This is a genomic window from Mycobacterium sp. NPDC048908 (assembly GCF_043197955.1).
Classification (GTDB): Bacteria; Actinomycetota; Actinomycetes; order Mycobacteriales; family Mycobacteriaceae; genus Mycobacterium.
This window is the reverse complement of record NZ_JBICUE010000020.1, coordinates 1-56419: the sequence shown is the minus strand read 5'-3', so window position 1 is coordinate 56419 and position 56419 is coordinate 1. Positions and strand designations below refer to the sequence as shown.

General features: G+C 65.8%; 58 protein-coding genes and 1 pseudogene (1 of these 59 cut by a window edge). 39 read left to right on the top strand and 20 right to left on the bottom strand.

Annotation, left to right across the window (positions count from 1 at the left end; all coding sequences use genetic code 11):
• The 7 genes from ACGFK1_RS30060 to ACGFK1_RS30030 form a co-directional block, all read left to right on the top strand.
• Positions 1-31: the 3' end of a hypothetical protein gene (locus ACGFK1_RS30060; RefSeq protein ID WP_393438450.1), read on the top strand. The gene continues 251 nt to the left of window position 1, outside the view; only the last 31 of its 282 coding nucleotides appear in the window; its start codon lies off the left edge, out of view; the stop codon is at positions 29-31.
• A gap of 73 nt (positions 32-104) precedes the next feature.
• Positions 105-1514 (top strand): aldehyde dehydrogenase family protein, encoded by a 1410-nt coding sequence (locus ACGFK1_RS30055; protein WP_393438447.1) that lies wholly within the window; start codon positions 105-107, stop codon positions 1512-1514.
• 12 nt (positions 1515-1526) lie between these two features.
• Positions 1527-2390: an SDR family oxidoreductase gene (locus ACGFK1_RS30050; RefSeq protein ID WP_393438444.1), complete on the top strand. Its 864-nt coding sequence runs from the start codon at positions 1527-1529 to the stop codon at positions 2388-2390.
• Positions 2391-2394: 4 nt separating this feature from the next.
• Positions 2395-3357, top strand: coding sequence for an NADPH:quinone oxidoreductase family protein (locus ACGFK1_RS30045; RefSeq protein WP_393438441.1), 963 nt, complete (start codon positions 2395-2397; stop codon positions 3355-3357).
• Positions 3354-4049, top strand: a complete 696-nt coding sequence (locus tag ACGFK1_RS30040) for a haloacid dehalogenase type II (RefSeq protein ID WP_393438438.1) — start codon at positions 3354-3356, stop codon at positions 4047-4049. Before ACGFK1_RS30045 ends, ACGFK1_RS30040 begins: the two co-directional genes overlap by 4 nt.
• Positions 4050-4058: 9 nt before the next feature.
• Positions 4059-4778 carry a methyltransferase domain-containing protein gene (locus ACGFK1_RS30035; RefSeq protein WP_393438434.1) on the top strand — a complete coding sequence of 240 codons (720 nt, stop codon included), beginning with the start codon at positions 4059-4061 and terminating at the stop codon, positions 4776-4778.
• Positions 4775-5260, top strand: a complete 486-nt coding sequence (locus ACGFK1_RS30030) for a DUF456 domain-containing protein (RefSeq protein WP_393438432.1) — start codon at positions 4775-4777, stop codon at positions 5258-5260. The genes ACGFK1_RS30035 and ACGFK1_RS30030 overlap by 4 nt, the downstream gene beginning before the upstream one ends.
• On the opposite strand, the gene ACGFK1_RS30025 is transcribed toward ACGFK1_RS30030, so the two are convergent.
• The 5 genes from ACGFK1_RS30025 to ACGFK1_RS30005 all read right to left on the bottom strand — a co-directional run bounded on the left by ACGFK1_RS30025 (position 5220) and on the right by ACGFK1_RS30005 (position 9020).
• Entirely contained in the window at positions 5220-5411 is a 192-nt protein-coding gene (locus tag ACGFK1_RS30025) for a bacterioferritin-associated ferredoxin (RefSeq protein ID WP_393438429.1), read from the bottom strand. The two genes, ACGFK1_RS30030 and ACGFK1_RS30025, sit on opposite strands and share 41 nt — an antisense overlap.
• Positions 5411-6028 (bottom strand): fatty-acid--CoA ligase, encoded by a 618-nt coding sequence (locus ACGFK1_RS30020; RefSeq protein WP_393438544.1) that lies wholly within the window; start codon positions 6026-6028, stop codon positions 5411-5413. Before ACGFK1_RS30020 ends, ACGFK1_RS30025 begins: the two co-directional genes overlap by 1 nt.
• A gap of 83 nt (positions 6029-6111) precedes the next feature.
• A complete protein-coding gene (locus tag ACGFK1_RS30015) occupies positions 6112-6960 on the bottom strand; it encodes a hypothetical protein (RefSeq protein ID WP_393438541.1) in 849 nt (282 codons plus the stop codon).
• A 42-nt stretch (positions 6961-7002) separates the two neighbouring features.
• A complete protein-coding gene (locus tag ACGFK1_RS30010) occupies positions 7003-7800 on the bottom strand; it encodes a tyrosine-protein phosphatase (protein WP_393438426.1) in 798 nt (265 codons plus the stop codon).
• Complete coding sequence (locus ACGFK1_RS30005; protein ID WP_393438538.1) at positions 7800-9020, bottom strand: acyl-CoA dehydrogenase family protein; 1221 nt, start codon at positions 9018-9020, stop codon at positions 7800-7802. Before ACGFK1_RS30005 ends, ACGFK1_RS30010 begins: the two co-directional genes overlap by 1 nt.
• Before the next feature lie 78 nt (positions 9021-9098).
• Here ACGFK1_RS30005 and ACGFK1_RS30000 point away from each other — a divergent pair, with 78 nt between their 5' ends.
• Complete coding sequence (locus ACGFK1_RS30000) at positions 9099-9560, top strand: DUF1348 family protein (protein WP_393438423.1); 462 nt, start codon at positions 9099-9101, stop codon at positions 9558-9560.
• On the opposite strand, the gene ACGFK1_RS29995 is transcribed toward ACGFK1_RS30000, so the two are convergent.
• From ACGFK1_RS29995 to ACGFK1_RS29975, 5 genes are all read right to left on the bottom strand, one after another.
• The gene (locus tag ACGFK1_RS29995; protein ID WP_393438420.1) at positions 9552-10382 is read right to left on the bottom strand and encodes a class I SAM-dependent methyltransferase; all 831 of its coding nucleotides are present in this window, start codon (positions 10380-10382) and stop codon (positions 9552-9554) included. The genes ACGFK1_RS30000 and ACGFK1_RS29995 overlap by 9 nt on opposite strands.
• A gap of 22 nt (positions 10383-10404) precedes the next feature.
• Positions 10405-10653, bottom strand: coding sequence for a hypothetical protein (locus ACGFK1_RS29990; protein WP_393438417.1), 249 nt, complete (start codon positions 10651-10653; stop codon positions 10405-10407).
• Positions 10654-10730: 77 nt separating this feature from the next.
• On the bottom strand, positions 10731-10973 hold the full coding sequence (locus tag ACGFK1_RS29985) for a hypothetical protein (RefSeq protein WP_393438414.1): 243 nt from the start codon (positions 10971-10973) through the stop codon (positions 10731-10733).
• A 163-nt stretch (positions 10974-11136) separates the two neighbouring features.
• On the bottom strand, positions 11137-12000 hold the full coding sequence (locus tag ACGFK1_RS29980) for an LLM class F420-dependent oxidoreductase (RefSeq protein ID WP_393438411.1): 864 nt from the start codon (positions 11998-12000) through the stop codon (positions 11137-11139).
• A 61-nt stretch (positions 12001-12061) separates the two neighbouring features.
• Positions 12062-12304 (bottom strand): hypothetical protein, encoded by a 243-nt coding sequence (locus tag ACGFK1_RS29975; protein WP_393438408.1) that lies wholly within the window; start codon positions 12302-12304, stop codon positions 12062-12064.
• A gap of 176 nt (positions 12305-12480) precedes the next feature.
• Here ACGFK1_RS29975 and ACGFK1_RS29970 point away from each other — a divergent pair, with 176 nt between their 5' ends.
• Together ACGFK1_RS29970 and ACGFK1_RS29965 are read left to right on the top strand one after the other, a co-directional pair.
• A complete protein-coding gene (locus tag ACGFK1_RS29970; protein ID WP_393438405.1) occupies positions 12481-13122 on the top strand; it encodes a response regulator in 642 nt (213 codons plus the stop codon).
• A 1-nt stretch (position 13123) separates the two neighbouring features.
• Positions 13124-14323, top strand: coding sequence for a sensor histidine kinase (locus ACGFK1_RS29965; RefSeq protein ID WP_393438402.1), 1200 nt, complete (start codon positions 13124-13126; stop codon positions 14321-14323).
• Between the two features lie 69 nt (positions 14324-14392).
• Here ACGFK1_RS29965 and ACGFK1_RS29960 read toward each other — a convergent pair whose 3' ends face one another.
• Genes ACGFK1_RS29960 through ACGFK1_RS29950 form a run of 3 tightly spaced genes read right to left on the bottom strand, consistent with a single transcriptional unit; the run spans position 14393 to position 18515 of the window.
• On the bottom strand, positions 14393-15532 hold the full coding sequence (locus ACGFK1_RS29960) for an acyl-CoA dehydrogenase family protein (RefSeq protein ID WP_393438399.1): 1140 nt from the start codon (positions 15530-15532) through the stop codon (positions 14393-14395).
• A gap of 6 nt (positions 15533-15538) precedes the next feature.
• On the bottom strand, positions 15539-16978 hold the full coding sequence (pntB, locus tag ACGFK1_RS29955; protein ID WP_393438396.1) for a Re/Si-specific NAD(P)(+) transhydrogenase subunit beta: 1440 nt from the start codon (positions 16976-16978) through the stop codon (positions 15539-15541).
• A gap of 1 nt (position 16979) precedes the next feature.
• Positions 16980-18515: a Re/Si-specific NAD(P)(+) transhydrogenase subunit alpha gene (locus ACGFK1_RS29950; RefSeq protein WP_393438393.1), complete on the bottom strand. Its 1536-nt coding sequence runs from the start codon at positions 18513-18515 to the stop codon at positions 16980-16982.
• Positions 18516-18723: 208 nt separating this feature from the next.
• Between ACGFK1_RS29950 and ACGFK1_RS29945 the strand changes: the two genes are divergently transcribed.
• Genes ACGFK1_RS29945 through ACGFK1_RS29935 form a run of 3 tightly spaced genes read left to right on the top strand, consistent with a single transcriptional unit; the run spans position 18724 to position 21408 of the window.
• Positions 18724-19587, top strand: a complete 864-nt coding sequence (locus tag ACGFK1_RS29945; protein ID WP_393438390.1) for an ABC transporter permease — start codon at positions 18724-18726, stop codon at positions 19585-19587.
• Between the two features lie 56 nt (positions 19588-19643).
• The gene (locus ACGFK1_RS29940) at positions 19644-20645 is read left to right on the top strand and encodes an ABC transporter substrate-binding protein (RefSeq protein ID WP_393438387.1); all 1002 of its coding nucleotides are present in this window, start codon (positions 19644-19646) and stop codon (positions 20643-20645) included.
• A complete protein-coding gene (locus ACGFK1_RS29935) occupies positions 20629-21408 on the top strand; it encodes an ABC transporter ATP-binding protein (protein WP_393438385.1) in 780 nt (259 codons plus the stop codon). The genes ACGFK1_RS29940 and ACGFK1_RS29935 overlap by 17 nt, the downstream gene beginning before the upstream one ends.
• A gap of 3 nt (positions 21409-21411) precedes the next feature.
• Here the strand turns inward: ACGFK1_RS29935 and ACGFK1_RS29930 are convergent.
• A pseudogene (locus tag ACGFK1_RS29930) lies at positions 21412-21522 on the bottom strand (CAP domain-containing protein); the annotation flags it as partial.
• A 140-nt stretch (positions 21523-21662) separates the two neighbouring features.
• Between ACGFK1_RS29930 and ACGFK1_RS29925 the strand changes: the two are divergent.
• From ACGFK1_RS29925 to ACGFK1_RS29915, 3 genes are all read left to right on the top strand, one after another.
• Positions 21663-22331 carry a TetR/AcrR family transcriptional regulator gene (locus ACGFK1_RS29925; RefSeq protein ID WP_393438383.1) on the top strand — a complete coding sequence of 223 codons (669 nt, stop codon included), beginning with the start codon at positions 21663-21665 and terminating at the stop codon, positions 22329-22331.
• A 16-nt stretch (positions 22332-22347) separates the two neighbouring features.
• Positions 22348-24114 (top strand): acyl-CoA dehydrogenase, encoded by a 1767-nt coding sequence (locus ACGFK1_RS29920; RefSeq protein WP_393438380.1) that lies wholly within the window; start codon positions 22348-22350, stop codon positions 24112-24114.
• A 66-nt stretch (positions 24115-24180) separates the two neighbouring features.
• Positions 24181-25035 carry a mechanosensitive ion channel family protein gene (locus tag ACGFK1_RS29915; protein WP_393438377.1) on the top strand — a complete coding sequence of 285 codons (855 nt, stop codon included), beginning with the start codon at positions 24181-24183 and terminating at the stop codon, positions 25033-25035.
• On the opposite strand, the gene ACGFK1_RS29910 is transcribed toward ACGFK1_RS29915, so the two are convergent.
• Complete coding sequence (locus ACGFK1_RS29910) at positions 25022-26128, bottom strand: alcohol dehydrogenase catalytic domain-containing protein (RefSeq protein WP_393438374.1); 1107 nt, start codon at positions 26126-26128, stop codon at positions 25022-25024. The genes ACGFK1_RS29915 and ACGFK1_RS29910 overlap by 14 nt on opposite strands.
• Positions 26129-26189: 61 nt before the next feature.
• Between ACGFK1_RS29910 and ACGFK1_RS29905 the strand changes: the two genes are divergently transcribed.
• Both ACGFK1_RS29905 and ACGFK1_RS29900 read left to right on the top strand, forming a co-directional pair.
• Positions 26190-26648: an acyl-CoA thioesterase gene (locus ACGFK1_RS29905; protein WP_393438371.1), complete on the top strand. Its 459-nt coding sequence runs from the start codon at positions 26190-26192 to the stop codon at positions 26646-26648.
• Positions 26623-27066: an SRPBCC family protein gene (locus ACGFK1_RS29900; RefSeq protein WP_393438368.1), complete on the top strand. Its 444-nt coding sequence runs from the start codon at positions 26623-26625 to the stop codon at positions 27064-27066. The genes ACGFK1_RS29905 and ACGFK1_RS29900 overlap by 26 nt, the downstream gene beginning before the upstream one ends.
• 23 nt (positions 27067-27089) lie before the next feature.
• On the opposite strand, the gene ACGFK1_RS29895 is transcribed toward ACGFK1_RS29900, so the two are convergent.
• On the bottom strand, positions 27090-27782 hold the full coding sequence (locus tag ACGFK1_RS29895) for a GntR family transcriptional regulator (protein ID WP_393438365.1): 693 nt from the start codon (positions 27780-27782) through the stop codon (positions 27090-27092).
• 119 nt (positions 27783-27901) lie between these two features.
• Here ACGFK1_RS29895 and fadD5 point away from each other — a divergent pair, with 119 nt between their 5' ends.
• The 18 genes from fadD5 to ACGFK1_RS29805 all read left to right on the top strand — a co-directional run bounded on the left by fadD5 (position 27902) and on the right by ACGFK1_RS29805 (position 50101).
• Positions 27902-29536, top strand: coding sequence for a fatty-acid--CoA ligase FadD5 (gene fadD5 / locus ACGFK1_RS29890; RefSeq protein ID WP_393438535.1), 1635 nt, complete (start codon positions 27902-27904; stop codon positions 29534-29536).
• Between the two features lie 212 nt (positions 29537-29748).
• Positions 29749-30546, top strand: coding sequence for an MlaE family ABC transporter permease (locus ACGFK1_RS29885; protein ID WP_393438362.1), 798 nt, complete (start codon positions 29749-29751; stop codon positions 30544-30546).
• Between the two features lies 1 nt (position 30547).
• The gene (locus ACGFK1_RS29880) at positions 30548-31417 is read left to right on the top strand and encodes an MlaE family ABC transporter permease (protein ID WP_393438359.1); all 870 of its coding nucleotides are present in this window, start codon (positions 30548-30550) and stop codon (positions 31415-31417) included.
• 4 nt (positions 31418-31421) lie between these two features.
• A complete protein-coding gene (locus tag ACGFK1_RS29875) occupies positions 31422-32699 on the top strand; it encodes an MCE family protein (RefSeq protein WP_393438356.1) in 1278 nt (425 codons plus the stop codon).
• Positions 32696-33727 carry a virulence factor Mce family protein gene (locus ACGFK1_RS29870; RefSeq protein ID WP_393438353.1) on the top strand — a complete coding sequence of 344 codons (1032 nt, stop codon included), beginning with the start codon at positions 32696-32698 and terminating at the stop codon, positions 33725-33727. The genes ACGFK1_RS29875 and ACGFK1_RS29870 overlap by 4 nt, the downstream gene beginning before the upstream one ends.
• Positions 33724-35298, top strand: a complete 1575-nt coding sequence (locus tag ACGFK1_RS29865) for a virulence factor Mce family protein (protein ID WP_393438350.1) — start codon at positions 33724-33726, stop codon at positions 35296-35298. Before ACGFK1_RS29870 ends, ACGFK1_RS29865 begins: the two co-directional genes overlap by 4 nt.
• A gap of 5 nt (positions 35299-35303) precedes the next feature.
• Positions 35304-36962 carry a virulence factor Mce family protein gene (locus ACGFK1_RS29860; protein WP_393438347.1) on the top strand — a complete coding sequence of 553 codons (1659 nt, stop codon included), beginning with the start codon at positions 35304-35306 and terminating at the stop codon, positions 36960-36962.
• Positions 36963-38111: a virulence factor Mce family protein gene (locus ACGFK1_RS29855; protein ID WP_393438344.1), complete on the top strand. Its 1149-nt coding sequence runs from the start codon at positions 36963-36965 to the stop codon at positions 38109-38111.
• 3 nt (positions 38112-38114) lie between these two features.
• Positions 38115-39692 (top strand): MCE family protein, encoded by a 1578-nt coding sequence (locus ACGFK1_RS29850; protein WP_393438341.1) that lies wholly within the window; start codon positions 38115-38117, stop codon positions 39690-39692.
• On the top strand, positions 39662-40321 hold the full coding sequence (locus ACGFK1_RS29845; protein ID WP_393438339.1) for a hypothetical protein: 660 nt from the start codon (positions 39662-39664) through the stop codon (positions 40319-40321). The genes ACGFK1_RS29850 and ACGFK1_RS29845 overlap by 31 nt, the downstream gene beginning before the upstream one ends.
• Positions 40318-41286: an RDD family protein gene (locus tag ACGFK1_RS29840; RefSeq protein WP_393438336.1), complete on the top strand. Its 969-nt coding sequence runs from the start codon at positions 40318-40320 to the stop codon at positions 41284-41286. Before ACGFK1_RS29845 ends, ACGFK1_RS29840 begins: the two co-directional genes overlap by 4 nt.
• Positions 41283-41834 carry a mammalian cell entry protein gene (locus ACGFK1_RS29835; protein WP_393438333.1) on the top strand — a complete coding sequence of 184 codons (552 nt, stop codon included), beginning with the start codon at positions 41283-41285 and terminating at the stop codon, positions 41832-41834. The genes ACGFK1_RS29840 and ACGFK1_RS29835 overlap by 4 nt, the downstream gene beginning before the upstream one ends.
• Positions 41801-42682: a mammalian cell entry protein gene (locus tag ACGFK1_RS29830; protein ID WP_393438330.1), complete on the top strand. Its 882-nt coding sequence runs from the start codon at positions 41801-41803 to the stop codon at positions 42680-42682. The genes ACGFK1_RS29835 and ACGFK1_RS29830 overlap by 34 nt, the downstream gene beginning before the upstream one ends.
• 15 nt (positions 42683-42697) lie before the next feature.
• Complete coding sequence (locus tag ACGFK1_RS29825; RefSeq protein ID WP_393438327.1) at positions 42698-43390, top strand: YoaK family protein; 693 nt, start codon at positions 42698-42700, stop codon at positions 43388-43390.
• 9 nt (positions 43391-43399) lie between these two features.
• Entirely contained in the window at positions 43400-44230 is an 831-nt protein-coding gene (locus ACGFK1_RS29820; RefSeq protein WP_393438324.1) for an SDR family NAD(P)-dependent oxidoreductase, read from the top strand.
• The gene (locus ACGFK1_RS29815; RefSeq protein ID WP_393438321.1) at positions 44230-45009 is read left to right on the top strand and encodes a fructosamine kinase family protein; all 780 of its coding nucleotides are present in this window, start codon (positions 44230-44232) and stop codon (positions 45007-45009) included. Before ACGFK1_RS29820 ends, ACGFK1_RS29815 begins: the two co-directional genes overlap by 1 nt.
• 390 nt (positions 45010-45399) lie before the next feature.
• Positions 45400-47706, top strand: a complete 2307-nt coding sequence (locus ACGFK1_RS29810) for an ATPase (protein ID WP_393438318.1) — start codon at positions 45400-45402, stop codon at positions 47704-47706.
• Positions 47707-47791: 85 nt separating this feature from the next.
• The gene (locus ACGFK1_RS29805; RefSeq protein ID WP_393438315.1) at positions 47792-50101 is read left to right on the top strand and encodes an ATPase; all 2310 of its coding nucleotides are present in this window, start codon (positions 47792-47794) and stop codon (positions 50099-50101) included.
• Here ACGFK1_RS29805 and ACGFK1_RS29800 read toward each other — a convergent pair.
• Positions 50098-51216, bottom strand: coding sequence for a phosphodiester glycosidase family protein (locus ACGFK1_RS29800; RefSeq protein ID WP_393438312.1), 1119 nt, complete (start codon positions 51214-51216; stop codon positions 50098-50100). The genes ACGFK1_RS29805 and ACGFK1_RS29800 overlap by 4 nt on opposite strands.
• Positions 51217-51354: 138 nt before the next feature.
• Between ACGFK1_RS29800 and ACGFK1_RS29795 the strand changes: the two genes are divergently transcribed.
• Positions 51355-51648 (top strand): GlsB/YeaQ/YmgE family stress response membrane protein, encoded by a 294-nt coding sequence (locus ACGFK1_RS29795; RefSeq protein ID WP_393438310.1) that lies wholly within the window; start codon positions 51355-51357, stop codon positions 51646-51648.
• On the opposite strand, the gene ACGFK1_RS29790 is transcribed toward ACGFK1_RS29795, so the two are convergent.
• Both ACGFK1_RS29790 and ACGFK1_RS29785 read right to left on the bottom strand, forming a co-directional pair.
• Positions 51645-52916 carry a PQQ-dependent sugar dehydrogenase gene (locus ACGFK1_RS29790; RefSeq protein WP_393438307.1) on the bottom strand — a complete coding sequence of 424 codons (1272 nt, stop codon included), beginning with the start codon at positions 52914-52916 and terminating at the stop codon, positions 51645-51647. The two genes, ACGFK1_RS29795 and ACGFK1_RS29790, sit on opposite strands and share 4 nt — an antisense overlap.
• Positions 52894-53655 carry a pirin family protein gene (locus ACGFK1_RS29785; RefSeq protein ID WP_393438303.1) on the bottom strand — a complete coding sequence of 254 codons (762 nt, stop codon included), beginning with the start codon at positions 53653-53655 and terminating at the stop codon, positions 52894-52896. The genes ACGFK1_RS29790 and ACGFK1_RS29785 overlap by 23 nt, the downstream gene beginning before the upstream one ends.
• Before the next feature lie 69 nt (positions 53656-53724).
• Here ACGFK1_RS29785 and ACGFK1_RS29780 point away from each other — a divergent pair, with 69 nt between their 5' ends.
• The gene (locus ACGFK1_RS29780) at positions 53725-54168 is read left to right on the top strand and encodes a MarR family winged helix-turn-helix transcriptional regulator (RefSeq protein ID WP_393438300.1); all 444 of its coding nucleotides are present in this window, start codon (positions 53725-53727) and stop codon (positions 54166-54168) included.
• Here the strand turns inward: ACGFK1_RS29780 and ACGFK1_RS29775 are convergent.
• Positions 54149-55273, bottom strand: coding sequence for an NDMA-dependent alcohol dehydrogenase (locus ACGFK1_RS29775; RefSeq protein ID WP_393438297.1), 1125 nt, complete (start codon positions 55271-55273; stop codon positions 54149-54151). The two genes, ACGFK1_RS29780 and ACGFK1_RS29775, sit on opposite strands and share 20 nt — an antisense overlap.
• Before the next feature lie 236 nt (positions 55274-55509).
• Here ACGFK1_RS29775 and ACGFK1_RS29770 point away from each other — a divergent pair, with 236 nt between their 5' ends.
• Positions 55510-56379: a hypothetical protein gene (locus ACGFK1_RS29770; protein ID WP_393438294.1), complete on the top strand. Its 870-nt coding sequence runs from the start codon at positions 55510-55512 to the stop codon at positions 56377-56379.
• Positions 56380-56419: the final 40 nt, after the last annotated feature.

Genomic DNA, 56419 nt, shown 5'->3' with positions numbered 1-56419 from the left:
CCAAGCACCGCGGAGATATCCCAGGCGCTAGTAGTTGGCCCTATTGGCCGAGCCAACCGGTTGGTTAGGATCGGGTATTCCTCCTCCGCTCGGAAGGACCCACTATGACCACCGAATCCGTCGCGCGCGAAACGGTCAAGACTCCGGCCGTCGACATCCCAGGCACCGTCAAGCGGCTGCGGGAAACGTTCAAATCCGGCCGCACCCGCAGCGTCGAATGGCGCAAGCAGCAACTGCTGGCGCTCGAGAAAATGATGATCGACAACGAGGGCGCCGTGATGGAGGCGCTCGAAAAGGACCTGGGCCGAAGCCCGTTCGAAGCGTGGTTGGCCGACATCGCCAGCACCGCCGGCGAGGCCAAGGACGCGGCGAAGAACGTAAAGAAGTGGATGCGCCGTCGCTACCGCCTGCTCGAGATGTCGCAGTTGCCCGGACGCGGCTGGGTGGAGTACGAGCCGTACGGCACCGTCCTCGTCATCGGCGCGTGGAACTTCCCGTTCGTACTGACACTCGGGCCCGCTGTCGGGGCCATCGCGGCGGGCAACACCGTGCTCCTCAAGCCCTCGGAGGTGTGTCCCGCGTCGTCGGCGTTGATGGCCGAACTGGTGCCCAAGTACCTCGACAACGATGCCATCGCGGTGATCGAAGGTGACGGCACGGTCAGCCAGGAGCTGATCGCGCAGGGCTTCGATCACATCTGCTTCACCGGCGGCACAGAGATCGGCCGAAAGGTCTACGAAGGCGCAGCGCCGAACCTGACGCCCGTCACACTGGAATTGGGCGGCAAGAGCCCCGTGATCGTCTCCGCCGACGCCGACATCGACGTCGCGGCGAAGCGGATCGCGTGGACCAAGCTGATCAACTCCGGCCAGACATGCATCGCACCGGACTATGTGCTGGCCGATGCGAAGATCCGCGACCAACTCATCGACAAGATCAAAGCCGCGGTGACGACGTTCGAGGCGAAGAACCCCAGCGGCAGGCGCATCGTCAACGAGCGACACTTCGACCGGCTGACGGCCTCGCTGGCCGCGACCAAGGGTGACGTTGTGGTCGGCGGTGGCTCCGATCCGTCGAAGATCAGCATCCAGCCGACCGTCGTCGTCGACCCTGACCCGGCCGAGCCGCTGATGACCGACGAGATCTTCGGCCCGATCCTGCCGATCGTGACCGTTCAATCATTGGACGACGCAATCGGTTTCGTGAATGCGCGGCCGAAACCGTTGGCCGCGTACCTGTTCACCAAGACGAAGAGCGTCCGCGAGCGGGTGATCAAGGAGGTCACCGCCGGCGGCATGGTGGTCAACCATCTGCTGTTCCAGTTCTCGACCAACAAGCTGCCGTTCGGCGGTGTCGGTCCGTCGGGCATGGGCGCCTACCACGGCAAGTTCGGCTTCGAGCAATTCAGTCACAAGAAGACCGTGATGACCAAACCAACCCGACCCGATGTCGGCGCGTTCATCTATCCCCCGTATACAGAGAAGGCTTTCAAGCTCGCCAGACGGCTGCTCTGAGAAAGGAACCTCATGCCAGGAGTGCAGGATCGCGTCATCGTCGTCACCGGGGCCGGAGGCGGACTCGGGCGTGAGTACGCGTTGACGCTCGCCAAAGAAGGCGCCAGCATCGTCGTCAACGACCTCGGTGGTGCCCGGGACGGCACCGGCGCGGGCCACAACATGGCGGACCAGGTGGTCAAGGAGATCAAGGACGCCGGTGGCCGTGCGGTGGCCAACTACGACTCGGTCGCCGAACCCGATGGCGCCGCCAACATCATCAAGACCGCTGTCGACGAGTTCGGCAAGGTCGACGGCGTGGTGAGCAACGCGGGCATCCTGCGGGACGGCACCTTCCACAAGATGGAGTTCGCCAACTGGGATTCGGTGCTGAAGGTGCACCTCTACGGCGGCTACAACGTGATCCGCGCGGCGTGGCCCCACTTCCGCGAGAACAACTTCGGCCGTGTCGTGGTCGCGACGTCGACCAGTGGCCTGTTCGGAAACTTCGGTCAGGCCAACTACAGCGCCGCGAAACTCGGTCTGGTGGGCCTGATCAACACGCTGGCCCAGGAGGGCGCGAAGTACAACATCAAGGCCAACGCCGTCGCGCCGATCGCCGCCACCCGGATGACCGAGGACATCCTTCCCAAGGAGGTCCTGGAGAAGCTGACACCGGAATACGTCGCACCGGTGGTCGCGCAGCTGTGCACCGAAGAGGTGCCCGAGACCGCGTCGATCTTCATCGTCGGTGGTGGCAAGGTGCAGCGTGCCGCGCTGTTCCAGAACGACGGTGTCACGTTCGACCACGTGCCCAGCGTCGACGAGGTCGCTGCCAAGTGGGGGGAGATCACCGACCTCTCGGCCGCCAAGCACGCCACCTTCAGCCTCGGCTGATCGGATGAAAGCGCTTGTCGCGCAGGAGCTTTCCGGCCCATCAGGCTTGATGTACACCGACGTCGATGACGTCCGCAGTGACGATGCTGTGGTCATCGATGTCGGTGCGGCTGGAGTGAGCTTTCCCGACCTGCTGCTCCTGCGCGGCGAGTACCAGTTGCGCCTCGAACCCCCGTTCATTCCGGGCATGGAGGTCGCTGGCGTGGTCCGGTCGGCGCCGTACGAGTCGGACTTCAAAGAGGGTCAGCGGGTCACCGCGCTGGCGATGCTCGGCGGATGGGCCGAGCAGGTGGCGGTTCCTGCGGCGAACCTCAAGCCGACGCCCGATGATGTCGATGACGCCGAAGCCGTTGCGCTGCTTGGCAATTACCAGACGATGTATTTCGCGCTGGCCAAGCGCGGCGCGCTGCGGCAGGGCGAGACGGTGCTGGTGCTCGGCTCCGGTGGCGGCATCGGCACCGCGTCGGTGCAGATCGCCAAGGCGCTGGGCGCCACGGTCATCGCGATGGTGCACCGACCCGAGGCCGCCGACTTCGTCAAGACGCTCGGCGCCGACGTGGTGTTGCCGCTGACCGACGGTTGGCTGCAGGCGGTTAAGGACGTGACCGATGGCCGCGGCGTCGATCTGGTGGTGGATCCGATCGGCGGCGAGGCGTTCGACGATGCGATTCGGGCGCTGGACACCGAGGGCCGATTGTTGGTGATCGGCTTTGCGGCGGGCGGCATTCCGACCGTGAAGGTCAACCGACTGCTGCTGCGCAACGTCAGCGTCATCGGTGTCGGCTACGGCGAGTACGTCAACCGCAAGCCGGGAGCTCAGGCGCTGTTCGAGTTCGGTGTCACCGAATTGGTCAAGGCGGGACTACGGCCGCCGCCACCGATCAGGTATCCGCTGTCTGAGGGCAGGGCCGCGCTGCAGAGCCTGGCCGACGGCGGCGTGCTGGGCAAGGTGGTGTTGGAGCCGTGACAGTAAAGGCGTTGGCGTTCGACGTGTTCGGGACGGTCGTCGATTGGCGCTCCAGCATCATCCGCGAGCTGGAGCAGTTCGGGCAACGCCATGGGCTGCAACGGGATTGGCAGGCGTTCGCCGACGACTGGCGGGCCGGTTACGCCCCTGCGATGGACCGGGTGCGCCGCGGGGAGTTGCCCTGGACCAGGATCGACGACCTGCACCGGATGATCCTGGTCGACCTGCTGGACGACGCGTCGGTCAGCTCCGACGACATCGACGAGCTGAACCGGGCGTGGCACCGGCTCGATCCGTGGCCCGACAGCATCGCGGGGCTGACCCGGTTGAAAAAGAAGTTCACCATCACGACGCTTTCCAACGGCAACATGTCGCTGTTGACGAACATGGCCAAACGGGCAGGGCTGCCGTGGGACTGCGTGATCTCCGCCGAGTTGTTCCATCACTACAAGCCCGACCGGGAGGCCTACCTCGGCTGTGCCGACCTGCTCGGGGTGGCACCGGATGAGCTGATGCTGGTAGCGGCTCACCCCAGTGACCTGAAGGCGGCGCGCGCGGCGGGCTTGAGCACCGCCTACGTCGACCGGCCATTGGAGCACGGCGCGGGTGCGGAGCCCAACCGGGTCACGCCCGGCGAGTTCGACTTCACGGCGACGGATTTCGTCGACCTCGCCGATCAGCTCGGTGCGTAGCGTGGTGTGATGAGCACAGCGTTGCAGCGGGCGGTGGAATTGCTCGCCGACCCACCGCCGAATCCCGATATCAGCAAGGGCTACCTCGATCTGCTTGGCGGCGCCGAGACCGCAGACACGCCGAAGAACACCGGCCTGATCCAGGCGGCGTGGGCCTCACCCGTCGGCTCGATGCTGTATGACAGGGCGCAGCTGTTGGCGCGCCGGATGATGACCGCCTTTCAGCATCCGATCGAGTGGCTCCAGCTTCCGCGCGGCGGAACAGCCCTCGACGTCGGCAGCGGCCCTGGCAATGTGACCGCTTCGCTGGCGCGCGCCGCCGGTCCCGGCGGACTGGCGCTCGGCGTCGACATCTCCCAGCCGATGCTGGCCCGCGCGGTGCGCGCGGAAGCGGGGCCTCAGGTCGGTTTTGTCCGCGCCGATGCGCAGCGGCTGCCGTTTCGCGACGAGAGCTTCGACGCGGTGGTGTCGATCGCGATGCTGCAGTTGATCCCCAAACCTCCTGCGGCCCTTGCCGAGATGGTCCGGATGCTGCGGCCCGGCGCTCGGATGGCGGTGATGGTCCCGACCGCTGGGCGGGCGGGCGCGCTGATGCGACTGCTGCCCGACGGGGGAGCGCACTTCTTCACCGACGACGAAATCGGCGACGCGCTCGAAGATCTCGGCCTTGTCGGAGTTCGGACCAAGAACCTGGGGACCATCCAGTGGGTGCGCGGTAGACGGCCGTGAGCACCGGCGGACTGGTCTTGGTTGCGCTGGCGATCGCCGTCGGGGTGCTCGGCATCGTGGTCCCGTTGCTGCCGGGGACACTACTGGTGTTCGCGGCGATCGCGGTGTGGGCCGTGGTCGAGGACAACGTGACCGGATGGGTGACGCTGGCGGTGGTGGCCGCGCTGTTGGCCGCTGCCACCCTGGTCAAATACCTGTGGCCGGCGCGGCGGATGCGCGCAGCCGATGTGAGCACCTGGAGTCTGCTGGCAGGCGCGGTGCTCGGCATCGTCGGCTTCTTCGTGATACCGGTGCTGGGCCTTGTGCTCGGCTTCGTTCTCGGAATCTATCTGGCCGAATTGGCGAAGCGACGTGATCAACGCGTCGCATGGATCTCGACGAAACACGCGCTCAAAGGTGTCGCGCTGTCGGTCGGGGTGGAACTGTGCGGCGCGATGCTGGCTACGGCGGCGTGGGTGGGGGGCGTCTACCTAACTCAGTAGCGTCGATGATCGCGCGTACGGTCCGACGGCACCTGCCGCATTCCGATCCAGCGCCGCACGCGTCGGCGACCTGCTTGGAGGTTGTCGCGCCCGCGGCCACCGCGCGGCCGATGGTGTCGCTGGTGACACCCAGACACAGGCAGACATACATCAGGCGTCGATGCGCATCATGTGCGCGAGCCTGCCGATGAACAGTGGCGGATAGGCACCGACGCCCGCATCCGAAAACCATTCGGCGGCAATGTCGGGGCGTCGCAACCAGTTCTGCACGCTGTCCGCATCGGACAGTTCATGCAGGAACATCACCTCGGCGGGGTCGTCGAACGCCTCGAAGATCCGCACTCGACGAATTCCTGCTTTCAGGAACAGGTCTCGGGTCTGGCGAACATGTGCTCGAAACACCGCCACATCGTCGACCGCCAGAATGCCCACCACGACGATGCCCGGCGGACTGGTGGCCGCGTCGACGAAATCAAACCGCTCGACGAGCTCACCCGCAAACACGGCGGGCAGGTCTTCGACACCGACGGCGTCGAACCACTCGAAGAACGCTCGTGACCGCAGAAGTTCGGCAACCGGTTCACGCGTCTGGAGTGCGATCGTCACCAGCACTCGCTCAGGATCGCTGGTCGATGTGTAGACGAACACATGATGCGCGCCGAGCGCGGCGAGGCCCTCGCGGCGCCGCTCCAGCAGCGGCCACACCCGTCTCGGGTCGGGCACGCGATAGTCGGTGGTCAGTACCAGCGATTGCGTTTCCGGAATCATCGTCGGCAAGGACGCTACCGCCCGGGTAGCGACGATTTTGCGTAACGCCATGGCGAGTTTCGAGCCGGATTTCCGCCGTGGCGTTACGCAACCGTGTCAGGGTGGCGCGTCCACTCGTCGGCGAGCAGGCGCAGGAACGTCGCCTCTGTGTCGCGTGCCGTCACCCTGATGACGAACCAACCGGCCTCGGTCATTTCTCGCATCCGCTTGATGTCCTTTGCGAAGACCGCGGGACCGCGGTGGTGAGCACCCTCGTATTCGACGGCGAGCTTCCTTTCGCGCCAACCCAAGTCGACTTCGCCGATAAGCACCCCGTATTCGTTGTAGACGGCAACCTGGGTCTCGGGCCGCGGATAGCCGGCCCGGATGATCAGCAGTCGAAGCCATGTCTCGCGGGGCGATTCGGCGCCGGGATCGACCAGTCGAATCGCTTCGAGAGCGCCCCGCAGACCGTGGCGGCGAGGATGGCGCTGCGCCGCCAACTCGATGTCGGCCACCTTCAAGCGGGTCGCCCTCGCGAGCGCATCGATCGCGGCCACCGCAGTGTCGACGGGATAGCGGCAGGCCAGGTCGACCGCTGTCCGGGCAGGTGTGGTGAGGCGCACGCCGTCGACAATGGTGAGCTCGTCCTCATCGACGGCCACGGCCCACACCGTGATGCCGTTGGCGCGCCGCCGGTTTGTGTCGATGAGGGTGGCGGGCAGACGCGCGTCGATCCATTTCGCACCATGCAGCGCCGCCGCGGAGAAGCCCGCAACGATGCCGTGACCTCGCGACCGAAGCCATGCGGCGTTGGCGCGTAGGACCGCGGTCGGTTCGGTGTTTTTGCCGATGTACACATCATGGTGGACAGCGGCGTATCTGGTTCGCAATGCGTGGCGCGTCAGTATGCCCGTGGCCACGGCCGCGCTACCGATGAAAGGCTCCCCCAAGCTCATGGCATGAGCGTGGCGGACGCCACCGACAGCTAGCTGCTAACCCAGTAGCGCCGTGCGCACCCGCGCGAGGTCATCGGCCGTCACTCCGGCACCGCTCAGGTACTCCCGCAACGAACCGTAATTCTGTTCGATGGACCGACGCGACGCGGCGAGATAGTCCTCGTGCACTCCCAGCACCGCGTCGGTCAACCGTGCTTCGGCGAACGTAATTTCTTCGTCGGTGTCGGTGCGTTCCCTGATCGACGTCAGGATCTGCTCTCGCAGCCGCGGCACCGCGGCATTGCTGCGCAGGAAATCCGCCACGATGACGTCACGGTCGACACCGACAGCACCCAGCACCGTCGCGACCGTGAAGCCGGTGCGATCCTTGCCCGCGAAGCAGTGGGTGATCACCGGACGCTCGTTGGCAAGCAGCGAAATGACTTGCCGCACAGCGCGTTGCGCGCCAGGAAGCGTCGGGAAGCGCATGTACTCCTCGGTCATGAACCGGCGGGCGGCGACGGTGATGTCCTCATCGTCGGGCTTTTCGCTCATCATCTTCTGAAACGCGGTTTCGTGCGGCGCCTCACCGGCGACGGCAGACACCTCGTGGAAGTGCAGCAGGTGCACCTCGACGCCCTGCGGCACCAGCCCGGGGCCGTGCCGCTCGACCTCGCGGGCGGACCGAAGGTCGGCGACATCGGTGATGCCCAGTTGGCGGAAGGCCTCACGGCCACCGTCGTCGAGGTGGCTCAGCTCGCTGGACCGGAAGAACCGGCCCGGCCGGATGCCCGTCTCCTCGGCCACATCACGAAAGTTCCACGCCCCCGACAGTTCTCCTACGCCGACGGACACTAGGGAGTCACCGCCGCTTGCAATGCGCTCTTCTCCCTGCCCAGTTCATTGCGGGCGATGGTGCGCATGTGCACCTCGTCGGGGCCGTCGAACAGCCGCATCGCGCGGTGCCAGCCGTAGAGCCGGGCCAGCACGGTGTCGTCACTGACGCCGGCCGCGCCGTGCACCTGGATCGCGCGGTCGATCACGTTGCATGCCATCTGCGGGGCGACGGCCTTGATCATCGCGACCAGCTGCTGGGCTTCCTTGGCTTTGTTGCCATGCTGATCGATGGTCCACGCCGCCTTGTGGCACAGCAGCCGCGCCTGGTCGATCTCGTTGCGCGACAATGCAACCTGCTGCTGGACCACGCCCTGTTCGGCCAACGGCTTACCGAACGCGATGCGGCTGTTCACCCGGTCGATCATCAGCGCCATGGCCCGCTCGGCCACCCCGATGGCCCGCATGCAGTGGTGGATGCGGCCAGGTCCGAGCCGGGCCTGGGCGATCGCGAAGCCCGAGCCCTCCTCACCGAGGAGGTTGGATACCGGCACCCGCACGTTGTCGAAGCTGATCTCGCAGTGCCCGTGTTGGTCCTGCCAGCCGAACACCGGAAGCGACCGAAGGACGGTGACTCCTTCTGTTTCGACGGGCACCAGAATCATCGACTGCTGTTGATGGCTGGCCGCATCCGGATTGGTGCGGCCCATCACGATCAGGATCTTGCAGCGCGGGTCGGCGGCACCCGAGATCCACCACTTGCGACCGTTGATGACGTAGTCGTCTCCGTCGCGCAGCATCGTCGTCTGGATATTGCGGGCGTCGCTGGAGGCCACCGCGGGCTCGGTCATCGCGAACGCGCTGCGGATCTCGCCGTTCAGCAGCGGTTCGAGCCATTGGCTGCTCTGCGCTGGCGTGGCGAACAGATGCAGCGTCTCCATGTTGCCAGTGTCTGGCGCGGCACAGTTGGTGGCTTCGGGCGCCAGTTCCATGCTCCAGCCGGTCAGCTCGGCCAGCGGCGCGTACTCCAGGTTGGACAAGCCGGAGACCGCGGGCAGAAACAGGTTCCACAGGCCGCGTTCCTTGGCCAGCTTCTTGAGCTCCTCGACCACCGGCGGCACGGTGTGATCCTTGGGGCCCTTCTCCTCGCGATACGCGTCGTAGGCGGCCTCGGCGGGGAAGACGTGCTCGACCATGAAGTCGGTGAGCCGGTCGTAGTAGTCCTGGCCCTTGGCCGACATCGCGAAGTCCATGCGGCCACGATATGACACCTGCCTGTTCAGGGAATCACGGCGGCTCATCGGGCGTACAAACATGACATGACCGAAAGCCGCCCCCCGTTCCCACCGTTCACGCTCGAGACCGCGCGCCAAAAGGTCCAGGCCGCCGAAAACGCGTGGAACACCTGTGACCCCGAGAAAGTCAGCCTCGCCTATACGGCGGACTCGCACTGGCGCAACCGCGATCAGCACGTAATCGGCCGGCAGCAGATCGTCGAGTTCCTCACCCAGAAGTGGGAGCGAGAACTCGACTATGTGCTTCGCAAGAGCCTGTGGGATTTCCGGGAGAACCGGATAGCGGTGCGCTTTCAATACGAATGCCACGACGCCGCCGGGCAGTGGTACCGCAGCTACGGCAACGAACTGTGGGAGTTCACGCCGGAAGGCCTGATGGCGCGGCGGGAGGCCAGCATCAACGATGTCAAGATCGAGGAGTCGGAGCGACGGTACTTCGGCCCGAGACCGGAATCCGAGTACGGGCTCGACATCCCGCTATGGTGAGCCGGCTCCGACGAAGCTGAGGCCGGGGATGTCGTAGCCGGCGTCCGTCCTGAACGGCCGCAGTGCCGCCTCGGCATCGGCCCGGATCGCGGACGTCATATCGTCGGGCAGCGACGCAAGCAGCGCTGCCACCGGTCCGGCCAACGAGGGCACGATTCGCCACCATTCGTCGAACGATTCGACGCCCATCGGTACCGCGACTTCCGTGACGTCGACGCGCTGGAATCCACCGGCCGAGAGCACCGCGGCGAGCGCGCCCCGTTCGGACAGGGCGAAGGGACCCGGAGTGCCACGCGGTGGCACCTGCGCGCCGAGTTGCGCGCCGACCGCGTCGAGCAAGGCACTCAGCCACGGGTTCTCGGTCGGCGGTCCCCACACGGCGAACACCGCCAGGCCTTCGGGGCGCAGTACGTGACGCGCTTCCGTGGCGGCCGCGACCGGATCGGTCACCAGCATCAGGGCCTCGCGGCACAGCACCTTGTCGAACGAGGCGCGCGGAACATCGAGATGCTCCATGTCCAGTTCGCGGGTGACGACGTTGCGCAGGCCTCGTCGCTCGGCGCGCTCCGCAGCGATCGTCGTCATCTCCGGAGCGACGTCCGACAACACCACCCGGACGTCGGGGCCGACGAGTTCGGCCGCCGCGAGTCCGACACCGCCGGGCCCGCAGCCGAGTTCGAGGACGTCGTCACCGGGCTCAATTCGGGCGATCCGCAACATGGCTTCGCCCACGGCGGCTTCGCGGTCGTCGACGTAGTCCGCGAAATCCTGCCAGGAGGGTGCCGCTGCAGACCACATCGCGTGCAGCGGATTCGTGCCCATCGCCCAACAGTAGGGCCGGACGCTATTCACCGACAGGGATGTCGATGACGAAGGTGCGGTCCCGGTGCCAGCGGTGCCCGGGCACGATCACCACCGGCGGGCGGGCGACGGTGCCCGGGGTGGCGACGATGCCGGGTCGCGGCTTCGGGTCGTGCGTCGGATAGGTTCCCGCGTTGGCGAGGCCCGCGACGCCGAGGGCAGCGCCGCCCAATGCGCCCGCGGAGATGGCGGGTAGCACGAGGTAGCGGGTCAGTGTCGAGGTGATCTTCATCTGAGTTCTCCTGTGAGAGTTGGGCTTGAAGAAGCCCTCCCCGGGGCTACTTTCGGGGAGGGCTTCTGTCTTGGGGGCTACCGGGTGTAGCCGTGTTGCAGGTCGGCCAGGTGATGCACACCGTGATGCCAGCGCCATCCGGGCTGGGCCTCCGGTGCGGGGTGCGCCTTGACCGAAGGGGCGGCAACGGTGTTGGGCTGATGCACGTCGGTGGTCTCAGCGCCTGCGGTGCCTGCCAGGCCGAGCGCGGCGCCGCCGATGATGCCGGCTGCGACGATCGGCAGCGCAGCGAAACGCGAGTAGTGTGCGAAGTTCTTCATCTGAGTTATCCTGTCTCCGTTAGCTTTTGGTCTTGTCGGCCGGTGTGTTCCGGCGATGACATAAGACTGCCGTTCTTCGCACGTGATGTATGTCCGGCGATCGGAGGTTGGACAGATGAATCGCCGTTCCCCCGATCGGGGGAACGGGCCGGTGCGGGTGGTGTCAGCCGGGAAGCTGCTCGGCGACGGCTGCCAGCGCGGCCAGATGCTCGTCGACCGTGCGGAACCCGGCGCCCATGGTGTTCACCGACACGTGGGTGGCGCCCGCGGCGGCCCACTTGGCGAGGTCGTCAGCCGCCTGGTGGAGGTCGCCGCGCCAGGTGACGCGGCCCTCCATCCCGAGCGACGAGGGGTCTCGGCCCGCCGCGGTGGCCGCCCGGGCCACGATGTCGCGCGCTTCGTCGAGTTGCGGGCCTGGGGCCATCATCGGAAACCAGCCGTCGGCGACCCCGCCCGCGCGCTCCAGCGCAGGCCGGGATGCGGCACCGATCCATACCGGAATGGGCCTCTGGACGGGCAGCGGAGCAAGGCCCGCCCCGGTCACCCGGTGATGCCGGCCGGCGAATGTCAGCGACCGTTCGGTCCACAGTCGCCGCATCACCTCGACCTGCTCGCCGAGCCGTCGGCCGCGGGTGGAGAAGTCCTCGTTCAACGCCTCGTACTCGACGGCGTTCCAGCCGAGCCCGACGCCCAGCCGCAACCGTCCGCCGCTGAGCAGGTCGACTTCGGCGGCCTGCTTGGCGACCAGCACCGCCTGCCGTTGCGGCAGGATGATCACGCCGGTCACCAACTCCAGCGTGGTAGTGACCGCGGCCAGGTAGCCGAACATCACCAACGGCTCGTGGAACGTCGTCTCGACGTCGTAGGGACCGGACCAGCCCTCGTGCACCGTCGGGTCGGCGCCGACCACATGGTCATAGGCCAGCAGGTGGGTGAAACCAAGTTCCTCGACCCGCTCGCCGTAGGCGCGCACCGCCGAAGCGTCACCGCCGAGTTCGGTCTGGGGGAACACCACGCCGATCCGCATACGTGGCCCAACGCGTCGAGGCCCTCCCCCAATTCCTGGGCGAGGGCCTCGATGCGGGTGATCAGCGGATGTAGCCGGGCTTGAGGACCTCGACTTGGTGGATCCCGTGGTGCCAGTACTGGCCCGGCATGACCACGGGCGCCGGGTGGGCCTTGACGTCGGGTGTTGCCACCACGTCCGGCTGGCGCACGTCCGCGTTGTTGGCCGCGCTGGCCGCGCCCGCCAGGCCGAGGGCCGCGCCCCCGATGATTCCTGCCGCGACGATCGGGAAGGCGAAGTAGCGAGCGAATCTTTTGCTGTTCATGTGAATTCTCCTGTGTCCGTGGACTTTTGATGGATTTCGTCGGCGTGTTCCGGCGATGATTCAAGAATGTCGCCCCGCGGATCGTTTGTATGTCCGGTGATCGGCCCCTGACACGGCTGAATTGCGGGTCCCCCAATCGGCGGAACAACCGGCGGGTGCTGTGCGACGCTGGCTGGGTGACCAGCGAAAAGGTGCGCGTGGTGGTGGGTGACGACCACCCGCTGTTTCGCGACGGGGTGGTCCGGGCGCTGACGTCGAGCGGGTCCATCGAGGTGGTGGCGGAAGCCGACGACGGTCTGTCGGCGCTGGAGGCGATCCGGACACACTCGCCGCAGGTCGCGCTGCTCGACTACCGAATGCCGGGCATGGACGGCGCCGAGGTGGCGGCCGCCGTGCAGCGCGACGAGCTGCCCACCCGGGTGCTACTGGTGTCCGCGCACGACGAGTCCGCGATCGTGTTCCGCGCACTGCAGGAGGGGGCGGCCGGCTTTCTGCCGAAGGAGTCGACCAGAAGCGAGTTGATCAACGCGGTCCTGGACTGCGCCAAGGGCCGCGACGTCGTCGCGCCCAGCCTCGCCGCCGGGCTGGCCGGGGAGATCCGCAAGCGCGCCGAACCCGAAGGCCCGGTGCTCAGCCCGCGGGAGCGCGAGGTGCTCAAGCTGATCGCCTCGGGCAGCAGCATCCCCGCGATGGCCAAGGAGTTGTACCTGGCACCGTCAACCGTCAAGACGCATGTGCAGCGCCTCTACGAGAAACTCGGTGTCAGCGACCGCGGCGCCGCCGTCGCCGAGGCGATGCGCCGCAAGCTGCTGGAGTAGCGTGACGCGCCGCGTCCAGCCCTTCATCGACTACTTCGCCGCCGAACCGGTACGCGTCTCGGCGATTCTGCGGCTGCCGCTGATCGGCCTGATCGGCGTCCTGGTATGGATCTGGGAGGTCGACCACTGGTTGCCCGGACTGTACGCGGTGATCCTTGGCGTGTACGCGCTGGCCGCGGTGCTGTGGTTGGTGGCGGTGCTCAAGGGGCCGGTGCCCCGATGGGGGGATTGGGCGTCCACCAGCGTCGACCTGATGGTCATCCTGACGCTGTGCCTGGTGTCCGGCGGCGCGACCGCGGCCCTGCTGCCGGTCTTCTTTCTGCTGCCGATATCGGTGGCTTTTCAGGACCGGCCATGGATGACGGCGATCATCGGAACGGTCACGGCGGCAGGCTATCTCGCGGTGTGGATCTTCTACTCCGAGCGCGACGACAAGGTCGGCCTGCCGAACATGGTGTACACGCACTTCGGCTTCCTGCTCTGGTTGGCCGTCGCGATGACCGCACTGTGCTACGTGCTGGCCCGACGGTCCGCGCGGGTGCGAGCGCTGCAGGAAATGCGGCGTCAACTGGTTTCGGAGGCAATGCAATCCGACGAGCGGCACAACCGCGAGGTCGCCGAGCATCTGCATGACGGTCCGCTGCAGACGCTGCTGGCGGCGCGGCTCGAACTGGATGAGGCGCGAGAGCGCAACCCCGACCCCGCACTCGACATGGTGTACGCGGCGCTGCAGGAAACCGCGACTGGACTGCGATCGACGGTCACGCAGTTGCATCCTCAGGTGTTGGCGCAGCTCGGCCTCACGCCGGCGGTGCGGGAACTGTTGCGGCAGTTCGAATCCCGGACGGATGTGCGCGTCGAAGCCGACTTGGAAGATGTGGGCAAGCCGGAGTCGCAGGCCTTGCTGTACCGGGCGGCGCGTGAACTGCTCACCAACATCGGCAAACACGCGAAGGCATCCACGGTCCGCGTCGGCCTCAGCAAGAAAGACGACCGCATCGTGTTGACCATCGACGACGACGGGACAGGCTTCGATCCCGCGATCGTCGCGCAGTACGTCGCCGACGGCCACATCGGCCTTGGCTCGCTGCTGGCCCGGTTCGACGCGATGGGCGGGTCGATGGAGATCGACTCGCAGACAGGCGAAGGCACCCGGGTCACGGTCACCTCTCCCCGCGAGGCTCCCCGCGAGCAGACGTAAAACTGCCCTAAAACCGCGGAAAATAGGCAGTTTTGCGTCTGCTCACCGCAATCCGCGGGGCCCTATGCGCTAGGAAGTGAGCCCGCGGGCGATCACCAGGCGCTGAATCTGGTTGGTGCCCTCGAAGATCTGGGTGATCTTCGCCTCGCGCATGTACCGCTCCACGCGGAAGTCGCGGGTGTAGCCGACGCCGCCGAACACCTGAACGGCGTCGGTGGTGACCTTCATTGCGGCGTCGGTGGCCACCAACTTCGCGACGCTGGCCTGCTGTGAGTACGGCCGACCCAGATCGCGCCGACGCGCCGCATCGAGATACGTCGCCCGTGCGCTGGCGACCGCCGCGGCCATATCGGCCACCAGGAAGCCGAGGCCCTGATGGTCAATGATCTTGCGGCCGAACGTCGTTCGCTCGTTGGCATACTTCACGGCCTCATCAAACGCCGCTTGCGCCAGCCCGACGGCAACCGCGGCGATGCCCAACCGCCCCGAATCCAGGGCCGAGAACGCGATCTGCAGACCCTGGCCGTCCGCACCGATCAACCGGTCGGCTTCGAGAAGCGCGTTGTCGTAGAACGCCGACGTCGTCGGCACCGCGTGCAGGCCCATCTTCTCTTCCGGCTTGCCGAAACTCAGCCCCGCCAGATCACCGGGTACCAGGAAACACGAAATGCCTCGTGAGCCTTCCCCTGTGCGCGCGAACAGGGTGTAGAAGTCGGCCCGCCCGCCGTGGGTGATCCACGACTTCGAGCCATTGACCACATAGCCGCCGTCAGCGAGCGTTGCTTTGCACTGCAGCGCCGCGGCGTCCGAACCGGCCTGCGGCTCGGACAGGCTGTACGCACCGATCTGCTCACCCGAGAGCATGCCCGGTAGCCAACGCTGCTTCTGCTCATCGGAGCCGAACACCAGCAGCGGATGCGACGACAGGCTGTGCACGCTGACCGCGACCGCGACGGCCGCCCAGCGCGCCGCGATCTCCTCGAGCACTTGGAGATAGACCTCGTACGGCTGGCCGCCGCCGCCCCACTCCTCGGGTTGGGGAAGGCTGAGCAGCCCCGCCGCACCGAGTTGCGCGAATACGCCCTCGGGATAGCTTTCGGCCTTCTCGTGCGCGTCGACGATGGGGTCCAGCACCTTGTCGCAGATGTCGCGGGTCAGCGCGATCAGATCATCAGCGTCCTGCGAAGGCATCAGCCGGTCGACGGGCATCGAGGGTCAGACCTTCGCGGTCTCCGAGAGCGCCGCGTTGATCGCGTCGACCCGGTCCTTGGCGTCACCGAACAGCATCTGGGTGTTCTGCCGGAAGAACAGCGGGTTCTGCACGCCCGCGTATCCAGAGGCCATGGACCGCTTGAACACGATGACATTGTTGGCGTTCCACACCGTGAGGACGGGCATACCCGCGATCGGGCTGCCAGGATCCTCCGACGCAGCCGGGTTGACGGTGTCGTTGGCGCCGATGACCAGCACGACGTCGGTGTCGTCGAAGTCGTCGTTGATCTCGTCCATCTCCAGCACGATGTCGTAGGGCACCTTGGCCTCGGCCAGCAGCACGTTCATGTGGCCCGGCAGGCGACCCGCCACGGGGTGGATACCGAAGCGGACGTTGACGCCGCGGTCACGCAGCTTGCGGGTCAGGTCGGCGACTCCGTACTGGGCCTGCGCGACGGCCATTCCGTAACCCGGCGTGATGATCACCGAGCTGGCCGATTCCAGCAGTTCGGCGGCCCCCTCGGCGGTGATCTCGCGGTGCTCGCCGTAGTCCTTGTCGTCAGCGGGCCCCGCCTCGATCCCGAAACCGCCCGCGATCACGGAGATGAACGACCGGTTCATCGCCTTGCACATGATGTAGGACAGATACGCACCCGAGGACCCGACCAGCGCGCCGGTGACGATCAAGAGGTCGTTGGACAGCAGGAAGCCCGAGGCCGCCGCGGCCCAGCCGGAATAGCTGTTGAGCATCGACACCACCACCGGCATGTCACCGCCGCCGATCGAGGCGACCAAGTGCCAGCCCAGCAGCAGCGCCAGCACGGTGACCACCACCAGCAACCACAGCTGCGGGTCGATCACGAACCAGACGGTCAGCGCGGCGAACACCACCAGCGCACCGACATTCAGGAAGTTCTTGCCGGGCAGCATCATCGGCGCGGACTTGATGCGGGCCGAGAGCTTGAGGTTGGCGACGATGGAACCGGTGAACGTGACGGCGCCGATGAAGACGCCGATGACGACCTCGGCCGAGTGGATGCCCAGCATGCCCTCGTGCTGCAGCAGGACGGCCTCGGAACCAACGAGGTCACGTTCCACGTCCAGGTAACCGTTCCAGCCGACCAGCACGGCGGCCAGCCCTACGAACGAGTGCAGCAGCGCGATCAGCTCAGGCATGCCCGTCATCTCGACGACCCTTGCGCGCCACAGCCCGATCGCCGCACCGATGACCATCGCGCCGAAAAGCAGCGCGACGCCGAGCGGTTCGATGTGGCGGGCGAACGCCAGCGCGATCGTCGCGATCAGCGCGACGGCCATCCCGACGATACCGAAAGTGTTACCGGCCCTTGAGGTTTCGTGCTTGGACAGGCCGGCCAGCGCGAGGATGAACAGGATGGCCGCGACGACGTACGCCGCGGTCGCGGTGGTTTCCAGGGTGAACATCTCAGCTCCTCGAGAACATGGCCAGCATGCGGCGGGTCACCGCGAAACCGCCGAAGACGTTGATGCTGGCGAGCAGGGTCGCCAGGGTCGCCAGCACGGTGACGACCACCCCCCCGCCGAAGATGCCGTGCCCGATCTGCAGCAGCGCACCGACGACGATGATGCCGGAGATCGCGTTGGTCACCGACATCAGCGGGGTGTGCAGCGCGTGGTGCACATTGCCGATCACGTAGTAGCCGATCACGATGGCCAATGCGAAAACCGTCAGGTGCACCTGCAGCGCGGCCGGTGACAGAGCGATCAACGCGAACAGCACCGCGGCGGCTGTGAAGGTGAGCCCGAGTCGGCGAGCGATCGTCATCGGCTGCTTGGCCGGTTTTTCCACGACCGGCGCGGCGGCGGCGGCGGCCGGAGCGGCGGACACCTGCACCGGTGGCGGCGGCCAGGTGATCTCGCCGTCGCGGACCACCGTGACCGACCGCTGAACCACGTCCTCGAAGTCGAGGATCAGCTTTCCGTCCTTCTCCGGGGTGAGCAGCTTCAGCAGGTTGACCAGGTTGGTGCCGTACAGCTGAGAAGCGGTTGCGGGCAGCCGACCCGCCAGATCGGTGTAGCCGATGATCGTCACGCCGTTGTCGGTGACGACCGCCTGATCCTTGACGGTGCCTTCGACGTTGCCGCCGTTGGCCGCGGCCATGTCGACGATGACGCTGCCGGGCTTCATCGAGGCCACCATGTCGGCGGTGATGATGCGCGGCGCCGGTCGTCCTGGGATCAGCGCGGTGGTGATGATGATGTCGACGTCACCAGCCTGCTGGGCATACAACTGCGCCTCACGGGCCTTGTAGTCGTCGCCCATTTCCTTGGCGTAACCGGTCGCCGACACCTCGGCCTCCGGCGACTCGATCGAAAGATATTCGCCGCCAAGGGACTTCACCTGATCCGCGACCTCAGGGCGAGGATCGGTGGCACGCACGATCGCGCCGAGGCTGCCCGCCGCGCCGATGGCGGCGAGGCCGGCGACGCCCGCGCCGACCACGAGCACCTTGGCAGGCGGCACCTTGCCCGCCGCGGTGACCTGCCCGGTGAAGAACCGGCCGAACACATGAGCGGCCTCGACGACGGCGCGGTAGCCGGCGATGTTCGCCATCGACGACAGCACATCCATCGACTGGGCCCGCGAGATGCGCGGGACAGCGTCCATGGCGAGCACCGAGATCGGCCGCGTGGCCAACTGCTCGACGAGCTCAGGCTTGAGCGCGGGGGAAATCAGGCTGATCAAGGTGGCGCCGTCACGCAGGGCGGCGATCTCCTTGTCGTCCGGCGCGTTCACCTTGAGCACCACGTCGGCCGTCCAGGCATCGCCGATCTCTGCGCCGGCCTCGGTGAACGCTGCATCAGAGAAGCTGGAGGCGGCGCCCGCGCCGGACTCGACCACTACCTCATAGCCCAGCTTGATCAGTTGGCCGACCGTCTGCGGCGTCGCCGCCACCCGCGTTTCGCCAGGCAGCGACTCTCTCGGGATCCCGATGATCATCGATTTCGATCCGATCTAATTCTGTCACGGTCCGGTCGGGGGGAACGATGCCCCCTCGACACAGCTCGTCATGGGACGAGTGGAATACGTCAGTCTAAGAGTTGACAGATTCGGCCATGTGTCCTGTGGGCGCTCGGCGCCTGGGTCATTAAAACTCGTGCTGAGCGCAGCCATTCCCAGCAACGCGGCGAGCCGCAATTGTGTCCGGGTGTCGGTATTCGTTGACATCGCTCCCGACGAGTCGCACGTCGACTCGGCGGCGCCCGTCGTGCCATCGGGCACATGGCGCGGGGGGCTAACGCGCGCCGTGCTGCCGCTGCTGTCGGTGGCGGTCTTCTTCGTCGTCTGGCAACTCGTCGCTGCCAGCGGCATCTGGAACCAGACATTCGTGCCCTACCCGAGTGCGGTGTGGCGGGCCTTTCTCGATGTGTCCACCAGCCACGACGGGGTCCGCGGTTACGCCGGCTACCTGTTATGGGAGCACCTCTACATGACGCTGCGCAGAGTGTTCGCGGGCGTGGTGATCGGTGTCGTACTCGGCGTGCTGCTCGGTCTGGTGATGGGTTCGGTCGGCTGGGTGCGCAGCGTGCTGGAACCGTGGTTGACGTTCCTGCGGGCGCTGCCGCCGCTGGCCTATTTCTTCCTGTTGGTGATCTGGCTCGGCATCGACGAGGCCCCGAAGATCACCCTGCTCGCGCTGGCCGCACTGCCGCCTGCCGCCGTCGCCACCACCGCGGCCGTCGTCGCCGCGCCCGTCGGGCTGCAGGAGGCGGCCCGCGCATTGGGGGCGTCCCGCCGCGACGTGATCCGCGACGTCGTCGTCCCGGCCGCACTGCCGGAGACCTTCACCGGCATCCGGCTTGCCGTCGGCATGGCGTATTCGTCGGTGGTCGCCGCCGAACTGTTCAACGGGCTGCCCGGCATCGGCGGTCTGGTCAAAGACGCAAGTAACTACAACAACACCCCCGTCGTGCTGGTCGGCATCTTCGCCATCGGGATCTCCGGCCTTGTCATCGACGGTCTGCTTCGCGCCGTGGAACGGCGGGCTGTCCCGTGGAGAGGAAAGATATGAGATTCAGACACGCCGGAGCCGCTACGGCGGCGACATTCAGACGCGCCGTAGTTGCGATGCTCGCCGCTGCGTTGGCGATGGCAGGCTGCTCAGTCGACCATTCAGCGGATCAAGCCGACAAGCCGACCATTCGCATTGGCTACCAGAGCTTTCCGTCCGGCGACCTGATCGTGAAGAACAACAAGTGGCTCGAACAGGCGCTGCCCGACTACCACATCAAGTGGACGAAGTTCGACTCCGGCGCCGACGTCAACACCGCTTTCATCGCCAAGGAACTCGACTTCGGCGCGCTCGGGTCGAGCCCCGTCGCGCGTGGGCTTTCGGCGCCGTTGAACATCCCGTACAAGGTCGCCTTCGTGCTCGACGTCGCTGGCGACAACGAGGCGCTGGTGGCGCGCAACGGCGGCGGAGTAAGCACGATCGCCGACCTCAAGGGCAAGCGCATCGGCACCCCCTTCGCGTCGACCGCGCACTACAGCCTGCTGGCCGCATTGAACCAGAACGGGTTGTCCGCCAACGATGTTCAGTTGGTCGACCTGCAGCCGCAGGCGATCCTCGCGGCATGGGGCCGCGGTGACATCGACGCCGCCTACTCGTGGCTGCCCACCCTCGATCAGCTGCGCAAGACCGGCAAGGACCTGATCACCAGCCGACAGCTCGCCAAGGACGGCAAGCCGACTCTGGACCTCGGTGCGGTGTCCGACGACTTCGCGAACGCACACCCTGACGTCGTCGACACCTGGCGGCAGCAGGAAGCCCGGGCGCTCAAGCTGATTCACGACGACCCCGCCTCCGCCGCCAAGGCCATCGCCGCTGAGATCGGGCTGAGTCCCGACGATGTGGCCGGCCAGCTCAAGCAGGGCGTCTACCTGACGCCGGAGCAGGTCGCATCGCCGGAATGGCTTGGCGCGGAGAACAAGCCGGGCAACATCGCGGTCAACCTGCAGAGCGCGTCGCAGTTCCTGGCCGACCAGAAGCAGATTCCCGCGGCGGCGCCGTTGCAGACGTTCCAGGACGCGGTCTACACCAAGGGGCTGCCCAGTGCCATCACGCAGTGACGGTGCGATTCGCATTGACTCGGTCAAACACCGTTACGGCCGTGGCCGCGGTGAAGTCATCGCGCTGGGACCCGTCGACCTGACCGTCGAACCGGGATCGTTTCTGGTTCTGGTCGGCGCGTCCGGTTGCGGCAAGAGCACGCTGCTGCGACTGCTCGCCGGCTTCGAATCACCAACCGAGGGCACGGTGGCGGTATCGGGTGCGAAGCCGACACCCGGTGTGACGGCGGGCGTGGTGTTCCAGCAGCCGCGGCTGTTCCCATGGCGCACGGTCGGCGGAAACGTCGACCTGGCGCTCAAATACGCGAACGTGCCGCGGGAGCGGCGCGCCGAACGCCGCGATCATCTCCTTGCCAGGGTGGGGCTGGAGGGCACGGCGGACCGCAGGATCTGGGAGATCAGCGGCGGGCAGCAGCAGCGTGTCGCGATCGCGCGAGCGCTGGCCGCCGAGACCCCGCTGTTCCTGCTCGACGAGCCGTTCGCTGCGCTCGACGCACTCACCCGCGAGCGACTGCAGGAGGACGTGCGCCAAGTCAGCGCGGAGTCGGGCCGTACGACGGTGTTCGTCACCCACAGCGCCGATGAGGCCGCGTTCCTCGGTTCGCGGATCGTGGTGCTGACCAGAAGACCGGGACAGGTGGCATTGGACCTTCCGGTCGAGCTGCCGCGGACAGGCGTCGACCCCGACGAATTGCGTCGCTCGGCCGAATACACCGATTTGCGCGCCGAAGTGGGGCGCGCGGTGAAGGCTGCCGCTGCTTAGGGTTTAGACCGGCGGGTAGGCAGGTGGCGGGTACACGCCGCGCAGAATCCAGGCGAACCAGTTCGCGCCGTACTCGACCTCGTCGCTCGCGTCATAGTCCGGATTCGGATCCACGTCATCACCTCTCGCGTAGCGGCTGGTTCTCGCTGAAGTCTAGCCCCGCGGGCACGACCGCGACAGTGCGAAGACCTAAACTGGCCAACCAGTTGATTGACGTCCCGGACGACGTCCGAACCTGCATATAGTGAGTCGCCATGTCCCCCTCCGATGTACCCGCCACCGCCAACGGGATGACCCGTCGCGAGGAGCTGTTGACCGTCGCGACCAAGCTGTTCGCCGCGCGGGGGTATCACGGCACGCGGATGGACGATGTGGCCGACGCGGTGGGGCTGAACAAGGCGACGGTGTACCACTACTACGCCAGCAAGTCGCTGATCCTCTACGACATCTACAAAGGTGCCGCGGACTTCACCGTCGACGCACTGCACGACGATCCGACCGCCTCCGCACGCGAAACCATCTACCACTTCACCCGACGCCTGCTCGTCGGCATCGCGAGCAATATCGAGCGCGCGGCGGTGTACTTCCAGGAAGGCCCTTACATCAGCGAGTGGTTCACCGAGGAACAGGTGGCCTACATCCGGGAGAAGGAGACCCAGGTCTACGAGCACGTGCGCGACGTGATCGACCGCGGCATCGCCAGCGGCGAGTTCTACGAGTGCGATTCGCATGTGTTGGCGCTGGGGTATATCGGGATGACGCTGGGCTCCTACCGGTGGCTGCGGCCCCAGGGCAGGCGAACCGCACAGGAGATCGCCGAGGAGTTCAGCACCGCACTGCTGCGCGGTTTGATCCGCGACGAGACCACCCGGGTCGACTCCCCGCTGGGTATTGACGCAGAGAGCACGGCGCGCTCGACGTAGAGCGCAAGATGGAGGCGTGAAATCCACCCTGCTGTCCCGTCGCGATCTCGACTTCCTGCTCTATGAATGGCTGCGCATCGACGAACTGACGAAGCGTGAGCGGTTCGCCGAGCACTCCCGCGAGACGTTCGACGGCGTCCTCGACCTCTGCGAGCAGTTGGCCACTCGCTACTTCGCCCCGCACAACAAGAAGAGCGACGCGAACGAACCGCATTTCGACGGCAAGACCGTGACCGTCATCGACGAGGTCAAACAAGCCTGGGACGCGTTCGCGGGCGCGGACCTGTTGGGCATGTCGATGGACGCCAGCCTCGGCGGCGCGCAACTGCCCGCGACCGTCGCGGAGGCCGGCTTCGCGTGGTTCTCGGCAGCCAACGTCAGCACGACGGGCTACCTCATGCTCACCATGGCGAATGCCAACCTGCTGGCCACGTTCGGCACGGACGAGCAGATCGAGGCGTTCCTCAAACCGATGCTGGCCGGCCGGTTCTCAGGGACGATGGCGCTGTCGGAAACCCAGGCCGGATCGTCGCTGGCCGACATCCTCACCCGCGCCGAACCGCAAGACGACGGCACGTACCGACTGTTCGGATCGAAGATGTGGATCTCCGGGGCCGAACACGAGCTGACCGAGAACATCGTCAACCTGGTGCTCGCGAAGATCCCCGGCGGGCCGCCGGGAACCAAGGGCATCTCGTTGTTCATCGTGCCGAAGTATCTGGTCAACGCGGACGGCTCGATCGGCGAGCGCAACGGCGTCGTCCTTGCCGGGCTCAACCACAAGATGGGTCAACGCGGCATCACCAACACCGTGCTGAGTTTCGAGGGCGCCGTCGGTTATCTGGTTGGCGAGCCACACCGCGGGCTGGCCTACATGTTCACGATGATGAACGAGGCCCGGCTCGGCGTGGGGATGGGCGCGGTGTCGCTGGGCTACACCGGCTATCTCAAGTCGCTGCAGTACGCGCGGGAACGGCCGCAGGGCCGCCCGGTGCTGGCCAAGGACCCGTCAACGCCGCAGGTGCCCATCATCGAACACCCCGACGTCAAGCGAATGCTGTTGGCGCAGAAGGCTTATGTCGAGGGCGGGATGGCGCTGCTGCTGTACTGCGCCAAACTCGTCGACCTGGCGCACAGCGCCGCGTCCGACGATGAGCGTGACGCGCTCGGCCTGCTGCTCGACATCCTCACGCCGGTCGGCAAGAGTTGGCCGTCGCAATGGTGCCTCGAGGCCAACAGCCTCGCCATCCAGGTGCACGGCGGATACGGCTACACCCGCGAATACGACGTCGAACAGCACTACCGCGACAACCGACTCAACCCCATCCACGAGGGCACACACGGCATTCAGAGCTTGGACTTGTTGGGCCGCAAGGTAACCCAGCGCGACGGCGCCAGCTTGGCCGCACTCGGCGACGCCGTCGCGGCCACGATCGTCGCGGCAGCGGCCGCGGGCGGCGAGGCCGCCGAGCTGGGCGCACAGCTCGATGCGTCATGGCAACGGCTGATCGGCGTCACCACAGGCATGTTCGGCTCGGGCGAGCTCGACGCCGCGCTGGCGAACAGTGTGGTCTACCTCGAGGCGTTCGGACACATCGTGGTCGCGTGGATGTGGCTGGAGCAGCTGCTTGCCGCCAACGGTCGCACCGGCGACTTCTACGAGGGCAAGCGGCAGGCCGCACGGTACTTCTTCCGCTACGAGCTGCCCAAGACCGCGTCGCAGCTGGATCTGTTGGAAAGCCTGGACCGGACCACGCTGGAGATGCGCGACGCCTGGTTCTGATGCCCTTGAGCTGCACGACGTCACCGTGTTTGAAGCCCCCCGGCGAGCGGGAAGCCGTCCGGCCGTATGCCTACGACACTTCAAGACATCAGCCATTGGCTCCTGACCAAGGGCCTGCACATTGTTCTGGTCGTGCTGTTCGCGATCATCGTCACGCGCGTCATTCGATGGATCGCCGGGCGAATCAGCACACGACTGACCAAGGGCGATGAACGCGACGCGACGGTGCGGTCGGAAACCGTCAAACACGGTCAGGCCGTCGCGTCGGTGATCTCGTCGGTGGCGATCGCTCTGCTGTACGTGGTGGTCGCAGTCGATATCGCCAATCAGCTTGGCCTGCCGCTGGGTTCCCTCGTCGCGCCCGCGGCGGTGCTGGGTGCCGCACTCGGTTTCGGGGCCCAGCGCATTGTGCAGGATCTGCTCAGCGGCTTCTTCCTGATCACCGAGAAGCAGTACGGTTTCGGCGACCTCGTCGAGCTCAGCGTCACGGGAGGCGGCACCGCGGTCGGCACCGTGGAGGACGTGACGCTGCGCGTGACCAAACTGCGCACCAGCGACGGCGAGATGTATACCGTGCCGAACGGTCAGATCGTGAAGTCACTGAACATGTCGAAGGACTGGGCCCGCGCGGTGGTCGACGTTCCGGTGTCGACATCGGCAGACCTGAACAAGGTCAACGACATCCTCGGTGACGTCGCGAAAGCCGCCATGCAGAGACACGGGCTGCCGGATCTGCTGCTCGACGAGCCGTCGTTGATGGGGGTGGAGAGCATCGAGGTCGACACGGTGAACCTGCGGATGGTGGCGCGCACACTGCCAGGTAAGCAGTTCGAGGTGGGCCGCCAGCTACGGGCCCTGATCGTGTCGTCCTTCCGCCGCAACGGGATCGCGACGTCGGGCGCGGTGACTAGTCAAAACTGATCAGCTGGCGCACCGCGTGCCCGTCGGCGAGCTGGTCCATGCCCGCGTTGATCTCGTCGAGCGTGATGGTGGCCGAGACGAGCTTCTCGACTGGCAGCCGGCCCGCCCGCCACAGCCCGACGAAATGCGGGATGTCGTGCGACGGCACCGCCGAACCGAGGTAGCTGCCGATCAACGATCGGCCCTCGGCGACGAAACCCAACGGCGACACGGTGATTCGTGCGTCCGGCGGCGGCAGACCGACTGTGACGGTCCGGCCGCCGGGCGCGGTGAGGTCGATCGCGGTCTGCAGCGCGAGTGGATGACCCGCGGCCTCGATGACGGCGGCAGCCTTGATGCCGCGGTCCCGCGCCTCGTCGGGGGAGTAGGCCTCGTGCGCGCCCATGGCCCTGGCCAGCTCCAGCTTGTCGGTTAGTTGGTCGACGCCGATCACCGAGACGTCGTCGTGGGCGAGTGCGGTGATCACCGCCGCCATGCCGACGCCGCCGAGTCCGACGACGATCACGGCCTGGCCGGGGCGCGGCCGTGCCGCGTTGATGACGGCGCCGCCGCCGGTCAGGACCGCGCAGCCGAGCAGCGACGCGACAGACGGCGGCACGTCGTCGGGCACCGCGACCACCGACCGCCGGTCCACGACGGCGTGCGTCGCGAAGCCGGACACCCCGAGATGATGGTGAATGGGCTCGCCGTCACGCGAGAGCCGTCGGGCACCCCCCATCAGCGTGCCCGCGGCGTTGGCGGCGCTGCCCGGTTCGCACGGGGTCAGCCCGTTGGTGGCGCAGGCCGAGCACTGGCCACACCGCGGCAGGAACGTCATCACCACGCGCTGCCCGACGGCGATGTCGGTGACGGCGGACCCGGCCTGCTCGACGATGCCCGCCGCTTCGTGTCCGAGCAGCATCGGCACCGGCCGCACCCGGTTGCCGTCGACGACCGACAGGTCGGAGTGGCAGAGGCCGGCGGCTTCGATGCGGACCAGCAGTTCGGTGTCACCCGGCGCCGCGAGGTCCAGTTCAGCGACCGATAGCGGCCGCGACCCGGTGAACGGTCGAGGCCTACCAATCTCTTCGAGCACGGCACCGCGGATCCTCATGAGCACCAGCCTGCCTGGACGCCGGCGGAGCCGGCAATCCAGCTGCTGCCACACTGCTGCCATGACAAGCGAGCAATCGCTGAGCGCCGAGGATTTTCCCGTGCACTGGCCGGTGCTGACCCGGTGGACCGACAACGACATGTTCGGCCACTTGAACAACGCGGTCTATTACGAACTGTTCGACACCGCGATCAACGGCTGGCTCAACACCACGTGTGGGATCAACCCGCTGACCGTGCCGTGGCTCGGCGTGGTCGCAGAGTCGGGCTGCAGGTATTTCTCGGAACTGAAGTTCCCCGATCCGCTGATCGTCGGGTTGGCCGTCGCCCGGCTGGGCAACTCCAGCGTCACCTACCGACTTGCGCTCTTCGAGCATGATCGACCGCTGGCCGCGGTGGGGCATTGGGTGCACGTGTACGTCGACCGGGAAAGCAGGCGGCCGGTGCCGATCCCGGGCTCGATCAGGTCGCTGCTGGAGTCGATATGCTCGCCGGATGCCGCTCGTAAGCAAGACAGTTGAGGTTGCAGCGCCTGCCGAATCGATCATGGCGATCGTCGCCGACTTCGAGGCGTATCCACTGTGGAACGAGGAGATCAAGGGCTGCTGGGTGTTGGCCCGGTACGACGACGGCCGACCCAGCCAGCTGCGCCTCGACGTCGTCGTGCAGGGCCAGTCGGGCACGTTCATCACCGCGGTGTACTACCCCGCCGAAAACCAGATCTACACCGTGCTGCAGCAGGGCGAGTTCTTCACCAAGCAGGAGCAGCGGTTCTCGGTGGTGCCGATGGGCGCGACGGCACTGTTGACCGTCGACCTCGACGTCGAGACGACGCTGCCGATTCCCAAGCCGATGGTGAAGAAGGCGATCGGCGAGACCCTCGACTATCTGGCAGAAAACTTGAAGAAGCGGGCAGAGCAGCTGTCGGCGGGCGCCTAGTTGACATAACACCTCGTCGGCGGTTAGCTCCACAACCCGATCTCGTCGAGCCGGGCTACCAACCGTCGTGCGGCGTCGTCGAACTCCCCGCCGGTCAGTCGGACCACCGTGTCCACGTCGCGGCGCCGCAATGCCGCGAGCAGCTCTCGGTGGCCCGATACCGCGGCCGCACCCCACGCCGCGTCGCTGGCATAGATCTGCCCCGGCAGGTACCGCGCCACATGCAGCAGGAACCAGGCCAACTTGATCCGGCCCGTCGCGCGGTTGAACGCCCGGTGGAACGCGAACTCAGCGGCGACGACCTCTTCTGGATCGCTGTGTTCGACGGCCGCGGCCAAGGCCTCGTTGAGGCGTTCGAGTTCGTCGATCTCCTCGTCGGCGATCCGATTGACCGCCGTCGCTGCCAACTCCTTGGCGATGGTGGCCTGCAGCCAGAACACGTCCTGGATGTCTGCGCGGGACAGCGGTACCACCACGTGTCCGCGATGGGGTTCGAGCTGGACCATGCCCTCGCCGCGCAGAGTGCGCAGCGCCTCACGCACCGGGGTGATGCTCACCCCCAGCGCGGCGGCGGTCTCATCGAGCCGGATGTACGTTCCCGGCCGCAGCGTGCCGGTCATGATGTCGGTGCGCAAACGGGCCGCGACCTCGTCGGAGAGTTGCTCGCGCCGAACCGCCCGGCGCCGCTGGGAGCGGGTTCTGGCCGGTGCGTTCATGGCTGTCTCCGGTCTGTCTGGCGTGGGGTTGTCCCCGAGCCGCCGAGGTCATAGTGTGACCGGGGCAACACCATGTTTGATCAAATATCAACCTCGCGCAACCCAACCGATGGAGCACCATCCCGTTGACCGAACCGTCGCTCACCGAGCAGCCGTATCTGGCGCGCAGGCAGAACTGGACCAATCAGCTGGCACGTCATGCGCTCATGCAGCCGGAGGCCACCGCGCTGCGGTTTTTGGGGCGTACGACGACATGGGGTGAGCTCGATCGGCGGGTCACCGCATTGGCGGGCGCGCTGAGCCGACGCGGCGTCGGCTTCGGAGATCGGGTGCTGATCCTGATGCTCAATCGCACCGAGTTCGTGGAGTCGTTCCTCGCGACCAACAAGCTCGGCGCCATCGCCGTCCCGGTCAACTTCCGGATGACCCCACCGGAAATCGCGTTTCTGGTCGGCGACTGCGAGGCCAAGGTGGTGATCACCGAGGCCGTGCTGGCCAATGTCGCCACTGCGGTGCGCGGCCTCGATCCGACGCTGCAGACGGTGATTGTCGCGGGGGCGGGCACCGATGATCAGATCCTCGGGTACGACGACCTGATCACCGAGCCGGGCGAGGCCCCCGAACCGGTTGACATCCCGAACGACTCGCCCGCGCTGATCATGTACACCTCGGGCACCACCGGACGCCCCAAAGGCGCGGTGTTGACCCACACGAACATCTCGGGTCAGGCGATGACCAACCTGTTCACCATCGCCGCCGACGTCAACAACGACGTCGGTTTCATCGGGGTTCCGCTGTTCCACATCGCAGGGATCGGGAACACGATCACCCCGCTGCAGCTCGGGTTGCCGACCGTCATCTATCCGCTGGGCGCGTTCGACCCGGCTCAACTGCTCGACGTGCTGCAGGCCGAACAGGTCACCACGATGTTCCTGGTGCCCGCGCAATGGCAGGCGGTGGTCGCCGAACAGCGCGCCAACCCCCGCAAGTTGGCGTTGCGGGTGCTGTCGTGGGGGGCCGCGCCGGCGTCTGACACACTTCTGCGCGAGATGGCAGAGACCTTCCCCGGCACCCAAATCTATGCGGCGTTCGGACAGACCGAGATGTCGCCGGTGACGTGTATGTTGTTGGCGCAGGACGCAATTCGCAAACTCGGCTCGGTCGGCAAGGTGATCCCCACCGTCGCCGCGCGTGTCGTCGACGAGAACATGAACGACGTCGAAGTCGGCCAGGTCGGTGAGATCGTCTATCGCGCGCCGACGTTGATGGCCGGGTACTGGAACAACCCGAACGCCACCGCGGAGGCGTTCGCGGGTGGTTGGTTCCATTCCGGCGACCTGGTCCGCCAGGACGAGGAGGGCTACGTCTGGGTCGTCGACCGCAAGAAGGACATGATCATCTCCGGCGGGGAGAACATCTACTGCGCCGAGGTCGAGAATGCCCTGGCAGCCCACCCTGGCATCGTCGAGGTGGCGGTGATCGGACGCCCCGATGAGAAGTGGGGTGAGGTGCCCGTGGCGGTGGCGGCGGTCAACACCGATCTCGACCTCGCTGATCTCGACGGATTCCTCGACGAACGGCTGGCGCGCTACAAGCATCCAAAGGCCCTCGAAATCGTCGACGCGTTGCCACGCAACCCGGCTGGCAAAGTCCTGAAAACGGAACTGCGGGCACGCTTCGGCGCCTCGAATCCGATTGACGCCGGCGAAAGTTCCACTCCGCCAACGGTTTCTGCTGCGGCACAAGAGATTTAACGGAGCGGGGTTGGTTTGCTAACGGTTACGCGCACAATCCTGCCGATGCGGTGCACTGTGGGTACAGCATCGGGTACAGTCCTGTGGTCCGTCTTACTACCCGCGAGTAGGGAGGCGGTTGTCACAGACACCGGGTTGGGGCAAGGAGGAGGCGTGCGACAGGTCCTGCCGCTGCGCCGCGACAGTCGCGCTTTCGCCGTGGGAGCTCGCCGGTGACGGGGTCGACGGGCGTCGTCGATTACGTCCGCGATCAAACCCGGCCCGCGCTGACAGCCGTCGGCGGCTTCGTCAGGATGTGTGTTCTCACCGGCAAGGCGTTGTTCAAGCCGCCGTTCCAGTGGCGCGAGTTCATCATTCAGTCCTGGTTCCTGTTCCGCGTGTCGTTCCTGCCGACCCTCGCCGTCTCGGCGCCACTGACGGTCCTCCTGATCTTCCTGTTGAACATCCTGCTCGCCGAGTTCGGCGCCGCCGACGTCTCCGGTGCGGGTGCGGCCATCGGCGCGGTCACCCAGTTGGGTCCGCTGGTGACCGTGCTGGTGGTGGCGGGCGCCGGATCGACGGCCATCTGCGCCGACCTCGGTGCCCGGACCATCCGTGAGGAAATCGACGCACTCGAGGTACTTGGCATCGACCCGATCCACCGCTTGGTGGTGCCCCGGGTGGTGGCCTCCACTTTCGTTGCGCTACTGCTCAATGGCGCGGTCATCACCATCGGTCTCGTCGGTGGTTTCGTCTTCGGCGTGTACCTGCAGAACGTTTCGGCGGGCGCCTACGTGTCGACGCTGACCCTGATCACCGGCCTTCCCGAAGTGTTGATCTCAGTGGTGAAGGCCACGGTCTTCGGGTTGATCGCCGGTCTCGTCGGCTGTTATCGCGGACTCACCGTTTCGGGCGGTGCGAAGGGCGTCGGCACCGCGGTCAACGAAACGCTGGTGTTGTGCGTCATCGCGCTGTTCGCGGTCAACGTGGTGCTGACCACGATCGGTGTCCGATTCGGGACGGGGCGCTGACATGTCCACCGCCCAAGTCCTGCGCTCCCGATTTCCCAGAAGCGCCGCAACGGCCGACAGAGTTGTCGGTAGTCCGGGGCGGGCGCTCGACAGCATCGGGCACGTCGCCTGGTTCATCGTCACCGCGATGGGCGCGACCGGCCACGCCCTGCGTTACTACCGCAAGGAGACACTGCGGCTGATCGCCGAGATCGGCATGGGCACCGGCGCAATGGCCGTCATCGGCGGTACAGCGGCGATCGTCGGCTTCGTCAGCTTGTCCGGTTCGTCGCTAGTGGCGATCCAGGGCTTCGCGTCACTTGGCAATATCGGTGTCGAGGCTTTCACCGGATTCTTCGCCGCGATGATCAACGTGAGATCCGCCGCGCCGCTGGTGTCGGGCGTCGCGCTGGCTGCGGTCGTCGGCGCCGGCGCAACGGCCGAACTGGGCGCCATGCGGATCAGCGAGGAGATCGATGCGCTCGAGGTGATGGGCATCAAGTCGATCTCCTACTTGGTCTCCACCCGGATCATGGCCGGCTTCGTGGTGATCATCCCGCTCTACGCGATGGCGATGATTCTGTCGTTTTTGTCAGGCCAGATCACCACGACCTTGTTCTACGGTCAGTCGACCGGTACGTACCAGCATTACTTCCAGACGTTCCTGCGGCCCGAGGACGTGTTCTGGTCATTCATGGACGCGATCATCATCTCGGTGATCGTCATGCTCAACCATTGCTATTACGGCTACTACGCCAGCGGTGGTCCCGTGGGCGTCGGCGAGGCGGTCGGGAGGGCCATGCGGGCGTCTTTGGTGGCGGTGGCTTTGGTGGTTCTGTTCGTCGCGTTGGCGCTCTACGGCGTCGACCCCAACTTCAACTTGACGGTGTAGCCCAATGACGGCCCCCGTGAACAAGTCCCGCACGCCCCCGTTCAAGTTGGCGGGCGCGATCTTGGCGATATTGGTCGTCGTCGTTACGGTGCTGGTCTTCCTTCAGTTCCGCGGTACGTTCCTCGATCGCGAAAATCTGACGATGATGGCTGCGCGCAGCGGCCTTTCGATGGATCCCGGCGCGAAGGTGACGTACAACGGCGTCGAGATCGGCAGGGTCGGGCAGGTCGACCAGGTCAGCGTCGGCGGTGTGCCTCGGGCGAAGATCACGCTGAAGGTGGATCGCAAGTATCTCGACTTGATTCCGAAAAACGTCAATGCCGACATCACCGCCACCACGGTGTTCGGCAACAAGTACATATCCTTCACGTCACCGAAAGACCCAACGCGGCAACGTATCTCGCCGTCAGATGTGATCGATGCGACGTCGGTGACCACCGAGTTCAACACCTTGTTCGAGACGGTCGTCGAGGTGGCCCAGCAGGTCGACCCGATCAAGCTGAACCAGACATTGAGCGCCACCGCCGAAGCGCTCGACGGGCTGGGTGATCGGTTCGGCCAGTCAATCATTCACGGCAACGAAATCCTCGACGACGTCAATCCGCTGATGCCCCAGATCCGCCGCGACAACCAACTGCTGGCCGACTTGGGAGACGTCTACGCCAACGCGGCGCCCGACCTGTTCGACGGCCTGGAGAACGCCGTCACCACCGCGCGCACGCTCAACGAGCAGCAGGGCAACATCGACCAGGCGCTGATGGCCGCTGTCGGCTTCGGCAACACCGGCGGCGACATCTTCGAACGCAGCGCGCCCTATCTGGTCCGCGGCACTGCCGACCTGGTGCCCACGTCGCAGCTGCTCGACACGTACAGCCCCGCGCTGTTCTGTACGATCCGCAACTTCCACGACGTGGAGCCCAAGGTCGCGGCATCGTTGGGCGGCAACGGGTATTCGCTCCGGACGACCAGCGAACTCATCGGGCCTGGCAACCCCTACGTCTACCCGGACAACCTGCCGCGCGTGAACGCCAGAGGAGGTCCAGAGGGTAGGCCGGGCTGCTGGCAACCAGTCACCCGCGATCTGTGGCCCGCCCCGTACCTGGTCATGGACACCGGTGCCTCCATTGCGCCGTACAACCACTTGGAACTGGCATCGCCGTTCGGTTGCGCCGGGCTGCCGCCGTGCATCATTCCTCTGCTTCCGGCACCGATCCCGATCATCGCTCCCGGGATCGAATACGTCTGGGGCCGCCAGTTCGGGGAGAACACGATCAACCCATGAAAATCACTGGAACTGCTGTCAAGCTCGGCATCTTCTCGCTGGTGCTGCTGCTTTTCACCGCCATGATCATCGTGGTGTTCGGCCAGATGCGGTTCGACCGCACCACCGGATACACGGCGGTCTTCTCCAACGTCAGCGGCCTTCGCGCCGGGCAGTTCGTCAGGGCATCCGGTGTCGAGGTGGGCAAAGTTTCCAAGATCGAACTACTGGATGGTGGTGCGCAGGCAAAGGTTCACTTCAGCGTCGACCGCTCGCTCCCGCTGTTCGACGGCACCACCGCTTCCATCCGGTACCTGAACCTGATCGGCGACCGATACATGGAGCTCAAGCGCGGCGACAGCAACAAGCGCCTCGCGGCTGGCGGCACCATCCCGATCGAGCGAACCCAACCCGCGCTCGATCTGGACGCACTGATCGGCGGGTTCCGTCCGGTTTTCCGGGCACTGGACCCCGACAAGGTCAACAACATCGCCCAGTCGATCATCACGGTGTTTCAGGGCCAAGGGGGCACCATCAGCGACATTCTCGATCAGACTGCGTCGCTCACGTCTGCGCTAGCCGACCGTGACCAGGCCATCGGTGAGGTGATCCGCAACCTGAACACCGTGCTCGACACCACGGTCAAACACCAGCAGCAATTTGACGAAACTGTGCAGAATTTCGAGAAGCTCATCACCGGTCTCAAGAACCGCAAAGACCCGATCGCAAGCTCGGTCGCCGACATCAGCGACGCCGCGGGCACGATCGCCGACCTGCTCGCCGACAACCGGCCATTGCTGCAGAGCACCATCACCTACCTCGAGGGAGTGCAACAGCCGCTGGTGGACCAGAAGGCCCAACTCAACGACATCTTGGTCAGGCTGCCGACGGCGTTCAACATCATCGGCCGCGCCGGTGGTATCTACGGCGACTTCTTCAACTTCTACGCCTGCGATATCTCGTTGAAGCTCAACGGCCTGCAGCCAGGCGGTCCGGTTCGCACAGTCAAACTCACCAGTCAGCCGTCGGGTAGGTGCACGCCGCAATGAGGACACTCGAGGGGTCGGACCGCATCCGAAACGGGTTGATGGGCATCCTCATCCTGATTCTGGTGCTCGGCGTTGGCCAGAGCTTCGCGAGCGTTCCGATGCTGTTCGCGACGCCTACCTACTACGCACAGTTCTCGGATACCGGGGGCATTGGCACCGGTGACAAGGTCCGCATTGCCGGCGTCGACGTCGGCGAGGTTCGGTCGATGCGAATCGACGGCGACAAAGTGGTGATCGGCTACTCGCTGCAGGGCACTCAGATCGGCACCGCAAGTCGCGCATCGATCCGCACCGACACCATTCTGGGCCGGCGCAACATGGAGATCGAACCGCGCGGCAAAGATCCGTTGCGCGCAAACGGTGTTCTGCCGCTGGGGCAGACCACCACGCCATACCAGATCTACGACGCCTTCTTCGATGTGACCAAGGCGGCCTCCGGCTGGGACACCCAGACGGTGAAGCGATCGCTGAACGTGTTGTCGGAGACCATCGACCAGACGTATCCGCATCTGTCGGCTGCACTGGAAGGGGTGGCCCGGTTCTCCGACACCATCGGCAAACGCGACGATCAGGTCAAGCAACTGCTCGCCAACGCCAACAAGATCGCGGGCGTCCTCGGCAACCGCAGCGCACAGATCAACCAGCTGTTCGTCAACGCCCAGTCGCTGCTGGCCGCGATCAACGAACGCAGCTACGCCGTCAGCATGCTGCTCGAGCGGGTCGCGGCGTTCTCCGAACAGGTGAAGGGTTTCATCGACGACAACCCGAACCTCAACCGTGTGCTCGAGCAGCTGCGCACCATCAGCGACGTGCTACGAGATCGCAAATTCGATCTGATGCAGACGCTGACCACAGTAGCCAAATTCGTTGCCTCCCTTGGTGAAGCGGTCGCCTCGGGGCCGTTCTTCAAGGTTTTCTTGGCGAATCTGCTGCCCTACCAGATTCTGCAACCGTTCGTCGACGCCGCTTTCAAGAAGCGCGGCATCGATCCCGAGAAGTTCTGGGGTGATGCGGGCCTGCCGGCGTTCAGGTTCCCCGACCCGAACGGCCAGCGGTTCCCCAACGGTGCGCCCGCACCCGCGCCGACGGTGCTCGAAGGCACGCCGGAACATCCCGGGCCCGGCGTCCTCAAAGGCTCGCCGTGCTCGTACACGCCGCCCGTCGCTGACGGCCTGCCGCGGCCCAATGACCCGCTGCCATGCTCGCACCTGACGACAGGGCCGTTCGGCGGACCCGAATACGGGCCGCCCGACGTCGCGACCTCGGACCCGAACCCCAACGGTCCGGGATTCACGCCAGGCGTGCCTGCGGCGGCCATCCCGGGTCAGATGCCGCCCGACATGCCCGGCGCACCCGTTCCGCTGCCGCCTGCGCCGCCGAACGCGCGCACCGTGCCGGTGGGACCGTTGCCACCGCAGCCCCCGGACTTCACCCCTGGCATCGCACCGCTGCCGCCGGCGCTGAACGGACCGCCGCCGCCACCGGGCCCCGGCCCGCAGGTGGGGCCTGCCGACACCCCGCCGCTGCCGGGCAATCCGCCGTTCCTCCCGCCCGGATCGCAGGGGGGCTGAGTTAGATGTCCACAATCTTCAACATCAGAAACATCAAGCTGGGACGGATGTCTCGCGCTTCGCTGATCGTCGGTGCGCTGATCGTGATCCTTGCGTTGGTGGCTGCCATCGTCGGTTGGAATCTGTACAAGAAGCTGACCACCAACACCGTCGTCGCATACTTCCCGGAGACCCTGGCGCTGTATCCCGGCGACAAAGTCAACATCATGGGAATCCAGGTCGGCTCGATCGACGACATCGAGCCGGCGGGCGACAAGATGAAGGTGACCTTTTCCTACGAGAACAAATACAAGGTCCCGGCCAACGCCACCGCGTCGATACTGAACCCCAGCCTCGTCGCTTCGCGCAATATCCAGCTGTCGCCTCCGTACACCGGCGGACCGGTCATGGAGGACAACGCGGTCATCCCGATCGACCGCACGCAGGTTCCGGTCGAGTACGACCAGCTTCGCGACTCGATCAACCGGATCTTGACCGAACTGGGTCCGACCAAGGATCAACCGCGAGGTCCCTTCGGCGACATCATCGAATCTGCCGCGGACGGCTTCGCCGGCAAAGGTGAACAGCTCAACAGGACCTTGAAGGGACTCTCAGAGGCGCTGTACACCCTCAACGAAGGCCGGGGTGACTTCTTCAGCGTGATCAAGAGTCTGGCCCTGTTCGTCAACGCGTTGTACAAGAGTGATCAGCAGTTCGTCGCCCTCAACCAGGATCTCGCGCAATTCACCAACGCGTTCACCAACACCGACCGCGAGGTGGCCAACGCGCTGCAAGACCTGAACCAGTTGTTGACGACGACTCGGCAGTTCATCAACAAGAACGGTGAGGTGCTCACCCACGACGTCAACAACCTGGCCGATGTGACAAACGCGATTCTGCAGCCCGACCCGCTCAATGGTCTGGAAACCGCCCTGCACGTGTTCCCGACGCTGGGCGCCAACTTGATGAACATTGTGTCGCCGGTAACTGGTGGTGTCATGGGCTTGCCTGCCATCGCCAACTTCGCGAACCCGATGCAGTTCGTCTGCAGCGCCATCCAGGCCGGCAGCCGGTTGGGCTACCAGGAGTCGGCCGAACTGTGTGCCCAGTACCTGGCACCTATTCTCGACGCGATCAAGTTCAACTACCCGCCGATCGGAATCAACCAGTTCAACACGGCGATGACGCTGCCCAAGCAGGTCGCGTATTCGGAGCCACGTCTGCAGCCACCGGGCGGCTACAAGGACACCACGGTGCCCGGCATCTTCTCGCGCGACACCTTGTTCTCGCACGGCAACCACGAGCCAGGCTGGGTCGCCGCTCCCGGCATGCAGGGCGTCGACGTGCAACCGTTCACGACGAACATGCTGACGCCGGAGTGCCTTGCGGAATTGATGGGTGGCCCCGACTGCGCCGTCCCACAGGCCCCGCCTGCCTTCGGGGCGCCGCCAGGGGGCAACCTTCCCGGACCGCCGAACTCGTATGACGAGAACAACCCGCTGCCGCCGCCGTGGTATCCGCAGCCGGGACCACCGCCTGCACCGGCACCGGGTGTGATTCCAGGCGATCCCGGTGGGTCGCCGCTGGCCGCTCCCGCGCCCGCTACGGGGCCCGGTCCAGGCCCCGCCGCCCCGGCCGGACCGCCGCCAGTGGGCCCGCCCCTACCCGCTGAGGCAGGTCAATAGATGGCTGCACGTACATGGAGCAGGATCGCTCGGCGCAGCGTCGCACTGGTTGCGGTCGCGTTGCTGCTGAGTTCGTGTGGATCGTGGAAAGGCATCGCCAACGTCCCATTGCCCGGCGGACCGGGCACCGGCGGCGACAAGATGACGATCTACGTGCAGATGCCGGATACGTTGGCGCTCAACGTCAATAGCCGGGTTCGTGTGGCCGATGTGTACGTCGGCCGGGTGCGGGCGATCGAGTTGAGGAACTGGGTCGCGACATTGACCCTCGACCTGCAGCCCGACGTGAAGTTGCCGAAAAATGTGTTGGCCAAGATCGGGCAGACCAGCCTGTTGGGCAGTCAGCATGTGCAGCTCGATCCGCCGCCGGACCCGCAGGGCCAGCTCAAGAGCGGCGACACCATCCCGCTGAAGAACAGCTCAGCTTTCCCCACCACCGAGCGGGTGCTGGCGAGCATCGCGACCATCCTGCGCGGCGGCGGCGTGCAGAACCTGGAAACGATCCAGACCGAAGTCAACAACCTGCTGACCGGTCGGGCCGATCAGATCCGCGAGTTCCTGAACAAGTTGGACACCTTCACCGACGAGCTCAATCAGCAGCGCCAAGACATCACCCGCGCCATCGATTCGACCAATCGGCTGCTGACGATCGTCGGTCAACGCAATCAGACCCTTGATCGGGTTCTCACCGAATTCCCGCCGCTGATAAAGCATTTCGCCGACACCCGGGACCTGTTCGCGGATGCGGTGGAAGCGCTTGGCCGGATCAGCAGGGCCGCCGACGACGCTCTGGCTCCGTCCAGCGACAACCTGCACACGAATCTGCAGAACCTGCAACGGCCACTCAAACAGCTGGGCAGGGCGTCGCCGTACCTGATCGGCGCGCTGAAGCTCATGCTCACTGCACCGTTCTCGATCGAGAATGTGCCGAAGGTGGTCCGCGGCGACTTCCTCAACGTGTCATTGATGGTCGACCTCACCCTGTCGGGACTGGACAACGGGTTCTTGTCGGGTACCGGTATCTCGGGCATGCTGCGCGCACTCGAGCAGAGCTGGGGTCGGGACCCCGCGACGATGATCCCGGATGTGCGGTTCACCCCGAACCCGCATGACGCGCCGAACGGTCCGCTGGTCGAAAGGGGTGAGTGAGCAGTGCTGACCCGTTTCGTCAAGATCCAGCTGGTGCTGTTCACGATCCTCACGGTCATCGCGATCGTCGTGCTGGGCTGGTACTACCTGCGGGTGCCCAGCCTGGCCGGGATCGGGCAGTACAAGCTCTACGCCGACCTGCCACGGTCCGGCGGCCTGTACGCAACCGCCAACGTGACGTATCGGGGCACCCAGATCGGCAAAGTCACCGCCGTCGATCCCACGGAGCGTGGTGCGCGGGCCGAAATGAGCATCGACAACCGGTTCAAGATCCCCGCGGACGCGACGGCCAACGTGCATTCGGTCTCGGCGATCGGCGAGCAGTACCTCGACATCGTTTCCACGGGGAATCCCGGCCGGTTCCTTTCCGACGGCCAGAACGTGGGCTCCATCCGGGACAACACGGTGCCGAGTGAAGTCGGTCCGGCGCTGGACGCCGCGAACCGCGGGCTGGCCGTGCTGCCCAAGGAGAAGATCGACACACTGCTCACGGAAACCTCGAAGGCGGTCGGCGGTTTGGGCCCGGCATTGCAGCGGCTGGTCGATTCCACCACCAACATCGCGCAGGGTTTCAAAGACAACCTGCCCGAGTTGAACGACGTCATCGAGCACTCGACGCCAATCCTGCAGAGCCAAGCCGACTCGGGCGACAACATCCAGCAATGGGCCCGCAACCTCAACATCATCGCGGCCCAATCAGCTGAGCAGGATGCCGCCCTGCGCAGCGGCCTCCAACAGGCAGCGCCCACCTTGGATCAGGTGGCGGCCGTGTTCAGCGATGTTCGTGAGTCCCTGCCGCAGACGCTGGCCAACCTGTCCGTCGTCTTCGACATGCTCAAGCGCTACCACAAGGGTCTCGAGCAGACCTTGGTGATTCTGCCGCAGGGTGCTGCGGTCGCGCAGGCCGGGACTCTTTTCGACAACGTCGGTCAGCTACCGCTGGCGCTGGGAATCAACCAGCCTCCGCCGTGTTTGACGGGGTTCCTGCCCGCCTCGGAGTGGCGGTCGCCCGCCGACACCAGCATGGCGCCACTGCCCACGGGCACCTACTGCAAGATCCCTAAAGATTTCCAGGGCAACGTCGTCCGTGGGGCCCGTAACTATCCGTGTGCGGATGTGCCGGGCAAACGCGCGGCGACGCCGAGGGAGTGCCACAGCAACGAGCCGTACGTGCCGTTGGGCACCAACCCCTGGTATGGCGACCCGAACCAGATCCTGTCATGTCCTGCGCCCGCAGCCCGCTGCGACCAGGGAGTCAATCCGGGTCGCGGGGTCATACCCGCACCGTCGGTCAACAACGGGCTCAATCCTCTGCCGGCTGATCAACTACCCCCACCGGCGCGGGCGTCGGCGCCGATCAGCGATCCGCTTTCGCCGCCGGGACAGGGTAGCGTCCAGTGCAGTGGACAGCAGCCGAACCCGTGTACGTACACTCCGGCACAGGGGCCGCCGGGTTCGACGGCTATCTACAGCCCGTCGAGCGGTGAAGTGGTCGGACCTGACGGCGTCAAATACAACGTCAGCAATTCGAAGAACCCAGGAGACGACGGATGGAAGGAGATGCTGGCGCCCGCCAGCTGAACCCCACCGATGCTGATGAAACGCCTGACGAGTCGTTAGCAGTATCCACAGAAGAACACTCAGGAGACGTCTCCGACCCACCCGAGGATTCGCTCGGCGGATCTGACGACGGCAGCGTCGATCGTCGACCGTCACACCTTGGTGTCGGCTCGGTGGTGTGCATCTGCATGCTGCTCGTCCTACTCGCCGCTGGCGCGGGTGCGGGTGGTTACCTGGCCTTGAGGTCGCACCACGACAGCGAGGCCATTGCCCGCACCGAGGCCGCGGCCCTGGCCGCGGCAAGGGACTGCGTGACAGCCACGCAGGCTCCGGATACCGCCGCCATGCTGGCCAGCCAGTCCAAGATCATCGAGTGCTCGACGGGCGCGTTCGGTTTGCAGGCCCCGCTGTACAGCAGTGTGCTGGCCGAGGCCTATCAAGCCGCGAACGTCCAGGTGAAGGTCTCGGATCTACGCGCAGCGGTGGAGCGGCACAACGACGACGGCTCCATCGAGGTCCTGGTGGCATTGCGAACAAAGGTGACCAACTCAGAAGCCGCAGACCAGGAGCAGGGCTATCGGCTGCGGGTGCAGATGGCGCCGGCCGACGGCACATACAAGATTGCCGACATCAAGCAGGTCGCCTCGTGACCGCAGCCCTCGATGCGGCGCCACAAGCGCCCGCCGAGCTGCCCGCGGCGAGTCCCGCGTCGTGGGCGGCGCGTGCCGGCGCCTTCCTGGTCGACGTAGTCGCGGGAGTGGCGACCATCGCCACCATGGTGTTGCTCTGGCAAACTGCCCCGCCGCGGAGCGTGCTGTGGTGGATTTATGCCGCCGTCATCGCCGTGATCGTGGCGTTGACGGTCATCAATCGGCTGGTGATGCCGACAATCACCGGATGGTCACTCGGCCGTGCGTTGTTCGGGATCGCCGTCCGTAAGAGAGACGGTTCGGCCGTCGGTGCTGCGCGGCTGCTCGGTCGAGATCTGGCTCATCTGTTCGACACCGCTGCGCTGCTGATCGGTTGGTTGTGGCCCCTGTGGGACAGGCGGCGGCGCACGTTCGCCGACCTGTTGCTTCGCACCGAGGTGCACAAGGTCGAGCGACCGAAGCGGGACATGCACCGCCCGACCGCCGCAGCGCTGATCGCCGCGGCGGTGATGTGTGTTGGCGCAGTCGGGCTCGGTTATCTGACGGAGTACGGACCCGCGCGGGCGGTAGCCACGGCGCGTCAGCAGGTAGCCGATCAAGGGCCACGCATCGTCGAGCAGCTGCTGAGCTATAACGCCGACACCTTGCAGCAGGACTTCTCGCACGCTCAGTCGCTGGCGACCGACGGCTACCGACCTCAGCTGATCGCCCAGCAGCAGGCGGTGCAGAAGGCAGGTGCCACGAGCAACCAGTATTTCGCGGTCAGCACGGCGGTGCTGTCAGCGACCGCCGACCAGGCGGCGATGCTGATGGCGATGCAAGGTCAGCGCGGCGCCAACGCGAGCGACTTCAAATTCATCACCGCAACGGTTCGGGTGGACTTCGAGAAGTCGCGCGACGGCCAGTGGCGCGTCGCGAATCTCATTGTGCTGAAGAAGCCCCAGATGAGTCAGGTCGGCCAGTGAGCCCTCGTCGCAAGCTCGACTCGGACGAGCGCGACTTCTTCGGGGTGGTGCCCAAGCCGCCGCGGCGCTGGGGGTTGCCTGTCATCGCCGTCCTGGCCTCTTTGGTGATTGCCGCGGCGATCGGTGCGAGCACTTTGATGTTGATCGAGCATGTGAAGAACGACCGTGCGGCAGCCAAAGCGGCAGATGCGTTGGGTTACGTCCGCGAGTTCATGGTCGAATACACGACGCTGGACCCGTTCCATGCCAATGCGTATGCGGATCGTGTCTTGAACCAGGGCACAGGCGATTTCGCGAAGATGTTCAAGGAGAAGCAGAACGAAATCCTAATTCAGGTCGCTCGCGCCGAGCCGACCACCGGGGCGGTCCTCGAGGCCGGCCTGCAGCGGTGGCGCGACGACGGCAGCGCCGACGTGTTGGTGGCCACCAAGATCTCGACAAAATCCCCGGATGGCAAGTCGACGGTCGAGAGTGGAAGCCGTTGGGTTGTAACGGCCGTCAAGGAAGGACAGCAGTGGAAGATCAGCCAGCTGGTTCAGGTGATCTGACCACCGACGCTGAATCACTCGATCAGCCATCGGACCCCGCGAAGACACCGACTGGAAAGGCCGCACGTCGCCGCCACCGGATGCCGCTGCGCCAGCAGCTGGCCGCAAGCCGTGAGGACGCCGAGGAACCAACTGCCGAGGAGCAGCCCGAGCCGGCGACCGCGCAGCAATCCGAACCGGTCATTGCGCCGCGGCGGCGGCGTCTTTTCCATCGGCTCAGGAAAATGCCTGAACCGCAAGCTGTTACGGCATCCACGGACGAGGCCGCCGAACCTGAGGCGGGCGCTGGCCAAGAAGCGCCGCACGAGGACGTGATCATGCTGCCGCACCGAGCCGCGGGCAGGCGGCTGTGGATCGGGGCCGCCGTGGCAGGTGCTGTTTTCGTCGCCGCTGCGGCGTTCGGCGGCGCGATGCTGCAGCCCTATCTGGCCGACCGGGCGCTGGTGCACACGAAACTCGATATCGCCAAGACGGCGGCCAACGCGATCACCACGCTGTGGACCTACACGCCGGACAACATGGACTCGTTGCCTGACCGCGCCGCCGGTTACTTGGGCGGCGACTTCGCGACCGAATACCGCAAGTACATCGACGCTATCGTCGCCACCAACAAACAGGCCCAGGTCACCAACACCACGCAGGTCATGGGCACGGCCGTCGAGAGCGTTGCCCCCAATGAGGCCACCGCGCTCGTTTACACCAATTCGGTTGCCACCAGCCCTGGTTCCAAGAACATCCCATCGCTGCGCTACCTGTCCTACCGGCTGACGCTGCAGCGCCACGACGCGAAGTGGTTGATCACCCGGATGTCGACGGTGACGTCGCTTGATCTGACCCCCCAGCTGTAGCCGACGGCAGCCGGCATGCCCGTCGTCTCACCAGTCTCCGACCGGACGACGACTGTGTGCCTGCTGCTGTTGACGTTCGCGACCGGCATCGTCGATGCGATCAGCGTGCTGGTGCTCGGTCACGTTTTCGTTGCCAACATGACGGGCAACATCATCTTCCTCGGGTTCTGGTTCGCGCCGGGCACCGTCGTCGACATGACCGCCGCGCTGGTGGCTTTCCTCAGCTTCGTCTCGGGCGCGATGATCGGCGGACGGTTGTCACGACACCTCGACGACGACGTCCGTCGCTGGCTCACCGTCGCGCTCGGAACCGAGGTGGTGATGCTTGCGACGCTGTCGATCCTCAGCGGAACAGGGGTGCTCGACTATCGCGACAACACCAAACTGATCCTGATCGCCGGGTTGGCCGTCACATTCGGGGTCCAAGCCGCCACCGCGCGCCAGTTCGGCATCCAGGAGTTGTCCACCACGGTGCTGACGACGACCATCGTCGGCATCGGCTTCGACAGCCGGGTCGCGGGGGGCGCCGGGCACCGAGAGAAACTGCGCTACTCGGTGGTGCTGACGATGTGCGCCGGTGCGCTGGTCGGCGCGACGCTCACCCGGTGGTTCGTGGCGCCGGTGATCGCGATCTCCGCGGTCGTGGTGGCCGTCGCGGCCGGGGTGTTCCGGTTCGGGCCACCGAACAGCGGACAGGCCGGAGGCTAATCTCGCTTCATGCCGTCAGTACTCGTCACCGGGGCGGGCCGGGGAATCGGTAAGTCGATCGCGGAGCACCTCGCCGGGCGCGGCTGGGACGTCGTCGCGGGGGTGCGTACCGACGCGGACGCCGCCGCGGTGACCGCCATGAACCCACAGCGCATCTCCTCGGTCATCCTCGACGTCACCGACGCCGGCCACATCGCCGCGCTCGACCCCGCACTGCCGCCGCGGCTGGACGCGGTGGTCAACAACGCGGGAATCGTGGTGAGCGGCCCTGTGGAAACCGTGACGCCCGACGATTGGCGAAGACAACTGGACGTCAACGTGATCGGACAGTTGGCGGTCACCAGGGCGGTATTGCCGCGGCTGCGCGAATCCCGGGGCAGGGTGGTCTTCATCTCGAGCATCAACGGCCAGCTGTCGATGCCGTTGATCGGCGCCTACTGTGCCAGCAAGTTCGCCTTGGAGGCGGCGGCCGACGCGCTGCGAATGGAGTTGCAGCCGTGGCACATCGCGGTCTCGATCGTCGAACCGGCACAGACCGACACCGATATGTGGCGCGCGGCCGACGACATGGTTGTCGAGGCCGAGTCCGCGCTGACACCCGAGCAGCGTCAGTTCTATGCGCGGCACATCGCGGGAATGAAGAAGATGATCCCGCTGTCGCAGCGCCTGGCGGTCCCGACGGAGAAGGTTTCCGCTGTGGTGGCGACGGCGCTGACCGCGCGTAAGCCGCGCGCCCGTTACATCGTCGGCATCGGTCCCAGGCTGCAGGTCGCGCTGATGACCAATCTGCCCGCATCGCTGCGGGACCTGGTGCTGCGGCGCGTGTCCGGCCAGCCGTAGTGTTCGTCAAGCGCAGCAGCGCAGCCCCGCCTGATTTCTTCGCATGCGAAGCCGCTGGCCTGCAATGGCTTTCGTTGGCCGACGGCGGTGTGCCGTGTGCGCGGGTGATCGCCTACGACGCGACCAGCCTGACACTGGAACGGTTGGCCACGGCACCGCCGACCGATACCGCGGCCCACGAGTTCGGCCGTCGGCTGGCCAGAACCCACGACGCAGGCGCGGACGCGTTCGGGGCGCCGCCCAACGGCTGGAGGGGTCCCGGCTACTTCGGCCCGCTGCAGCAGCCGTTGCCGATGTCGTACCGCTTCGGCGACCGGTGGGGCAGCTTCTACGCGACCGAGCGGCTGGCGCCGATTGCTGCACGCGCGGCGTCGCGACTGGACGCGCCGGCCCGAGACGCCGTCGACGCCGTGATGGCGCGTTGTGAGGCAGGCGATTTCGATGACGACGATCCGCCCGCCCGGCTTCATGGCGATCTGTGGAGCGGCAATGTGATGTGGACGCCTGACGGCGCGGTGCTCATCGACCCGGCCGCGCACGGTGGCCATCGCGAAACAGACCTGGCCATGCTGGCCCTGTTCGGGTGCCCCCATTTCGACGCGGTGCTCGCCGGTTATCAGTCCGAGCGTGCGCTGCGCGACGGTTGGCGAGACCGTGTCGGGCTGCATCAGCTCTACCCACTGCTGGCGCACGTGGTGCTGTTCGGTGGCGGGTACGTCGGGCAGGCGCGGGCCGCTGCGGACAGCTTGCTGCGCCCGGGCAAACAACGGCATGCGTAGCCCCGCGGCCTCACACCGCTGAGAGCGCTGTCCCGGAAGTGGGAGTTCTGGCCCATTGCCGCAGGTGAGCCCGTTAACGGAAATCGCGCCCGTGCGCAGGCCGGGTAGCGGTGAGCAACCTTTCACCAGCAACCGAAACGCGGTGCTAGCAATCTTTTTCAATGTTAACGATCTCGGTTGCGGACGTCTGACCCGACGGTAAGTTCAGACCATGACTGGCCTGCAAGTTTAGCTCTGGGCAATATTGACTCATCCGTCATTAAAAATTTGCACTGACGTTCCGGCTGACGGCCGTGAAGATTCTGCAGCAATTTAGTTCCGCGAGGCATGTACGGTGCTACGGTCACCTTAGAAAAACCTAAGACGGGGGCGGGAAGGGCAGGGTCGAAGTTGCCGGGCAAGCATCGCACGTCCGAAAGCCGCACCAAGAGGATCGCCGTCGTCGGCGTCGCGACCGCGACGGCCACCGCGCTGACTGTCGGCGCGGCACCGCCCCCGCCGAAACCGGCGCCGGCGCCCTTCGTCGCCAAACACGACGTCGACCTCGCCGCCGCGTTTCGTCCGTTCACGGACCCGAACCAGATCCCGGATCTGACGTTCGGCCTCGGCACCGCGGCCTACAACTTCTCGCAGACCGTCGCGGACACGGTGCTGCGTGCGATCGTGACCAACCTCAATTTCGCGGCGCTTGCGAGGGCCGCGGGCCTCGACCCGAACAGCATCCTGGAGGGCCTCCTCGGCAGCACGCTCGATCAGTTGCCGGGAAACCTGCTGCAGGACGTGCTGAACGTCATCCCGATCCTTCCTGGGGACCTCGCGGAGGCGCTGGTCAACGGACTGGGACTGCCCGATGCGACCGCCGGGCTCCTCGAACCGCTTCTGGCCACCGCACTTTCGGTGCTGGGCATCGACAGCGTGGGCGATCTGCTGACGCAACTGGTCGGGCTGGATCTCGGTGACGTTCTCAACCTCGGGAACCTTGACCTGCCCGGGGTGAACATCGTCACCGCTGGACCGCCTTTCACCTTGCTCAAGCTGCTGGGGGCGGACCTCGGCTGGGTTCCTGGACTGCCGAATTCGGTCGCCAACGACATCAACAACTCGAAGTACCTTCAGGTCGGGGTCGTCAGCCTGCTTCAAGAAGTGCTGGATCGCACCAACATTCCAGCGCTCGAGGCCCTGTTGAATCCCTTGCTGGAAACGCTGCCGGACATCGACGCGATCGACGTTCGGATACCGGTCACCGTCGGCTTCGGGCTCGGAGCTTTCGCGGCCGGCGCCGCGTATGACAAGGTCGTTGCGGACCTGCGCAACCAGCCCGGCGGCGCGGCATACACCGGCGATCCGTCGCTGCTTGGCAGTCTGACGGTGCTGCCGATGGTGTTGCTGCGCAACCCCGGTCGCGCCAACGGCGGCCTGTTCGCCCGGTTCTTCCCGTTGGCGGGCCTGTTCGGCATCGATACCGTCACCCCGGAAACCCAAGCGACGCACAGCGGAGGAATACCGCTACTCAACACCGGCCTGTCGTTGGGAGGCGCAAACCTGCTGCCCGTAAAGGTCGACGGCACAGTCGAATACGACATAATGTCCGACTTCGCGGCATGGCCCAACCCGTTCTCCATCGCGAACTCCGTCGTCGGAGCCGTGCTGCCGACATATCTACTCCGGGGTTTCGATCTTTCGAACGTGTCTCCCCAACTCGCGGAACAGATACAAGCCGCGATCCAGCGGACGACCGACCTCAACGAGCCACTGGCACTCAACCTGTACCTCACGCTGCCCTCGAACAGCCTCCCGATGCTCGAACCGCTGTACCTGTTGGCCGACGCCGTGAAACTGACACCGCTGGGGGCATTCCCCAATCCGTTCGAGCGATTGGCCAATGCGCTTGCGCCCGCGCTGACCAGCCTGACCAACCTCGGCTACACCGACGTGGTGCGGAACCCGGACGGCACGTACACCAGGACGCTCGACGAGGCGGGTGTGCCGACCCCGTTCATGTCGTTCCCCGACGTCAACTGGGGCCAGGTGCCGGGCGACGTCATCACCTCGTTGATCAAGGGATTCCAGAAGGAGTTCCTCAGCGGCCACCCGACACCCGGCACACCCAACGCGATCACCGGACTGCTCAAGCTGCTCAGCGGAGTGCTCGGCCCACTCGGGGGGCTCGGCGACATCATCAACGGATTGCCTGGGCTCATCACCGATGCGATTACGCCCGTCGCGGCGAATGCGGTGACTACGGCCGACACCAAGAAGATGATCACGTTGTCGACTGACCCCGGCGCCGACGAGGTCAACGGCAAACACGCCGCACCGGCAGGCACGCCGGTGCCCGACGACACCGGCGCGACGCCGAAGCATGCCGCAGACGAAACAGAAACGCCGACAGAGGAATCGACCGCGGTGACCGCCCCGGAGAACTCGAAGCCCGACGACGAGTCGACTACGACGAAACCGAAGCCGAAGGCGCCGAGGAATCCGGTGGGCGACATCGTCGGCGGCGCCACGCATACGGTCGCCGGCGTGGTCGGCGGAGCGACGCACGAAGTCGCCACCGGTGTGGCGGGCGTCTTGAAGAGCCTGGCACCGAAGAAGACCACCAAGCCGAAGACCGACAAGACCGACACCGAGAAGGACTCCGCAGCCGGCGGCGCCGGCGGAGCACCGAAGACTGCCGCCAAACCGGCTGCCTGAGGCGGCAATTGACAAGCGACGGTGCACCATTTCACGCAAACACCGCAAGCCCGGGAATCGTCTGACGAGGATTGCCGTCGTCGGCGTGGCGACGGCGACGGTGAGCGCGTTGACTGTCGCCGCCGCACCTGCGCCCGCGGAGCCGGTGCCGGTGGTGATGAATCAGGGCATCGACCTGGCCGCGGCGTACCGCCCTTTCACGGATCCCAAGCAGATCCCGGACCTGACCGGCGGTCTCGGCACCGCAGGCTACGACTTCGCGCAGCAGATCGGCGACATGCTGCTCCGCGCACTCGTTGGGCATCTCAACCTTCCCGCACTGGGTAAGTCGGCGGGCCTGGATCTTCCGAGCCTGCTCGAGAAGATCCCTCCGGCACTGCTCGAGGGTGTGCTCGGTGCCATCCCGATCAACCTCGGGGGCGTGCTGCTGGACAGCGTCGGGTCGATCCTGACTCCTGTTCTGCTGTCCGCACTTTCCACGCTCGGCATCACCGATGCAGGCGGCAACACCACGCTGATCAACTTGCTTGGCCTGCTCGGGCTGGATCTCAGCGATCCGCTCAACCTGTCAAATCTCGACCTTCCCGGCGTCAAGCTGATCACCACCGGGCCGCCGTTCACGTTGTTGAAGATGCTCGGCCTGGATCTGGGCTGGGTGCCGGGATTCCCGAATTCGGTCGCCAACGCCATCAACAGCACGACGTATCTGGACATCGGGCTCAAGGGTTTGGTCAACACGCTGATCGACCGCTTGGAAGGCAACGTCGATCTGCCGCTCGGGAACATCATCGCCAACCCGCTCGGGTTGCCGATCAGCCTGCCGATCGACCTGCCGGTGAACGTTCCGGTCTCCGATCTGCTGTCGGCGCTGAAGAAAATCGTGAACAACCTGCCCGTCGACATCGACGCGGCAAAGGTGCGGGTGCCGATCGTCGTCGGATTCGGGCTCGGCGCGTTCGCCGCCGGTTCCGCCTACCAGCAAGTGGTCGATCAGCTGCCGTATCAACCGGGTGGCGCCAAGTCACCGACCAAGGCGACGGATCCGCTGCTCGGCAGCTTCACGGTGCTGCCAATGTTCTTGCTCCGCAATCCAGGTCGCGCGAACGGCGGGTTGTTCGCGCGATTCTTCCCGATCGCCGGTCTGTTCGGCATCGACACGGTCACGCCCGACACTCACGTCCAGAGCAGTGGCGGCGTTCCAATTTTAAACACCGGGCTGTCGGTCGGCGGGGCGAACCTGATTCCAGTGAAGGTGGACGCGACCGTCGAATACGACATCGTGTCCGACTTCCCGGCGTGGCCCAATCCGTTCTCGATCGCGAACTCGGTGACCGGCGCCATGTTGCCGACGTATCTGCTGCGTGGCATCGACACCTCGAACGTGAGCCCGCAACTGCTGGCACAAGTCCAGGCGTTGCTCGCGGGCACGCTCAACCTCAACAACCCGTTGGCGTTGAATCTGTATCTGACGTTGCCGACGAACAGCCTCCCGTTGCTCGAACCCCTTTACCTGGCCGCAGATTTGACGAATCTGATGACGATGGGCGCGTTCGCCAACATGAACCCGTTGGGCATGCTCGCCAATGCTCTGGCCCCGGCGATGACCAGCCTGGTGAACCTCGGCTACACCGACGTCGTCCGCAATCCCGACGGTACCTACAGCAGAACCCTCGACGAGGCTGGCGTGCCCACGCCGTTCATGTCGTTCCCCGACATCAACTGGGGCCAAGTGCCCGGTGACGTCATCCACTCGTTGGTGAGCGGTTTCCAGAAGGAGTTCTTCAGCGGACACCCGACCCCGGGAACGCCAAACGCGATCACCGGACTACTCAAGCTGTTGACCGGTGTACTCGGTCCGCTGGGCGGGCTCGGCGACTTACTCAACGGCTTGCCAGGCCTTATCGCCCAACAGGTTTCGCCGGTAGCGGCGAATGCGTTGCCAGAGGCCGCTGCGAAGTCGCTGACATTGTCGACCACACCGGCCACCGGCAACGCGGCACCGCCGCCTGCGGTCCCGGTCTGGCAGCCGCAGGCCACCTCCGCCGAGCCTGAGGAAGAAACAGAAACGACGACGGCGAAGCCGACCACGACCAGGAGCACGACGACATCCGGGTCGACGAGTGCGACCGGCACGGTGAGGCCCGCGGGCCCGTCGGCATCACCGAAGCCGCCGAGCAATCCGGTCGGCAGTGTCGTCGGTGGTGTGACGAACACCGTCGGCGGTGTGACGAACGGCGTGGCAGGAACGGTCGGCGGCGTCACCGGTGGGGTGGCAGGAACGGTCGGCGGCGTCACCGGTGGGGTGGCGGGAACCGTCGGCGGCGTCACCGGTGGGCTGACCGGCGCCCTTGGCGGGTTGACGAAGAATCTGACCGGCGGGTCGTCCGGCGGCTAATTGAACGCCAACCAACTGGGCAGTGCGCGTTCACGGGAGTCGCACAGCACCTGACGGGTGTCGCAATTGCCGTCCGGCACGCCTGCGCCCGACCACATCCCGCCGGTGTCGCGGCGCAGCACGATCGCCGACGACCCGCCGCCGTCCAACAGGATCGCGGTGTCGCTGCCAAGACCGCGGAATAGATCCTGGACCTGATCAGGTGTGTAGCTGCCGCCTTGGAAGACGTACATCTCGTCTTTGGCCTTCGAGTAGGCGAGCGCCGTGCGGGCCGCGCTCGGACCGCCGTCGTTGAGTTGCCCGGTGTCACCGGGCGCGAGTAGCCCGACCCCGCTGACCGCGACGAACCGGACACCCTTGTCGAGCAGGCTTGCTATCACGGGTGTGGCGGCGTCGTAGTCTCCAGGACCGCCGGGCGACACCACATATGGCGCGCCGGCAACGGGAAGGATCATCGTCGACAGCGCGCTCCAGTGTTCGCCTCCGCCCGACAGACCTTGTTTACCGGCGTATGCCACGGTGCCTGTCACCGCGACGTTGGCGCGGCCCTGGCCCCGGGTGTTGTCGACATATGCGCCCAGCGGCGAACTGCATCCGGTCGACTTCCACGACCCGCCCTTCTGGCCGCGGACGTCGAAGAAGTTCGCGTTGACGGCAATCGTCGGCTGACCGAGCGCTTGCCACGCCTGCAGCGGGGTGTAGATCTCCGACGCCTGCCACAGACCCTCGCCGGTGCGCGCCCGGGGATCGCGTTCACACCGGCCCTGGTAGCCAGAGTGGGAATCCACGAGGAGACGCGGCGCGAGTCGTTGCGCGGCGGCCTTGATGATCATCAGGTGGCCGCCGTTGGTCATCTCGTACCAACTGCCTGCGGCATTCAGCATCGGGGCCGGGGCACCGCCGCCGAAGTTGTAGACCAGGTAGGAGCCTCGGGTGGCGGCGATGGCGTTGGCCAACATGGCGCGGCCGTCGGCGGCGCGGGCGGCCGGGGAGACCGCCGCCGCCATCGCAGCGCCCACCGTCAGCGCCGCGGCGCACGCCACGAACCGGCGCAGATATGCGGGTGCAGTCGACACGATGGCCCCTTTGCTGAGACAGCTCAATCCAGAGAACATTAGTCACAGCAGACTCACAGTCAACTTTGGTAACAGCTCAGCAACTGTTGGATGTCGGCTGGATCGCCCACTTAGCTGAGTTTTTTCCGCCGGAGCGGGTAATCCGCGGTCGTCGGGAGTTCAACGTGAGGAGACGAAATGATCGGAACGATTATCAGCGCCATCGTCGTCGGCTTGATTGTCGGTGCGCTCGCGCGGCTGATCATGCCGGGCAAGCAGAACATCGGCGTGATCATGACGATCGTGTTGGGCGTGGTGGGCTCCTTCATCGGCACCTGGCTGACCTATCAATTCGGATACTCGAACAGCAACGGCGGATGGGAGGTCATCCCGTTCCTGGTCGGCATCGTCGTTGCGATCGTCCTGATCGCGATCTACCTCGCCATCACGGGACGGCGCGGCACAGGTACCCGCACCGGAACGGCGCACTAGCGCGGCGCAAGCCGGTAGACGGCGTCCGCGTAGTCGTCGGTGATGTAGACGGCGCCGTCCGGTCCCGCCACCGCGGCGACCGGGCGGCCCCACCGCGTTCCGTCGTCGGCCTGGAATCCACCGACCAGAGTCTGCTTCTGCCCGAGATCGCCGTTCTGCCAAGGAAAGAACGCGACCTCGGGGGCGTACGGCGGTTGCCGGTTCCACGACCCGTGCACACCGATCAGCGCACCGCTGGTAAACGGCGCGGGCAGCGTGTTCTGCGTGAAGCTCATTCCTAGTGGGGCGGCGTGCGCGCCAAGGCTTGCTTCGATGGGCGGCAGTGCCGCGCAGTCCAACCGGGTACCGTCCGCGTTGGTCTGGATGTCGCGGATCAGGGGCAGGTTGGTCGGGCCGCCATCGGGATTGCAATACGGCCAACCCAGTTCGCGCCCCGGTGTCAGCCGCGCGACTGACTCGGGTGGATGCCCGCTGACGTAGTCGGTGTCCACCTCCCCGGTCTCGGGGTCGGCGATGTTGTCGCGGTTGTTGACCGCCGTCCACACCGATCCGTCGGGCGCGATCGCCAGCCCCGTGCCGTTGCGCACGCCGGTCGCGAACGGTGCGGCGGGTCCGCCGCCGGGCGGAACTCGCATGATGCTGGCGCGCGGTGGTTTCGCGATGCGGTCGTCGGCGGTGATGTTTCCCGTTGAGCCGATGGAGAAGTACACCGCCCCGTCCCTGCCGACGGCGACACTCTTCAACGCATGGGCGTACGCGCCTCTCAGGTCGGGGCTCTTGGCATCGGGCAGCCCGGCTGCGGCGGTGTGGGGGTTGACCGCGGCCCCGTTGACGTAGTCGTATGCGTCGACCTGGTCGCTTTCCGCGACATACAGCGTGTTGCCCGCGAAGGCCATGCCGTGTGGTTGGTCGAGGCCGTCGAGAAATACCGCGGCGCCGCCGGCGTCCAGTTTGACGATCTCCCCACTGCTCGGCACCGAGATCAGCAGTTTGCCGTCGGGTGTCCAGGCGGCGAGTCGAGCCTTCGGGACACGCGCCAACACCGACAGCGTCCAGCCCGCGGGCACCAGCGCTTGCCGCGGTCGGTCGAACGGGGCCTGGGCAAGGCGGGCATCGACTTGGACCGCTACGGGTACAAGTCCCGTCGGGGGCGGCGTTGCGGTAACGGTCGGAGCTGCAGGTGTCGATGGCTTTGATGAGCATCCCGCGATCAGCGCAACACCGAGCAGCGTTGCGCCAATTCGCTTATGCCGCAGACAAACCCGCATGCATCTCCCAGACGAGGATTTCGGCGGGTTCGGTGGCGGTGACGCGCTGACCACCGGAGGCGGTGAACCGCACGGCATCACCTTCGTGCAGCGGCCCGGCGCCTTCGAGCGCCACCTCGCCTCGCGGCACGAACAGGTGCAGATAGGGCGCCTCGGGCAGCTCGACGGATTGACCGGTTTGCAGGCGGGCGCCGTGCAGTGCCGCGTACTTGTTGCGGATGGTGATCGCACTGTTGCCGCGGTGCTCGGGCATCCCCGACGCGATGGTCACCAGGCCGCCGCGCAGCACTTCGTCGTCGATCTCGAGCTGTTGGTAGCCGGGGGTGATGCCGGATTCGTCGGGCACCACCCACATCTGCACGAAATGCACTGCCTCGTCGTGGGATTCGGATCCGGTCAAAGTCCACGAGTCGTTTTTCTCCGAGTGCATGATTCCGCGCCCGGCGGACATGCGCTGGGCCAGCCCCGGATAGATCACCCCCGAGTGCCCGGTGGAGTCCTGGTGCACCAGCGATCCGCGTAGCACCCAGGTGACGATCTCCATGTCGCGGTGGGGGTGGGTGTCAAACCCGGTGCCGGGTTTGACGATGTCGTCGTTGTTGACCAGCAGCAGACCGTGGTGGGTGTTCTCCGGTTCGTAATGGCTGCCGAACGAGAACGAGTGCTTGGAGTCCAGCCAGGCGATCTTGGTCTTGGCGCGGTCCTGGGCGCGCCGGATGTCGACGATGGGGGTGGTCATGGCGTTACTCCTGTAGTCCTGGCCAGCCTAGGCGGGCGGCGTTGACCGCCACAACATAGATGATGTGTCATGTATTCCATGTGGCTGACAGACGAGCAACATGAGGTGTGGCGAGGGTATCTGCAGATGGCGAGCCGGCTGCAGACCGCGATGCACCGCCAGCTGCAACAGGACTGTGAACTGTCGCTGGCCGACTACGACGTGCTGGTGGCACTGTCCGAGCGGGGGCCGCAGCGGATCAACGAGCTCGCCGAGGTGCTGGGCTGGGAGCAGAGCAGGCTGTCACATCAGCTGCGGCGAATGCGCGGTCGCGATCTGGTGGACAGGCATGGCGGCGGGGACGACCGTCGCGTTGCGACGGTCGCGCTCACCCCTACCGGCAGGGCCGCGTTGGACGCCGCGTCGCCTGGTCATGCGGAACTGGTGCGCTCGGTCGTGTTCGACGGAGTGAGCGATGCGCAGCTAAGGGCGCTGGGGTCGTGGATCGAGCTTGTTACCAGTCGGATTCGCTGAACTTGATGACGCCGCGAATGTTCTTGCCGTCCAGCATGTCGTGATAGCCGTCGTTGATGTTGTCCAACGAATAGGTGGTGGTGATCATCTCGTCGATCTTCAGCTGCCCGGACTTGTAGAGGCCGACCAGTTTCGGCGTCTCGATGTGGCTGCTGCCACCGCCGAAGACGTTGCCCTTCAACGTCTTCTGCAACATCGTGAACAGGAACAGGTTGAGCTTGACGTCGACGTCGGTCATCGCGCCCATGCCCGTCACCACGCAGGTCCCGGTCTTGGCGGTGAGGATCATCGCCTCTTCGAGGTACTCGCCGCGCATCTCGCCGACGGCGATGATGGTCTTGTCGGCCATCAAGCCGTGGGTGACGTCGATCATCGGGGCGATCGCCTCGGCCATCGAGGGGTAGACGTGTGTGGCGCCGAACTTGATGGCCTGGTCACGTTTCCACTCGTTCGGGTCGATCGCGATCACAGTGCGGGCGCCGGAGAGAACCGCGCCCTGTAGCGCGCTCATGCCGATCCCGCCGACGCCGACGATCGCGACTGTCTCACCCGGCTGCACCTGCGCCACATTGGTCGCCGAGCCGAAGCCCGTCGGCACCGCGCAGCCCATGATCGCCGCCGTTTCGAACGGAATGTCCTTGTCGATCTTGACCACCGAGTCTTTGTGCACGGTCATATACGGGGCGAAGGTGCCCAGCAGGTTCATCGGCGACACCTCGGTGGAGCCCGCGTGCACACGGCTGGTTCCGTCGGCGATGGCTTTGCCGCCGAGCAACACCGCACCGCGATCGCACAGCGAGCGATAACCCTTCAGGCACGGCGGGCACTCACCGCAGGCGGGGATGAACGCGAGGATGACGTGGTCGCCCTCTTCGATGCCGGTCACGTTCGCACCGACCTTGGTGACCACGCCTGCGCCTTCGTGGCCGCCGAGGGCGGGCAGGCCGATCGGGGTGGCGCCGGTGGTCAGGTGGTAGTCCGAATGGCACATGCCTGCGGCGTGCATCCGGATCTGCACCTCGTCGGCGACGGGGTCGCCGAGCTCGATCTCATCGATGCGGAACGGAGCGTTCAGCTCCCACAGCAGAGCGCCTTTGGTCTTCATGGACCGCGATCATAGAACACGTTCTAGAACAGGTGTCAACTGAACAGCTGAGCTGCAAGATCGACCCATTAGACGGAGTTGTCTCGCGAGTGGCCACTTATGGCACGTCGACGGTCCTTATGCGTGTCATAACTGGCCGTTCGCGCCTCGGGGAGCGTCGCACGCTCCCCCAGCGTCCTAAGCGCATGGCGGAAGCATGTCCCTTCCTGGGAACTGAAGCACTTGCGCGGGGCACGGTGACAAGGCGCAGTCTGCGCAGTCGCCACGATCGACTCCACCGCAACGTCTACCTCGAAAAGGGTGCGGAGCTCACGCCGGCCACCCGCGCCGTGGCGGCCTGGCTCTGGTCCGGTCGACAGGCGACCCTGGCCGGGTTCTCGGCCGCGGCGCTGTGGGGCACCCGTTGGATCGACCCGCAGCTGCCTGCGGAGCTGTATCGCCGCAACGGCAAGCCTGTCAATGGCATCGTTGTCCACCGAGACACTCTCTTTGACGACGAGGTCCTTCCGGCTCGGGGCATCCCAGCGACGACGCCCGCCAGAACGGCGTTCGACCTCGGTCGTCGCGGCCGCCGGCTACGAGCGCTCATGGCGGTCGATGCGTTGGCCAACGTCACCAATTTGCAGGCGTCGGACGTCCTGTCGTTGGTCGAACGCCATCGCGGAGTCCGAGGATTGGCTCAACTACGTGAAATCGTCGACCTGATGGATAGCGGCGCCGAGTCTCCGCAGGAAACACGCACAAGGCTGCTGCTCATCGACTCGGGTTTGCATAGGCCACAGACACAGATTGCGGTAGGCCCTTGGCGCATCGACATGGGATGGGACGAGTTCAAGGTGGGTGTCGAATACGACGGGCCTCAGCATTGGACCCAGCGGCGGCGCCGGACCCGCGACATCGAGAAATACGCCGACCTGGACTATCGCGGGTGGCGCATGGTGCGGGTCAACGACGAGCTGTTGCGATATCGATCGCGGGTGATCGTGGTGCGCACATGCCGTGCGTTGAGTGCCGCCGGTGCCGAGTGGCCAGTTATCGCACGGTTTTCGGTGGCGGTTTCTAGCGCTCTATGCAACAGCGGTCGGTGTGGACGGGTTGGAGAGTAGTTCGTCGAGGGCTTCGGCGGGTGTTTTCCAGTCCAGTGTT

Bases quoted from the DNA above. Each gene is read 5' to 3' on its own strand.
- ACGFK1_RS29800 (WP_393438312.1), bottom strand. From the start codon at position 51,216: ATGTTCTCTGGATTGAGCTGTCTCAGCAAAGGGGCCATCGTGTCGACT.
- ACGFK1_RS29990 (WP_393438417.1), bottom strand. From the start codon at position 10,653: ATGAAGATCACCTCGACACTGACCCGCTACCTCGTGCTACCCGCCATC.
- pntB (WP_393438396.1), bottom strand. From the start codon at position 16,978: ATGTTCACCCTGGAAACCACCGCGACCGCGGCGTACGTCGTCGCGGCC.
- ACGFK1_RS29780 (WP_393438300.1), top strand. From the start codon at position 53,725: ATGTATTCCATGTGGCTGACAGACGAGCAACATGAGGTGTGGCGAGGG.
- ACGFK1_RS29865 (WP_393438350.1), top strand. From the start codon at position 33,724: ATGAGGACACTCGAGGGGTCGGACCGCATCCGAAACGGGTTGATGGGC.
- ACGFK1_RS29790 (WP_393438307.1), bottom strand. From the start codon at position 52,916: ATGCGGGTTTGTCTGCGGCATAAGCGAATTGGCGCAACGCTGCTCGGT.
- ACGFK1_RS29860 (WP_393438347.1), top strand. From the start codon at position 35,304: ATGTCCACAATCTTCAACATCAGAAACATCAAGCTGGGACGGATGTCT.
- ACGFK1_RS29900 (WP_393438368.1), top strand. From the start codon at position 26,623: ATGCCGCTCGTAAGCAAGACAGTTGAGGTTGCAGCGCCTGCCGAATCG.
- ACGFK1_RS30020 (WP_393438544.1), bottom strand. From the start codon at position 6,028: ATGATTCCGGAAACGCAATCGCTGGTACTGACCACCGACTATCGCGTG.
- ACGFK1_RS29905 (WP_393438371.1), top strand. From the start codon at position 26,190: ATGACAAGCGAGCAATCGCTGAGCGCCGAGGATTTTCCCGTGCACTGG.
- ACGFK1_RS29925 (WP_393438383.1), top strand. From the start codon at position 21,663: ATGTCCCCCTCCGATGTACCCGCCACCGCCAACGGGATGACCCGTCGC.
- ACGFK1_RS30050 (WP_393438444.1), top strand. From the start codon at position 1,527: ATGCCAGGAGTGCAGGATCGCGTCATCGTCGTCACCGGGGCCGGAGGC.
- ACGFK1_RS29960 (WP_393438399.1), bottom strand. From the start codon at position 15,532: ATGCCCGTCGACCGGCTGATGCCTTCGCAGGACGCTGATGATCTGATC.
- ACGFK1_RS29895 (WP_393438365.1), bottom strand. From the start codon at position 27,782: ATGAACGCACCGGCCAGAACCCGCTCCCAGCGGCGCCGGGCGGTTCGG.
- ACGFK1_RS29995 (WP_393438420.1), bottom strand. From the start codon at position 10,382: ATGGGCACGAATCCGCTGCACGCGATGTGGTCTGCAGCGGCACCCTCC.
- ACGFK1_RS29985 (WP_393438414.1), bottom strand. From the start codon at position 10,973: ATGAAGAACTTCGCACACTACTCGCGTTTCGCTGCGCTGCCGATCGTC.
- ACGFK1_RS29975 (WP_393438408.1), bottom strand. From the start codon at position 12,304: ATGAACAGCAAAAGATTCGCTCGCTACTTCGCCTTCCCGATCGTCGCG.
- ACGFK1_RS29785 (WP_393438303.1), bottom strand. From the start codon at position 53,655: ATGACCACCCCCATCGTCGACATCCGGCGCGCCCAGGACCGCGCCAAG.
- ACGFK1_RS29875 (WP_393438356.1), top strand. From the start codon at position 31,422: ATGACGGCCCCCGTGAACAAGTCCCGCACGCCCCCGTTCAAGTTGGCG.
- ACGFK1_RS29855 (WP_393438344.1), top strand. From the start codon at position 36,963: ATGGCTGCACGTACATGGAGCAGGATCGCTCGGCGCAGCGTCGCACTG.
- ACGFK1_RS29775 (WP_393438297.1), bottom strand. From the start codon at position 55,273: ATGAAGACCAAAGGCGCTCTGCTGTGGGAGCTGAACGCTCCGTTCCGC.
- ACGFK1_RS29880 (WP_393438359.1), top strand. From the start codon at position 30,548: ATGTCCACCGCCCAAGTCCTGCGCTCCCGATTTCCCAGAAGCGCCGCA.
- ACGFK1_RS30055 (WP_393438447.1), top strand. From the start codon at position 105: ATGACCACCGAATCCGTCGCGCGCGAAACGGTCAAGACTCCGGCCGTC.
- ACGFK1_RS29825 (WP_393438327.1), top strand. From the start codon at position 42,698: ATGCCCGTCGTCTCACCAGTCTCCGACCGGACGACGACTGTGTGCCTG.
- ACGFK1_RS29795 (WP_393438310.1), top strand. From the start codon at position 51,355: ATGATCGGAACGATTATCAGCGCCATCGTCGTCGGCTTGATTGTCGGT.
- ACGFK1_RS30035 (WP_393438434.1), top strand. From the start codon at position 4,059: ATGAGCACAGCGTTGCAGCGGGCGGTGGAATTGCTCGCCGACCCACCG.
- ACGFK1_RS29870 (WP_393438353.1), top strand. From the start codon at position 32,696: ATGAAAATCACTGGAACTGCTGTCAAGCTCGGCATCTTCTCGCTGGTG.
- ACGFK1_RS30025 (WP_393438429.1), bottom strand. From the start codon at position 5,411: ATGTATGTCTGCCTGTGTCTGGGTGTCACCAGCGACACCATCGGCCGC.
- ACGFK1_RS29940 (WP_393438387.1), top strand. From the start codon at position 19,644: ATGCTCGCCGCTGCGTTGGCGATGGCAGGCTGCTCAGTCGACCATTCA.
- ACGFK1_RS29820 (WP_393438324.1), top strand. From the start codon at position 43,400: ATGCCGTCAGTACTCGTCACCGGGGCGGGCCGGGGAATCGGTAAGTCG.
- ACGFK1_RS29915 (WP_393438377.1), top strand. From the start codon at position 24,181: ATGCCTACGACACTTCAAGACATCAGCCATTGGCTCCTGACCAAGGGC.
- ACGFK1_RS29980 (WP_393438411.1), bottom strand. From the start codon at position 12,000: ATGCGGATCGGCGTGGTGTTCCCCCAGACCGAACTCGGCGGTGACGCT.
- ACGFK1_RS30005 (WP_393438538.1), bottom strand. From the start codon at position 9,020: ATGTCGGCCAAGGGCCAGGACTACTACGACCGGCTCACCGACTTCATG.
- ACGFK1_RS30000 (WP_393438423.1), top strand. From the start codon at position 9,099: ATGACCGAAAGCCGCCCCCCGTTCCCACCGTTCACGCTCGAGACCGCG.
- ACGFK1_RS29950 (WP_393438393.1), bottom strand. From the start codon at position 18,515: ATGATCATCGGGATCCCGAGAGAGTCGCTGCCTGGCGAAACGCGGGTG.
- ACGFK1_RS30045 (WP_393438441.1), top strand. From the start codon at position 2,395: ATGAAAGCGCTTGTCGCGCAGGAGCTTTCCGGCCCATCAGGCTTGATG.
- ACGFK1_RS29910 (WP_393438374.1), bottom strand. From the start codon at position 26,128: ATGAGGATCCGCGGTGCCGTGCTCGAAGAGATTGGTAGGCCTCGACCG.
- ACGFK1_RS29845 (WP_393438339.1), top strand. From the start codon at position 39,662: ATGGAAGGAGATGCTGGCGCCCGCCAGCTGAACCCCACCGATGCTGAT.